Annotated in this window: 51 protein-coding genes, 6 tRNA genes and 2 pseudogenes (1 of these 59 running past the window's edge); 21 read left to right on the forward strand and 38 right to left on the reverse strand. The window is 52.0% G+C overall.

All coding sequences use genetic code 11. The annotated features are described in order from the left end of the window. Nucleotides 1–278: 278 nt before the first annotated feature. Both trpD and DFR77_RS06595 read right to left on the reverse strand, forming a co-directional pair. Nucleotides 279–1,307: an anthranilate phosphoribosyltransferase gene (gene trpD / locus DFR77_RS06590; RefSeq protein ID WP_010358628.1), complete on the reverse strand. Its 1,029-nt coding sequence runs from the start codon at nucleotides 1,305–1,307 to the stop codon at nucleotides 279–281. Between the two features lie 63 nt (nucleotides 1,308–1,370). After that, complete coding sequence (locus DFR77_RS06595; protein ID WP_003689643.1) at nucleotides 1,371–1,961, reverse strand: aminodeoxychorismate/anthranilate synthase component II; 591 nt, start codon at nucleotides 1,959–1,961, stop codon at nucleotides 1,371–1,373. A 410-nt stretch (nucleotides 1,962–2,371) separates the two neighbouring features. Here DFR77_RS06595 and znuD point away from each other — a divergent pair, with 410 nt between their 5' ends. Next, entirely contained in the window at nucleotides 2,372–4,648 is a 2,277-nt protein-coding gene (gene znuD / locus DFR77_RS06600; protein WP_025455952.1) for a TonB-dependent zinc receptor ZnuD, read from the forward strand. Nucleotides 4,649–5,187: 539 nt separating this feature from the next. Here znuD and DFR77_RS06610 read toward each other — a convergent pair. Next, nucleotides 5,188–5,967, reverse strand: coding sequence for a phosphatidylserine decarboxylase (locus DFR77_RS06610; protein WP_003689647.1), 780 nt, complete (start codon nucleotides 5,965–5,967; stop codon nucleotides 5,188–5,190). 69 nt (nucleotides 5,968–6,036) lie between these two features. Here DFR77_RS06610 and uvrA point away from each other — a divergent pair, with 69 nt between their 5' ends. After that, a complete protein-coding gene (uvrA, locus tag DFR77_RS06615; RefSeq protein ID WP_017147023.1) occupies nucleotides 6,037–8,973 on the forward strand; it encodes an excinuclease ABC subunit UvrA in 2,937 nt (978 codons plus the stop codon). Between the two features lie 10 nt (nucleotides 8,974–8,983). After that, a complete protein-coding gene (locus tag DFR77_RS06620; protein ID WP_003692251.1) occupies nucleotides 8,984–10,966 on the forward strand; it encodes an AAA family ATPase in 1,983 nt (660 codons plus the stop codon). Between the two features lie 149 nt (nucleotides 10,967–11,115). Here the strand turns inward: DFR77_RS06620 and DFR77_RS13340 are convergent, their stop codons facing one another. Further along, nucleotides 11,116–11,259 (reverse strand): hypothetical protein, encoded by a 144-nt coding sequence (locus DFR77_RS13340; RefSeq protein WP_010360533.1) that lies wholly within the window; start codon nucleotides 11,257–11,259, stop codon nucleotides 11,116–11,118. A gap of 22 nt (nucleotides 11,260–11,281) precedes the next feature. Here DFR77_RS13340 and DFR77_RS06630 point away from each other — a divergent pair, with 22 nt between their 5' ends. Further along, complete coding sequence (locus DFR77_RS06630) at nucleotides 11,282–11,470, forward strand: transposase (RefSeq protein WP_014580099.1); 189 nt, start codon at nucleotides 11,282–11,284, stop codon at nucleotides 11,468–11,470. On the opposite strand, the gene DFR77_RS06635 is transcribed toward DFR77_RS06630, so the two are convergent. From DFR77_RS06635 to DFR77_RS13345, 18 genes are all read right to left on the reverse strand, one after another. After that, nucleotides 11,467–12,120: an IS1595 family transposase gene (locus tag DFR77_RS06635; protein WP_017147025.1), complete on the reverse strand. Its 654-nt coding sequence runs from the start codon at nucleotides 12,118–12,120 to the stop codon at nucleotides 11,467–11,469. The genes DFR77_RS06630 and DFR77_RS06635 overlap by 4 nt on opposite strands. A gap of 141 nt (nucleotides 12,121–12,261) precedes the next feature. Next, nucleotides 12,262–13,896 (reverse strand): CTP synthase, encoded by a 1,635-nt coding sequence (gene pyrG / locus DFR77_RS06640; protein ID WP_003689652.1) that lies wholly within the window; start codon nucleotides 13,894–13,896, stop codon nucleotides 12,262–12,264. 111 nt (nucleotides 13,897–14,007) lie between these two features. Then, nucleotides 14,008–15,678 carry an AMP-binding protein gene (locus DFR77_RS06645; protein ID WP_003689655.1) on the reverse strand — a complete coding sequence of 557 codons (1,671 nt, stop codon included), beginning with the start codon at nucleotides 15,676–15,678 and terminating at the stop codon, nucleotides 14,008–14,010. Between the two features lie 70 nt (nucleotides 15,679–15,748). Next, entirely contained in the window at nucleotides 15,749–16,852 is a 1,104-nt protein-coding gene (gene mnmA / locus DFR77_RS06650; RefSeq protein ID WP_025455769.1) for a tRNA 2-thiouridine(34) synthase MnmA, read from the reverse strand. A gap of 124 nt (nucleotides 16,853–16,976) precedes the next feature. Beyond that, nucleotides 16,977–17,450 carry a copper chaperone PCu(A)C gene (locus DFR77_RS06655; RefSeq protein ID WP_003689657.1) on the reverse strand — a complete coding sequence of 158 codons (474 nt, stop codon included), beginning with the start codon at nucleotides 17,448–17,450 and terminating at the stop codon, nucleotides 16,977–16,979. A 131-nt stretch (nucleotides 17,451–17,581) separates the two neighbouring features. Next, the gene (locus DFR77_RS06660) at nucleotides 17,582–17,965 is read right to left on the reverse strand and encodes a diacylglycerol kinase (RefSeq protein ID WP_003689658.1); all 384 of its coding nucleotides are present in this window, start codon (nucleotides 17,963–17,965) and stop codon (nucleotides 17,582–17,584) included. A 158-nt stretch (nucleotides 17,966–18,123) separates the two neighbouring features. Continuing rightward, the gene (gene gshB / locus DFR77_RS06665; RefSeq protein ID WP_003689659.1) at nucleotides 18,124–19,080 is read right to left on the reverse strand and encodes a glutathione synthase; all 957 of its coding nucleotides are present in this window, start codon (nucleotides 19,078–19,080) and stop codon (nucleotides 18,124–18,126) included. A 91-nt stretch (nucleotides 19,081–19,171) separates the two neighbouring features. Then, on the reverse strand, nucleotides 19,172–20,860 hold the full coding sequence (locus DFR77_RS06670; protein ID WP_025456154.1) for a glutamine--tRNA ligase/YqeY domain fusion protein: 1,689 nt from the start codon (nucleotides 20,858–20,860) through the stop codon (nucleotides 19,172–19,174). A 111-nt stretch (nucleotides 20,861–20,971) separates the two neighbouring features. Continuing rightward, nucleotides 20,972–21,745: a DeoR/GlpR family DNA-binding transcription regulator gene (locus tag DFR77_RS06675; RefSeq protein WP_003692243.1), complete on the reverse strand. Its 774-nt coding sequence runs from the start codon at nucleotides 21,743–21,745 to the stop codon at nucleotides 20,972–20,974. A gap of 42 nt (nucleotides 21,746–21,787) precedes the next feature. Then, nucleotides 21,788–22,690: a LysO family transporter gene (locus DFR77_RS06680; RefSeq protein ID WP_003689662.1), complete on the reverse strand. Its 903-nt coding sequence runs from the start codon at nucleotides 22,688–22,690 to the stop codon at nucleotides 21,788–21,790. 148 nt (nucleotides 22,691–22,838) lie between these two features. Next, complete coding sequence (locus DFR77_RS06685; protein WP_003689664.1) at nucleotides 22,839–23,555, reverse strand: GntR family transcriptional regulator; 717 nt, start codon at nucleotides 23,553–23,555, stop codon at nucleotides 22,839–22,841. 520 nt (nucleotides 23,556–24,075) lie between these two features. Next, a complete protein-coding gene (locus DFR77_RS06695; RefSeq protein WP_003689668.1) occupies nucleotides 24,076–24,498 on the reverse strand; it encodes an OsmC family protein in 423 nt (140 codons plus the stop codon). Between the two features lie 117 nt (nucleotides 24,499–24,615). Next, complete coding sequence (locus DFR77_RS06700; protein WP_003689669.1) at nucleotides 24,616–25,287, reverse strand: DUF3108 domain-containing protein; 672 nt, start codon at nucleotides 25,285–25,287, stop codon at nucleotides 24,616–24,618. Nucleotides 25,288–25,302: 15 nt separating this feature from the next. Continuing rightward, nucleotides 25,303–25,929, reverse strand: coding sequence for a phosphoribosylglycinamide formyltransferase (gene purN / locus DFR77_RS06705; RefSeq protein WP_113852065.1), 627 nt, complete (start codon nucleotides 25,927–25,929; stop codon nucleotides 25,303–25,305). A 106-nt stretch (nucleotides 25,930–26,035) separates the two neighbouring features. After that, nucleotides 26,036–26,854, reverse strand: coding sequence for an FKBP-type peptidyl-prolyl cis-trans isomerase (locus tag DFR77_RS06710; protein ID WP_003697530.1), 819 nt, complete (start codon nucleotides 26,852–26,854; stop codon nucleotides 26,036–26,038). A 259-nt stretch (nucleotides 26,855–27,113) separates the two neighbouring features. Further along, the gene (locus DFR77_RS06715; protein ID WP_003706740.1) at nucleotides 27,114–27,554 is read right to left on the reverse strand and encodes a DNA polymerase III subunit chi; all 441 of its coding nucleotides are present in this window, start codon (nucleotides 27,552–27,554) and stop codon (nucleotides 27,114–27,116) included. A gap of 62 nt (nucleotides 27,555–27,616) precedes the next feature. Continuing rightward, nucleotides 27,617–29,023 (reverse strand): leucyl aminopeptidase, encoded by a 1,407-nt coding sequence (locus DFR77_RS06720; protein WP_003689678.1) that lies wholly within the window; start codon nucleotides 29,021–29,023, stop codon nucleotides 27,617–27,619. A 2-nt stretch (nucleotides 29,024–29,025) separates the two neighbouring features. After that, the gene (locus DFR77_RS13345) at nucleotides 29,026–29,208 is read right to left on the reverse strand and encodes a hypothetical protein (protein ID WP_003704788.1); all 183 of its coding nucleotides are present in this window, start codon (nucleotides 29,206–29,208) and stop codon (nucleotides 29,026–29,028) included. Between DFR77_RS13345 and lptF the strand changes: the two genes are divergently transcribed. The 4 genes from lptF (at nucleotide 29,197) to DFR77_RS06740 (ending at nucleotide 35,416) form a co-directional block, all read left to right on the forward strand. Next, nucleotides 29,197–30,312: an LPS export ABC transporter permease LptF gene (gene lptF, locus DFR77_RS06725; protein WP_003689679.1), complete on the forward strand. Its 1,116-nt coding sequence runs from the start codon at nucleotides 29,197–29,199 to the stop codon at nucleotides 30,310–30,312. The genes DFR77_RS13345 and lptF overlap by 12 nt on opposite strands. Next, nucleotides 30,309–31,379 carry an LPS export ABC transporter permease LptG gene (gene lptG, locus DFR77_RS06730; RefSeq protein ID WP_003689680.1) on the forward strand — a complete coding sequence of 357 codons (1,071 nt, stop codon included), beginning with the start codon at nucleotides 30,309–30,311 and terminating at the stop codon, nucleotides 31,377–31,379. Before lptF ends, lptG begins: the two co-directional genes overlap by 4 nt. Nucleotides 31,380–31,693: 314 nt before the next feature. Further along, nucleotides 31,694–34,279, forward strand: a complete 2,586-nt coding sequence (gene acnB / locus DFR77_RS06735; RefSeq protein ID WP_003689681.1) for a bifunctional aconitate hydratase 2/2-methylisocitrate dehydratase — start codon at nucleotides 31,694–31,696, stop codon at nucleotides 34,277–34,279. 141 nt (nucleotides 34,280–34,420) lie between these two features. Beyond that, nucleotides 34,421–35,416: an ornithine carbamoyltransferase gene (locus tag DFR77_RS06740; protein WP_003690657.1), complete on the forward strand. Its 996-nt coding sequence runs from the start codon at nucleotides 34,421–34,423 to the stop codon at nucleotides 35,414–35,416. A 118-nt stretch (nucleotides 35,417–35,534) separates the two neighbouring features. On the opposite strand, the gene ilvC is transcribed toward DFR77_RS06740, so the two are convergent. From ilvC to ilvB, 4 genes are all read right to left on the reverse strand, one after another. After that, a complete protein-coding gene (gene ilvC / locus DFR77_RS06745) occupies nucleotides 35,535–36,548 on the reverse strand; it encodes a ketol-acid reductoisomerase (protein ID WP_003689683.1) in 1,014 nt (337 codons plus the stop codon). Nucleotides 36,549–36,627: 79 nt separating this feature from the next. Then, nucleotides 36,628–36,921 carry a putative quinol monooxygenase gene (locus DFR77_RS06750; protein WP_003689684.1) on the reverse strand — a complete coding sequence of 98 codons (294 nt, stop codon included), beginning with the start codon at nucleotides 36,919–36,921 and terminating at the stop codon, nucleotides 36,628–36,630. A 66-nt stretch (nucleotides 36,922–36,987) separates the two neighbouring features. Beyond that, entirely contained in the window at nucleotides 36,988–37,479 is a 492-nt protein-coding gene (ilvN, locus tag DFR77_RS06755) for an acetolactate synthase small subunit (protein ID WP_002212817.1), read from the reverse strand. Between the two features lie 10 nt (nucleotides 37,480–37,489). Further along, the gene (ilvB, locus tag DFR77_RS06760; RefSeq protein ID WP_003689687.1) at nucleotides 37,490–39,217 is read right to left on the reverse strand and encodes a biosynthetic-type acetolactate synthase large subunit; all 1,728 of its coding nucleotides are present in this window, start codon (nucleotides 39,215–39,217) and stop codon (nucleotides 37,490–37,492) included. Between the two features lie 523 nt (nucleotides 39,218–39,740). Here ilvB and DFR77_RS13770 point away from each other — a divergent pair. Further along, a pseudogene (locus DFR77_RS13770) lies at nucleotides 39,741–39,854 on the forward strand (IS5/IS1182 family transposase); the annotation flags it as partial. 56 nt (nucleotides 39,855–39,910) lie between these two features. Here the strand turns inward: DFR77_RS13770 and DFR77_RS06765 are convergent. Beyond that, nucleotides 39,911–39,995 (reverse strand) — tRNA-Leu (locus tag DFR77_RS06765). Between the two features lie 275 nt (nucleotides 39,996–40,270). Between DFR77_RS06765 and DFR77_RS06770 the strand changes: the two genes are divergently transcribed. From DFR77_RS06770 to DFR77_RS06810, 9 genes are all read left to right on the forward strand, one after another. Then, nucleotides 40,271–40,924: an SCO family protein gene (locus tag DFR77_RS06770; RefSeq protein WP_003689689.1), complete on the forward strand. Its 654-nt coding sequence runs from the start codon at nucleotides 40,271–40,273 to the stop codon at nucleotides 40,922–40,924. 78 nt (nucleotides 40,925–41,002) lie between these two features. Continuing rightward, nucleotides 41,003–41,668, forward strand: a complete 666-nt coding sequence (gene hisG / locus DFR77_RS06775) for an ATP phosphoribosyltransferase (protein ID WP_003699227.1) — start codon at nucleotides 41,003–41,005, stop codon at nucleotides 41,666–41,668. 91 nt (nucleotides 41,669–41,759) lie between these two features. Further along, entirely contained in the window at nucleotides 41,760–42,647 is an 888-nt protein-coding gene (locus DFR77_RS06780) for an LEM-3-like GIY-YIG domain-containing protein (protein WP_003699225.1), read from the forward strand. Beyond that, a complete protein-coding gene (gene hisD, locus DFR77_RS06785; RefSeq protein WP_003689697.1) occupies nucleotides 42,644–43,933 on the forward strand; it encodes a histidinol dehydrogenase in 1,290 nt (429 codons plus the stop codon). Before DFR77_RS06780 ends, hisD begins: the two co-directional genes overlap by 4 nt. A 45-nt stretch (nucleotides 43,934–43,978) precedes the next feature. Beyond that, the gene (hisC, locus tag DFR77_RS06790) at nucleotides 43,979–45,058 is read left to right on the forward strand and encodes a histidinol-phosphate transaminase (RefSeq protein ID WP_003689699.1); all 1,080 of its coding nucleotides are present in this window, start codon (nucleotides 43,979–43,981) and stop codon (nucleotides 45,056–45,058) included. Nucleotides 45,059–45,074: 16 nt separating this feature from the next. Continuing rightward, entirely contained in the window at nucleotides 45,075–45,986 is a 912-nt protein-coding gene (hisB, locus tag DFR77_RS06795; protein WP_003689701.1) for an imidazoleglycerol-phosphate dehydratase HisB, read from the forward strand. A gap of 75 nt (nucleotides 45,987–46,061) precedes the next feature. Further along, the gene (locus tag DFR77_RS06800) at nucleotides 46,062–46,931 is read left to right on the forward strand and encodes an NAD(P)-dependent oxidoreductase (protein WP_003692220.1); all 870 of its coding nucleotides are present in this window, start codon (nucleotides 46,062–46,064) and stop codon (nucleotides 46,929–46,931) included. A 234-nt stretch (nucleotides 46,932–47,165) separates the two neighbouring features. Next, complete coding sequence (locus DFR77_RS06805; RefSeq protein WP_003689706.1) at nucleotides 47,166–47,597, forward strand: MarR family winged helix-turn-helix transcriptional regulator; 432 nt, start codon at nucleotides 47,166–47,168, stop codon at nucleotides 47,595–47,597. 10 nt (nucleotides 47,598–47,607) lie between these two features. Then, complete coding sequence (locus DFR77_RS06810) at nucleotides 47,608–48,462, forward strand: ABC transporter six-transmembrane domain-containing protein (RefSeq protein ID WP_003690652.1); 855 nt, start codon at nucleotides 47,608–47,610, stop codon at nucleotides 48,460–48,462. Nucleotides 48,463–48,512: 50 nt separating this feature from the next. Here the strand turns inward: DFR77_RS06810 and sohB are convergent, their stop codons facing one another. The 9 genes from sohB to DFR77_RS06855 form a co-directional block, all read right to left on the reverse strand. After that, the gene (gene sohB, locus DFR77_RS06815) at nucleotides 48,513–49,565 is read right to left on the reverse strand and encodes a protease SohB (RefSeq protein WP_003689709.1); all 1,053 of its coding nucleotides are present in this window, start codon (nucleotides 49,563–49,565) and stop codon (nucleotides 48,513–48,515) included. Between the two features lie 103 nt (nucleotides 49,566–49,668). Further along, nucleotides 49,669–49,758: transfer RNA gene (locus DFR77_RS06820), tRNA-Leu, on the reverse strand. 100 nt (nucleotides 49,759–49,858) lie between these two features. Then, a tRNA-Cys gene (locus DFR77_RS06825) sits at nucleotides 49,859–49,932 on the reverse strand. Between the two features lie 25 nt (nucleotides 49,933–49,957). Then, nucleotides 49,958–50,033 (reverse strand) — tRNA-Gly (locus DFR77_RS06830). A gap of 25 nt (nucleotides 50,034–50,058) precedes the next feature. After that, nucleotides 50,059–50,134: transfer RNA gene (locus tag DFR77_RS06835), tRNA-Gly, on the reverse strand. A gap of 25 nt (nucleotides 50,135–50,159) precedes the next feature. Then, a tRNA-Gly gene (locus DFR77_RS06840) sits at nucleotides 50,160–50,235 on the reverse strand. An 80-nt stretch (nucleotides 50,236–50,315) separates the two neighbouring features. Continuing rightward, nucleotides 50,316–50,879, reverse strand: coding sequence for a CDP-diacylglycerol--glycerol-3-phosphate 3-phosphatidyltransferase (gene pgsA / locus DFR77_RS06845; RefSeq protein WP_003697959.1), 564 nt, complete (start codon nucleotides 50,877–50,879; stop codon nucleotides 50,316–50,318). Between the two features lie 105 nt (nucleotides 50,880–50,984). Continuing rightward, nucleotides 50,985–51,455, reverse strand: a complete 471-nt coding sequence (locus DFR77_RS06850) for a hypothetical protein (protein ID WP_003704792.1) — start codon at nucleotides 51,453–51,455, stop codon at nucleotides 50,985–50,987. A 130-nt stretch (nucleotides 51,456–51,585) separates the two neighbouring features. Further along, nucleotides 51,586–51,921, reverse strand: coding sequence for a carboxymuconolactone decarboxylase family protein (locus DFR77_RS06855; RefSeq protein WP_003699221.1), 336 nt, complete (start codon nucleotides 51,919–51,921; stop codon nucleotides 51,586–51,588). Nucleotides 51,922–52,049: 128 nt separating this feature from the next. Here DFR77_RS06855 and mtrA point away from each other — a divergent pair. Beyond that, nucleotides 52,050–52,944 (forward strand): annotated as a pseudogene (gene mtrA / locus DFR77_RS06860) (efflux transporter MtrCDE transcriptional activator MtrA). A gap of 61 nt (nucleotides 52,945–53,005) precedes the next feature. Here the strand turns inward: mtrA and DFR77_RS06865 are convergent. After that, entirely contained in the window at nucleotides 53,006–53,494 is a 489-nt protein-coding gene (locus DFR77_RS06865) for a membrane lipoprotein lipid attachment site-containing protein (RefSeq protein ID WP_025455765.1), read from the reverse strand. Between the two features lie 147 nt (nucleotides 53,495–53,641). Between DFR77_RS06865 and DFR77_RS06870 the strand changes: the two genes are divergently transcribed. Then, nucleotides 53,642–54,544, forward strand: coding sequence for a DMT family transporter (locus tag DFR77_RS06870; protein ID WP_003689718.1), 903 nt, complete (start codon nucleotides 53,642–53,644; stop codon nucleotides 54,542–54,544). Nucleotides 54,545–54,584: 40 nt separating this feature from the next. Here DFR77_RS06870 and DFR77_RS06875 read toward each other — a convergent pair whose 3' ends face one another. Beyond that, the gene (locus DFR77_RS06875) at nucleotides 54,585–55,715 is read right to left on the reverse strand and encodes a polyamine ABC transporter substrate-binding protein (protein ID WP_003689720.1); all 1,131 of its coding nucleotides are present in this window, start codon (nucleotides 55,713–55,715) and stop codon (nucleotides 54,585–54,587) included. A 203-nt stretch (nucleotides 55,716–55,918) separates the two neighbouring features. On the opposite strand from DFR77_RS06875, the gene alaS reads away from it, so the two are divergent. Continuing rightward, nucleotides 55,919–57,671, forward strand: partial view of an alanine--tRNA ligase gene (gene alaS, locus DFR77_RS06880; RefSeq protein WP_010951224.1) — the 5' portion only. Its footprint extends 872 nt past the window's final position; the window shows 1,753 of its 2,625 coding nt (coding positions 1–1,753); it begins with the start codon at nucleotides 55,919–55,921; its stop codon lies off the right edge, out of view.

Genomic DNA, 57,671 nt, shown 5'->3' on the forward strand with positions numbered 1-57,671 from the left:
CTGAAGGCGATGTGTTTGAACCTGTTGAAAGCCGCCAACAGGCTAAGTGCGCCCGCTGCCGCCTAAAAGGCGGCCCGGATGCCTGATTATCGGATATCCGGGGGGATTAAGGGGATATTCGGGTAAAATTAGGAGGTATTTGGAGCGAAAACAGCCGAAAACCTGTGTTTGGGTTTCGGATGTCGAAGGAAGGGCTTTTTTGCAAAGGCCTCATGCCGTCTGAAACGCCAATTCCGCCGTTCAGACGGCATTTGTTGCTTTATATCAAGTTTGCCGGCTTAGGCGAATTGCCGTGTAAAACCGACAAACTCCTCTTTTTTCGCCTTCGCCCTACCTGAATCGATGCCTTCCCGTGCGGCAGATATGCCGTCTGAAAGCGAAGCAGCGATATTTCCGGCATATAAGGCGGCGGCGGTATTAAGCAATACGATATCGCGCGCCGCCCCTTCTTTCCCGTCCAGTACCTCGTTCATTTTCAACAAAGATTCCTGAGTATTGGCAACTTTGATTTCATCCAAATTGCGGCGGGTTTCGATACCGAAATCTTCTGGGCGGATGTCGTATTCGCTGATTTTTCCGTCTTTGAGTTCGGCAACGCGCGTTTTGCCCGTCAGTGTAATTTCATCCAAACCACCCTCCCCGCAAACGACCAAAACGTGTTTTGAGCCGAGTTGTTGCAAGACCCGCGACAAAATGCCGCACAAATCGGTGTGGAACACGCCCAAAAGCTGGTTCGGCGCGCCCGCAGGATTGGTTAACGGACCCAATATGTTGAAAATGCTTCGGAAACCGAGCGAACGGCGCACCGGGGCGACATGGCGCATGGCACTGTGGTGATTGGGTGCGAACATAAACCCTATACCGGTCTGCCTGATACTTTGGGCAATCTGTTCGGGAGTCAGGTTGAGGTTTGCGCCCATTTGCTCCATCACGTCAGCCGCACCGCTGGAGGAAGAGACCGACCGGCCTCCGTGTTTGGCAACCTTTGCGCCTGCCGCTGCAGCAACAAACATCGAAGTCGTCGAAATATTGAAGGTTTTCGCGCCATCCCCGCCCGTACCGACGATATCGACCAGCCCGTCCGCATCCTCCAGCGGCACTTTTGACGCAAACTCGCACATCACGGCGGCGGCGGCGGTGATTTCGGAAACGGTTTCAACCTTGATACGCAAGCCGGTCAAAATCGCCGCAATTTGTTCGGGCGGCACTTTTCCGCTCATCATTTGGCGCATCAAGTCGGTCATTTCATCGTAAAACAACTCGTTATTGCTGATTAATCGTTCGATAGCCTGTTGCGGTGTAATCATTTTTTGTCCTCCGTTCAATATTCGGACGAAAATGCCGCCCGAAGGGCTTCAGACGGCATCACGTCAGATTTTTTGCGGTTTGAAGTTTTGAAATTCAACTAAAAAATTGTTCAACATATCATGTCCGCGTTCGGTCAAGAGGGCTTCGGGGTGGAACTGCACGCCCTCGACGGCATATTCCTTATGGCGCACGCCCATAATTTCGCCGTCTTCCGTCCACGCCGTGATTTCCAAGCAATCCGGCAGCGTGCCGCGTTCGATAACGAGGCTGTGATAACGCGTACAGGTAACCGGATTGGGCAAACCCTTAAACATACCCTTGCCCGAATGGGACACGGGCGACACCTTACCGTGCATCAAGGTTTTTGCCCGTACCACATCTCCACCGAACGCTTCGCCTATCGTCTGATGCCCGAGGCACACGCCCATAATCGGCAGCCGGCCGGCAAAATGGCGCATGGCTTCTACTGAAATACCCGCCTCCTTAGGGGAACACGGTCCGGGACCGATAACGAGATATTGCGGATTCAATGCCTCGATTTCCTCCAACGTAATATCATCGTTGCGGCGCACGGCGACTTCCTGCCCCAATTCTGCGAAATACTGGACGATGTTGTAAGTAAAACTGTCGTAATTGTCGATAAACAAAAGCATTTTGTGATTAACCTATTGATTTATAATTTGTTTATTATTAACTGCATTTCCGATACCCCCATCCATACCCCCTTATATCTTAGCGTGCCCGATGCGCCCTCGTGAATCTGGCGCAGAGCCTCGCGTTCTGACAAGTACGCCATTTTGCCACCTTTTCGACCGTTCGGGAACGTACCGTTTTTATGCCCTCATAAATTTTGGTTATCCGATAGCTAACATATAGCGGCGTTCGTGTTCACATCATTAACTTCCCTAAAATTAGGGTTAATACAAATTAACGCCATTAAATATCACAACCGTGTCATTTGAAAAACTTTTGCCTATGCCCTCTGAGTATTCTCAAAATCTTATGATATAAAAAATGCAATGTTATATAATAACAAAATTTTGAAATGCGACGAGAAGCCAAAATGGCACAAATCACACTCAAACCAATTGTTTTATCAATTCTTTTAATCAACACACCCCTCCTCGCCCAAGCGCATGAAACTGAGCAATCGGTGGGCTTGGAAACGGTCAGCGTCGTCGGCAAAAGCCGTCCGCGCGCGACTTCGGGGCTGCTGCACACTTCGACCGCCTCCGACAAAATCATCTCCGGCGATACTTTGCGCCAAAAAGCCGTCAACTTGGGCGACGCTTTGGACGGCGTACCGGGCATCCACGCTTCGCAATACGGCGGCGGCGCATCCGCTCCCGTTATTCGCGGTCAAACGGGCAGACGGATTAAAGTATTGAACCATCACGGCGAAACGGGCGATATGGCGGACTTTTCTCCCGATCACGCCATTATGGTAGATACCGCCTTGTCGCAACAGGTTGAAATCCTGCGCGGGCCGGTTACGCTCTTGTACAGCTCGGGCAATGTGGCGGGGCTGGTCGATGTTGCCGATGGAAAAATCCCCGAAAAAATGCCTGAAAACGGCGTATCGGGCGAAGCCGGATTGCGTTTGAGCAGCGGCAATTTAGAAAAACTGACATCCGCAGGCATCAATATCGGACTGGGCAAAAACTTCGTGCTGCATACCGAAGGCTTGTACCGCAAATCGGGCGATTACGCCGTACCGCGTTACCGCAATCTGAAACGCCTGCCCGACAGCCATGCCGATTCGCAAACGGGCAGCATCGGGCTGTCTTGGGTGGGCGAAAAAGGCTTTATCGGCGCAGCATACAGCGACCGTCGCGACCGCTACGGCCTGCCTGCCCACAGCCACGAATACGATGATTGCCACGCCGACATCATCTGGCAAAAGAGTTTGATCAACAAACGCTATTTGCAGCTTTATCCGCACTTGTTGACCGAAGAAGACATCGATTACGACAATCCGGGCTTGAGCTGCGGCTTCCACGACGGCGACGGTGCACACGCACACACCCACAACGGCAAACCGTGGATAGACCTGCGCAACAAACGCTACGAACTCCGCGCCGAATGGAAGCAGCCATTCCCCGGTTTTGAAGCCCTGCGCGTACATCTGAACCGCAATGACTACCACCACGACGAAAAAGCAGGCGATGCAGTAGAAAACTTCTTCAACAACAAAACACACAACGCCCGTATCGAGTTGCGCCACCAACCCATAGGCCGTCTGAAAGGCAGCTGGGGCGTGCAATATTTGGGACAAAAATCCAGCGCGCTTTCCGCCATTCCCGAAACCGTCCAACAACCGATGTTGATTGACAACAATGTCCGCCATTACAGCTTTTTCGGTGTAGAACAGGCAAATTGGGACAACTTCACGCTTGAAGGCGGCGTACGCGTGGAAAAACAAAAAGCCTCCATCCGGTACGACAAAGCATTGATTGATCGAGAAAACTACTACAACCAGCCCCTGCCCGACCTCGGCGCGCACCGCCAAACCGCCCGCTCGTTCGCACTTTCGGGTAACTGGTATTTCACGCCACACCACAAACTCAGCCTGACCGCCTCCCATCAGGAACGCCTGCCGTCAACGCAAGAACTGTACGCACACGGCAAGCACGTCGCCACCAACACCTTTGAAGTCGGCAACAAACACCTCAACAAAGAGCGTTCCAACAATATCGAACTCGCGCTGGGCTACGAAGGCGACCGCTGGCAATACAATCTGGCAGCCTACCGCAACCGATTCGGCAACTACATTTACGCCCAAACCTTAAACGACGGACGCGGCCCCAAATCCATCGAAGACAACAGCGAAATGAAGCTCGTGCGCTACAACCAATCCGGTGCCGACTTCTACGGCGCGGAAGGCGAAATCTACTTCAAACCGACACCGCGCTACCGCATCGGCGTTTCCGGCGACTATGTACGAGGCCGTCTGAAAAACCTGCCGTCCCTACCCGGCAGGGAAGATCCCTACGGCAAACGTCCCTTCATCGCGCAGGACGACCAAAACGCCCCCCGCATTCCGGCTGCGCGCCTCGGCTTCCACCTGAAAACCTCGCTAACCGACCGTATCGATGCCAATTTGGACTACTACCGCGTGTTCGCCCAAAACAAACTCGCCCGCTACGAAACGCGTACGCCCGGACACCATATGCTCAACCTCGGTGCAAACTACCGCCGCAATACGCGCTATGGCGAGTGGAATTGGTACGTCAAAGCCGACAACCTGCTCAACCAATCCGTTTACGCCCACAGCAGCTTCCTCTCTGATACGCCGCAAATGGGCCGCAGCTTTACCGGCGGCGTAAACGTGAAGTTTTAAAATCGGACAGGCAAACAAAAAAGGTTTTCAGACGGCATTATGAAAACCTTTTTTTCTTTTTAATCAACTTGTTAGGAAATATGGCAAAGACAAGGAACAAACCACTGTGCCATCATTCCCATTTTCTTTGTTTCATCATTCTTGCTTTCACGCCGTCATTCTCGCAAAAGCAGAAAAATCAAAAGCAAAAACCCAAGATCCCATCATTCCCGCGCAGGCGGGAATCCAATTCATTCGGTTTCAGCCGTTTCCGATAAATCACCGTAACGTTAAGTTCCCGGATTCCCACTTTCGTGGGAATGACGGCGTAAAGGTTTCTGTTTTTTAAGTTTTAGGTAACTAATGAGTCGTCATTCCCGCGCAGGCGGGAATCCAATTCGTTCGGTTTCTGTTATTTCTGATAAATCACCGTAACGTTAAGTTCCCGGATTCCCATTTTCGTGAACATAACGGTGTGAACATTAGCAAAAATTCAAAAAACCAAACTTCCTCATTCGTGTGAATGATGGTACTGATATTTTCTATTTCAGTTCGCAAAATTAATCTTTCAACACATCTTGCACAGCCGCCTGAATCTTAGCCGCCGCCGCTTCGATTTGCTGCTGTTCGGCAGATGGGTTTGCCGCTGTTTCAACCGAAGCAGCTTGTGAAACAGGATCGGCTTGAGAATCAGTCAGCGGCAAACGCGCCAATACGGTTTTTACGCCGGTTACTTTATCACCAATCGCCACTTGCGCCTGCGCATCGACAGGCAGATACATATCCACGCGCGAACCGAAGCGGATAAAGCCATAGCGTTCGCCGCGGGACAGTTTCGCACCTGCTTGGGTGTAACACAAAATACGGCGTGCCACCAGACCGGCCACTTGAACAAAAGTAATTTCACGACCGGAAGCCGTAGTCGCCAAAACCGCGTTGCGTTCGTTTTCCGTGCTGGCTTTGTCCAAATCCGCATTCACGAATTTGCCTTTGTTATAGACCACTTTCGTTACCGTACAATCGGCAGGCGATTTTTGCGAATGCACGTTGAACACGTTCATAAAAATACTGATTTTCAAAGCATCGACATCACGATACGGATCGCGTGCGCGCTCGACCACCACGATACGGCCGTCAACCGGACTCAACACCGCTTCAGGATTTTGCGGAATTTCACGCGCAGGGTCGCGGAAAAACTGCAATGCAAATACGGTAAACACCCAAAACGGCAAAGACCACCAGCCGCAGCACATCGACACCAGCAGGCTCAAAGCCAAACCGCCGCCGATAATCGGCCAGCCCTCACGGGCGATAATCGGGTGGGGATAAAGACGGTTCATTTGTCATCCTTTTATTCAAATATATTAAATAGCGACATTATAACGGAATCCGCCGCGTTCCGCCGACAAATGCCGTCTGAACGCGGCTTCAGACGGCATCCGAGAAAGTGCTACAATATCGGTTTTCCTTTATTTTTTCAGGCGGCATCCATTATGTGCAACCATCATCCCCGACATTCGCACGACAACGACACCATCCGCATTCGCGGCGCGCGCACGCATAATTTGAAAAACATCGATTTGGACATTCCCCGCCACAAGCTCGTGGTGGTAACAGGATTGTCAGGCAGCGGCAAATCATCGCTGGCGTTTGATACTTTATATGCCGAAGGGCAGCGGCGTTATGTCGAGAGCCTGTCTGCCTATGCGCGGCAGTTTTTGCAGATGATGGACAAACCCGATGTCGATTTGATTGAAGGCCTGTCGCCTGCGATTTCCATCGAGCAGAAATCCACCAGCCACAATCCGCGTTCCACCGTCGGCACGGTAACGGAAATCCACGACTACCTGCGCCTTTTATACGCCCGTGTCGGCACGCCGTATTGCCCCGAACACAATTTGTCGCTGTCGAGCCAAACCGTGTCGCAGATGGTTGATGCCGTGTTGAAGCTGCCGGAAGACACGCGCGTGATGATTCTGGGGCCGGCGGTGCGCGAGCGTAAGGGCGAGTTTGTCGATTTCTTTGCCGACTTGCAGGCGCAAGGCTTTGCCCGTGTGCGCGTGGACGGCGAAGTCTATCAGCTTGACGAAGTACCGAAGCTGGAAAAAAACATCAAACACAATATCGACGTCGTCATCGACCGCGTGAAAGTGAAAGCCGACATCAAACAACGACTGGCGGAAAGTTTTGAAACCGCATTACGCCACGGCAACGAGCGCGCGCTGGCAATGGAAATGGACAGCGGCGAAGAACATTGGTTTTCCGCGCGTTTTGCCTGCCCCGTGTGTTCGTACAGCCTGCCCGAATTGGAACCGCGCCTCTTTTCGTTCAACAACCCGATGGGTTCCTGCCCGACTTGCGACGGCTTGGGCAACACCAATTTCTTTGACCCCGAAAAAGTGGTCGCCCACCCTGAATTGTCATTGGCAACGGGCGCGATTGACGGCTGGGACAAGCGCAACCAGTTCTATTTCCAAATGATTCAATCGCTGGCGCATCATTATAAATTTGATGTCAACGTCGCTTGGGAAACTTTGCCTGAAAAAGTCAAAAAAGTCGTGTTGCACGGCTCGGGCAAAGAAGTCATTGATTTCACCTACCTGTCCGAACGCGGCACCACCTTCAACCGCAGCCACGCCTTCGAGGGCATCATCCCCAATCTCGAACGCCGCTACCGCGAAACCGACAGCGAAACCGTGCGCGAAAAACTGCGCGAGTACCAAAATCACCGTGCCTGCCCGAGCTGCGGCGGCGCACGTTTGCGCAAAGAAGCACGCTACGTTTACGTCGGCGGCGAACCGTTGCACGAAGTCTCCGCCTGGCCGCTGACCAAAACCCACCGATTCTTCGAAACGCTGGATTTGGACGGCAACAAAAAACAGATCGCCGAAAAAATCCTCAAAGAAATCACCGAGCGGCTCGGCTTCTTGATTAACGTCGGACTGGATTACCTGAATCTAAGCCGTTCCGCCGAAACCCTTTCCGGCGGCGAAGCCCAGCGCATCCGCCTTGCCAGCCAAATCGGCAGCGGCCTGACCGGCGTGATGTACGTTTTGGACGAACCCTCCATCGGCCTGCACCAGCGCGACAACGACCGCCTGCTCGCCACCCTCAAACGCCTGCGCGATTTGGGCAACAGCGTAATTGTGGTCGAACACGACGAAGACGCCATCCGCGAAGCCGATTTCGTCGTCGATATGGGCCCCGGCGCGGGCGAACACGGCGGCAACGTACTGATTGCCGACACACCCGAAAATGTCGCCAAATGCGAAAAATCCGTTACCGGACAATACCTCGGCGGTAAAAAATCCATTGCCGTGCCGTCTGAACGCACGCCCGTCAATCCCGGCCGAATGCTCGTCCTCAAAGGCGCGCGCGGCAACAACCTCAAAAACGTAACCCTCGAGTTGCCGCTTGGTTTGATTACCTGCATCACCGGCGTATCCGGCAGCGGCAAATCCACCCTGATTAACGACACCCTCGCCAAAATCACCGCCCGCGAACTCAACCGCGCCCAAGAAGAGCCCGCCCCATACGACGACATCCGCGGCCTCGAACACCTCGACAAAGTCATCAACGTCGACCAATCCCCCATCGGCCGCACCCCGCGCTCCAACCCCGCCACCTACACCGGTCTGTTCACCCCCATCCGCGAACTCTTCGCCGGCGTACCCCTCTCGCGCGAACGCGGCTACAACGTCGGCAGATTCTCCTTCAACGTCAAAGGCGGCCGCTGCGAAGCCTGCCAAGGCGACGGCGTAATCAAAGTCGAAATGCACTTCCTGCCCGACGTGTACGTCCCCTGCGAAGTCTGCCACGGCAAACGCTACAACCGCGAAACCCTCGAAATCCAATACAAAGGCAAAAACATCAGCCAAGTCCTCGACATGACGGTCGAAGAAGCCCGCGAATTTTTCGACGCCGTCCCCACCGTATCGCGCAAACTGCAAACCCTGATGGACGTAGGTCTCGGCTACATCCGCCTCGGCCAATCCGCCACCACCCTCTCCGGCGGCGAAGCCCAGCGCGTCAAACTCGCCTTGGAACTCTCCAAACGCGACACCGGCAGAACGCTCTACATCCTCGACGAACCCACCACCGGCCTGCACTTCGCCGACATCGCCCTGCTGCTGGAAGTCATAGGCCGTCTGAAAGGCAAAGGCAACTCGATTGTGATTATCGAGCATAATCTGGATGTAATTAAAACCGCGGATTGGATTGTGGACTTAGGGCCGGAAGGCGGCGATGGTGGGGGTAAGGTTATCGCGAAAGGTAGCCCTGAACAAGTGGCTAAAATTAAGGGGAGTTATACTGGGAAGTATTTGAAAGTAGCGTTGAATAAGTAAGGATGCTCAAATGATTTTAGGATTATTTATTAGAAATTTTAAAACTTATCAAGGTATGAATTTTGTTCCTTTATCAGATAATCACAAATTTTGTGGATTACTAGGAAAAAATGGGATAGGTAAAAGTTCAGTATTAGAAGCTCTAGATTGTTTTTTTAATGGCAAAGAATGGAATCTTCATTTTACTGTTAAAAGGAATGGGCTAAAAGTTCGCCCTTATATTGTGCCTATTTTCTCTATAAATAAGGACACTAAAATTCCTGAAGAGGTGAAATCCATTATTACTAAACTTGATAATTTATTTAGAACAACTCCAAAAGAGAAACTTAACTTTGGTAGTACTCACTCATCAGTTAAAGACACTTTTATAAGTCTAAGAGATAGTATTATCAACAATCCTTTATTCGATAATGACTATGTATTTCCAATAGGTATCGACCATAACAAAAAAGCAACTTCTGCAATCTTTGATTCATTGCTCTTGGATGATATTTCAGCAGAAGATAATGATACAGAAAACAGAGACCACCTAATCGATACTCAATTAAAAGCTGTTTATACTTACTTAGTAGAAAATTTGGAATATATATATATTCCTAAAGATATAGATTCTGAGTTATTTACCCGACTAGAAAATCAAGAAATTCAGACTTTAATGGGTGAAAAATTAGATCACATTTTAAGAGACAGGATTACAGAAACTGCAATTAGTGAAATAAATAAAGGTCTAACTGATTTTATCAATGAAATTAGCAATGAGTTAGATGGTTATGTATATAGAACCTCCACTGATAGGCAACAAAATTTAAGAAAAAGTGATATTCATAAATTAATTATTGACTCTTTTTTTAATATAAGAAAGTTACACAAAAGGGTTAATGAATCAAACAATTATGTAGAAATTAGCTCATTAAGTTCTGGAGAAAAGCAAAAAGCAATTATTGATGTAGCAAAAGGATTGCTGGAAAATCATCGAGCTGATGGTAAAAATTTAATCGTTGGAATTGATGAGCCTGAATCCTCATTACATGTTTCTGCATGTTTTGAACAATTTGATTCTTTATTTAAAATGAGTAATAAATGTAGGCAAATAATTTTTTCATCGCATTGGTATGGCTTCCTTCCAACTTTAACATATGGAAACGTAAGCGTTATATCAGAAAAAGATAAAACTCATCACTTTGACCTTATTAACCTTCAAAATTATCAAGAACAAATTGTACATTTAATGCAAAGTTCTAAAGGGAAGCTTCCCTATGATATTAATTTAAAAAGTATTACAGACTTTATTCAGTCTATTCTCTCTAGCATTACATCTGATACTCCATACAGTTGGATTTTCTGTGAGGGTAGTTCGGAAAAAATTTATTTTGATAAATATTTTGAAGACGAGATTCAAAATTTTAATTTGCGAATTATTCCAACAGGAGGTGCAAAGAAAATTAAACGGATATATCAAAATATTTTGACCCCGTATGGAGAAATTAAAGAAAATATTGATGGGAACACATACAACAAATGGGGAAAAATACTGTTTTTGTCAGATACAGATAATCAACTTACTCATTATGAAGCAAAAAACTACAATAACCAATATTCCAGATTGCAATGCTATAGATTGATTAATAATAAATCAACAAGATTGACTGAAACAGTAGCAATAAATGACTCATTAACCTCTCCGGCAACTGAAATTGAAGATTGCTTAAATGGAAAATTACTTGTGGAAACATTGAAATATTTTAGAGAAATAAAAGAGTATGAATATTTAGAAAGTATTATAGATAAGGATAAAAAATATTCTGAGGAAGCTTCATATTTTTCACTCAATTTACGACCAAGTGAAGCTGATAAATTAAAAGAATTTTTTGATTCAGAAGATGGAGATATGAAAATTAAATTCGCTGAAAAATATGTAGAGCTAATGTCTCAAGAAGATTATCAAGTTCCTTCTTGGATAGAATATATAAAAGGGTGGATTAGAGAACCATAGCCCACATTCCCAACCACGTGTGTGGTGTAACTACGCACGTGGCTGCTTGATTGACGGTTTGCCGTTTCAACTTTTAACTTCGTTGAAGCTAGTGCTTTCAGACGGCCTCCAATGTCGTTTGGAAACATCAGGTCCAACAAAGTTAAACCTTAAACAACAAACCATTCCTTCTCCAACACCCCAACCACAAACAAAATCCTATGGCGCGTTATCGCAGAAACTTCATTGCCGGCGGCACATTCTTTTTCACCGTCAAACCCGCCGCCCCGAAATCGCGCCTGCTTGTCGGACATATCGGCTTCGCGGGCTGCCTATATGGATGTGCAAAAACAATATCCCTTTGAAACCGTCGCCGTATGCGTGCTGCCGAACCATATTCACGCCATTTGGACGCTGCCGCCCGACGATGCGGATTATTCCCTACTCCGGCGGCTGATTAAAACCAAATTCTCCGCATATTCCCCTCATACTAAAAACTTAGGGGCTGTACTAGATTATCCCTAAATTCCACACCGATCCCGCAGGATTTTTAGCTGCCGGGACGGTGTGCCGAAGTTAAGTCGAAATTCGCATTCCCTCAAGAACGGCGGAAAAGGTTTACGATCGATTCCGTTGTATTTCCGCAAGGCGCGTTTTGCCTGATTCCAAAAGTTCCCAATGCCGTTAATGTGGTTCCGACGGTCTGCAAATTCCTTGGAACGGTTGATGCGGCAACGGGTAAAACCGCCCGCGTCCGACTTGCCGCGGCTGCCCGGGCTATCGGCATAAACAATACCGTCCGGCATGATTTTCTTTTTGACGGCAGGGAGCAACGTTTCAGGCTCGGCATCGTCCGCGGCAACGGTATAGACCCGCCCGTTGCGTTTCGGAATGCCGAAGACAACCGCTTTTCCTGCCGCGCCGCGACCGCGTCTGCCTTTACGCCGTACGCCGAAACAGCTTCCGCCCGGCCCGGCGGGGCACTCGAAAACCTCATCGGCAGCCAAGGCCAAACGATGGTTGGTAACCGTGCGGATTTTACGGTAAAACAGTGCCGCCGAATCGGGATGGATACCCAAAATATCGGCGGCAGAACGGGCGGTAACTTCCGGTACAAAAGAACGGAGCGGTTCTTTCTGTACTTCTTTCTTTAATTTGCAGTGTGTTATCTTCATATTTCGAGGGTAACATATCTGCTAATCTGGTACAGACCCAAATTAAATTGATGGCTTTTATGATCCCCGATTTGCGAAAATGCCGTCTGAAAGTCTTTGTCAGGCTTTCAGACGGCATTTTGATCATCAAGTAACGCTTTATCAGGCTTTTTTATTGTTCAACGCGGCTTTGACAAACGCGGTGAACAAAGGATGCCCTTTGCGCGGGTTGGACGTGAACTCGGGATGGAACTGGCAGGCGAAGAACCAAGGATGGTTCGGCAGTTCGATGGTTTCGACCAAGCGTTCGCGTCCGGCGGATACGCCGCCGATGACCAAACCTGCCTGTTCCAGCGCGGAAACGTAGTTGTTGTTGACTTCGTAGCGGTGGCGGTGGCGTTCGCGAATGTGTCCGCTGCCGTAGATTTTGACGGCGAGGCTGCCTGCTTTCAATTCGACTTCTTGCGCGCCCAAACGCATCGTGCCGCCCAAATCGGCGGATTCGTCACGGGTTTCGACGCTGCCGTCGGCGGTTTGCCATTCGTCAATCAGGGCGACGACGGGGGCAGCGCATTTCAAGTCAAACTCAGTGGAATTCGCACCTTTCAAACCTGCCACGTCGCGGGCGTATTCAATCAGCGCAATCTGCATACCGAGGCAGATGCCCAAGTATGGCACGTTGTTTTCACGGGCGTAGCGCACGGCGGCGATTTTGCCTTCCACGCCGCGCGAACCGAAGCCACCGGGAACGAGGATGGCATCCATATCTTTGAGTACGGAAACGTCGCCCTTGTTTTTCTCGATGCTTTCGCTGTCAACGAAGGTAATCTGCACATCGGTTTCGGTATGGATGCCCGCGTGTTTCAAGGCTTCAATCAATGATTTGTAGGATTCGGTCAAATCAACGTATTTGCCGACCATCGCGATTTTGACGGTGTGTTTCGGGTTTTTGACGGCGTGGACGATTTTTTTCCACGCGGTCAAATCCGCCTGCTGCACGTTAAGCTGCAACTGCTCGGTAATGATGTTGTCGATGCCTTGGTCGTGCAGCATTTCGGGGCATTCGTAGATGCTGTCCACATCGTAGCTGCCGACAATCGCGCGCTCTTCCACGTTGCAGAACAAGGCGATTTTGCGGCGTTCGTCTGCCGGCATTTTCCTGTCCATACGGCAAATCAGGATGTCGGGTTGCAAGCCGATGCTCAACATTTCTTTCACGGTGTGCTGGGTCGGCTTGGTTTTGATTTCGCCTGCGGCGGCGATGTAGGGAACGTAGCTCAAGTGGGCGAACAGGGTGTTGTTGCGTCCCAACTGGCTTCGCATCTGGCGGATGGCTTCCAAAAACGGCAGCGATTCGATGTCGCCGACCGTACCGCCGATTTCGACAATCGCCACATCGTAACCCGCCGCGCCTTCGTGGATGCGTCGTTTGATTTCGTCGGTAATGTGCGGGATGACTTGAACCGTACCGCCGAGATAGTCGCCGCGGCGTTCTTTGGCGATAACGTTTTCGTACACCTGACCCGTGCTGAAGCTGTTGCGGCGGGTCATCGTGGAATCGATGAAACGTTCGTAGTGTCCCAAGTCGAGGTCGGTTTCCGCGCCGTCGTCGGTTACGAACACTTCGCCGTGTTGGAACGGGCTCATCGTGCCGGGATCGACGTTGATATAAGGATCAAGCTTGAGCATGGTAACGTTCAAGCCGCGCGATTCGAGGATGGCGGCAATAGAAGCGGCGGCGATACCTTTACCCAGTGAGGAGACAACGCCGCCGGTTACGAAAATGAATTTGGTCATGATGGAATACCCATGTTGGAATGCGTGATTTTAACGTGAAGCGCGCGGTTCTGGCAAACGGACGGATGCCGTCTGAACGGTGGACGGCTGTTTTCAGACGGTATCTTTTCTTTATTTCCCGGCACTTTGGCGCAACTCGCGGCGCAGGATTTTGCCGACATTGGACTTGGGCAACTCGTCGCGGAATTCGATGTCTTTCGGCACTTTGTATGCGGTCAGACCGGTACGGCAGAAAGCGGTGAGTTCTTCTTTGGTCAAAGACGGGTCTTTTTTGACGACGAACACTTTGAGTGCCTCGCCGGTTTTTTCGTTCGGAACGCCGATACACGCAACTTCCATAACTTTTTCGTGGTGCGCGATGAATTCCTCGATTTCGTTCGGATAAACATTGAATCCGGAAACGACGACGAGGTCTTTTTTGCGATCGACCAGCTTCAGACGGCCTTTTTCGTCCATCACGGCAATATCGCCGGTTTCCAAAAAGCCGCACGCGTCTATGGCTTTGGCGGTTTCTTCGGGGCGGTTCCAGTAGCCTTGCATCACTTGCGGGCCTTTTACCCACAATTCGCCCGGCTGCCCAACGGGGACTTCTTTGCCGTTTGCGTCGCGCAGTTCGACTTCGGTGGACGGGACGGGCAAACCGATGCTGCCGCTGTATGATTCGATGTTTAAGGGGTTGCAGCACACGCCGGGGCTGGCTTCGGTCAAACCGTAGGCTTCGACGATGGGCGTGCCGGTGATTTTTTTCCATTTTTCGGCAACGGCTTTTTGGGTCGCCATACCGCCGCCCAAAGTCAGCCGCAATCCTGAAAAATCGACTTCGGCGAAATCGGGCCGGTTGACCATCGCGTTAAACAGCGTGTTCACGCCGATAAATACGTTAACCCGCTGCTTTTTCAGTTCGCCGATAAAGCCTTTCATATCGCGCGGGTTGGCAATCAGGACAATTTTCGAGCCGGCATTGGCAAAAATCATCAGATTCACTGTCAGGGCGAAGATGTGGTACAGCGGCAGGGCGGCGATAACGGTTTCTTTTCCCTCGCGCAATTGGTTTTTAATCCATTCTTTTGCCTGAAGCATATTGGCGCAGATGTTGCCGTGGCTCAGCACCGCGCCTCTGGCAACGCCTGTCGTGCCGCCCGTGTATTGCAACAATGCGGTATCTTCGCGGTTTAATGCGACAGGTTGGAAAACGTGCTTCGCCCCCTCTTTCAATGCCGTCTGAAAGGAAACGGTTTCCCGAATACGGTATTCGGGAACCATTTTCTTGATTTTTCGGATGATGAAATTGATCAGCGAACCTTTAAGCAGCCCGAACATTTCGCCGACGGAGGCGACGATGACGTGTTTGATCTGCGTGCGCGGCAGCACCAGCTCCAGCGTGTTGGCGAAATTTTCCAAAACGATGATGGCGGTCGCACCGCTGTCTTTCAGCTGATGCTCCAACTCGCGCGGCGTATAGAGCGGATTGGTGTTCACCGCCACCAAACCTGCCTGCAAAATACCGAAAAGGGCAATCGGATATTGCAATACGTTCGGCATCATAATGGCAACACGTTCGCCGCGCGGCAGCTTGAGGACGTTTTGCAGATAAGAGGCGAAATCGGTCGCCAGTTTGCCGGTTTCGGCATAAGTGAGCGTTTTGCCCATATTTTGAAAAGCGGGCAGACGGGCAAATTTTTCCACGCTTTGGCGGAATACGTCGCTGACGGAATTGTATTGCGTGATGTCGATTTCGGCACTGACGCCCTTCTCGTAGCTTTCTAACCAGATTTTTTCCATAGGTATCGGTCTTTAAAGTGGAATTGAGCGGAACAATGCCGTCTGAAAACCGTTTCAGACGGCATTACCTTTATCGCGTGATGATGACGGGTTTGTCGGTCGTTTGGATGATGCCGCCGCCCAAACAGATGTCGACGTCGTACAGCACGGCGGACTGACCCGGCGTAACCGCCCATTGCGGTTCGTCAAACACCAGCTCGGCGGTTTCATCATCCAAATAGCACAATTCGCAAGGCGCGTCCGCCATACGGTAACGCGTTTTGCAGGTATAGCGTCCTGCCTTCGGACGTTCGGGCAGCGTGAAACTCAAATCGTTCATCACAAGGCTGCGGGTATAGAGCAGCGGATGGTCGTGTCCTTGTACGACGATGAGTTCGTTTTTCGTCAAATCTTTAGCCGCAACAAACCACGGTTCGCCCGCGCCGCCGATGCCCAATCCTTTGCGCTGACCCAATGTGTAAAACATCAGCCCGACGTGTTCGCCGATGGTTTTCCCTTCGGGCGTCACCATTTTGCCGTTGTCGGTCGGCAAGTATTTCTGCAGAAACTCGCGGAACGGACGCTCGCCGATGAAACAGATGCCGGTACTGTCTTTTTTAGCGGCAGTCGGCAAATTAAATTCGGCGGCAAGGCGGCGCACTTCGGGTTTTTCCAAACCGCCCAACGGAAAAATCGCGCGTTCGAGTTGGAAAGGCTTGAGGCGGTAGAGAAAATAGCTTTGGTCTTTGTTTCGATCCAAACCTTTGAGCAGGTAATGCACGCCGTTGCGGACTTCTTTGCGCGCATAGTGTCCGGTGGCAATGGTATCCGCGCCCTGCCCTACGGCGTAGTCCAAAAAGCATTTGAATTTGATTTCGGCATTGCACAACACATCCGGATTCGGCGTGCGCCCCGCACTGTATTCCTGAAGAAAATAAGCAAAAACTTTGTCTTTATATTGCGCGGCGAAATTAACGATGTCGATGTCGATGCCGACAATATCGGCAACGGCGATGGCATCGAACGAATCCTGTTTGATGCTGCAATATTCGTCGTTGTCGTCGTTTTCCCAGTTCTGCATGAACACACCGCGCACTTGATAACCCTGCTGCTTGAGCAGGGCGGCGGTTACGGAAGAATCGACACCGCCGGAAAGCCCGACGATGATATTGGAAGTGTTTGATGTCGTATTCATACGCAGGATGGCTTGGAAACGGCGGTTTTTAAAGGCGGATTTTAACACATTTTAAAGGCGGGCATAAAAATGCCGTCTGAAAGCCCGGGCTTTTTCAGACGGCATTTCAAATATTTCCAGCAGATTAGTGCTGATGCGCTTCGCCGTGGTGATGACCGTGGTTCATTGCCGGCATCGGCGCGGTTTTGACTTCCAGTTGGACGGTTTGCGCTTTGGCGTTTTTAAATTTCAGGGTAACGGGAATCTTGTCGCCCTCTTTCAGTTGTTTTTTCAAACCCATAAACATCACGTGATAGCTGCCGGGTTTGAGTTCGGTAACGGATTTCGCCTCCAAAGGCACGCCGCCTTTGACTTCGCGCATACGCATCACGCCGTTGTCGTTGATGTGGGTATGCACTTCGACGCGGTCGGCAACGGGGCTGCTTCCGCCGAGCAAAAAGTCTTGTTTGGCTTCGTCGTTGTGGATTTTCATGAACGCGCCGCCCATTTTCATACCTTCGACAGTGGTGCGCGCCCAGCCGTCCTCGACATGGACTCCGGCGGCGGAAACCGCGCCTGCCAAACCTGCCATCATCACGGCTGCCAATAATTTTTTCATCTTCCTGCTCCTTTAATATCAGACGGGGAATGTGCTTAATCTTACATACAAATACTGCTCGGAAATTTGATGTAGATTAAGTGAATAATAAATACTAATCCTAAAGGATTACAAATCCTGCTGCAAGCGTTTTACCCGAACAGGGCGGACAGCCAAACCGCCGCCAACATCAGCATGGCAACCAGTTGTGCGGCAGAACCTGCATCTTTGGCGCGTTTGGCCAGCTCGTGTTTTTCGGTCGAAGTATGATCGACGGCGGCTTCGACGGCGGTGTTGAACAGTTCGACAATGACCGACACAAAAGACGCGATAATCAACGGCAGGCGGACGGCGGTTTCGGAAACCCAAAAAAATGCCGCGCACACCAGCAGCGCGTTCAGCCACAAAACCTGACGGAATGCCGCTTCGTAACGGTAGGCGGCGGCGATGCCGTCTATCGAATAGCCGAATGCGTTGATGACGCGCCTGATGCCGCTTTTGCCTTTTTTTTCTGCCGCGTAGGAGGAAGGTTCCATCGGTATCCTTTCAAAATGTCCTCAATATATGCCGTCTGAAAACGGGGCGGAGGGGTGTCCGTACGGCATTAAGCGCATCCCTGCCGGCTGAGGGAAAACCCTGCCTGCCCGAACAAACCAAGCGGTTACGAAGCAAAAGCCTTTCAGACGGCATCGGTTTAACGTACCGACCACGCGGCAACGGCATCGGCAAACATTGCCGCCACGTCGAAACTTTTTTGTTTCATAATTTCTTGGAATCCGGTCGGGCTGGTTACGTTGACTTCGGTCAGGTTGCTGCCGATAACGTCCAAACCGGCCAGCAGGATGCCGCTCCGTTTAAGCTCGGGAGCCAGAGTCTCTGCAATTTCCCGGTCGCGTCCGTCCAATTCCTGCGCCACACCGCGCCCGCCTGCCGCCAGATTGCCGCGTGTTTCGCCGTTTTGCGGGATACGCGCCAAAGCATAGGGGACGACTTCGCCGCCGATAATCAAGATGCGTTTGTCACCGTGTACGATTTCGGGAATGTAGCGTTGCGCCATAATGGTGCGGGAATCAAACCGCATCAGGGTTTCGAGGATGCTGCCGATGTTGGGGTCTTTTTCGGTCAGGCGGAAGATGCCCATGCCGCCCATGCCGTCGAGCGGTTTGACGATGATGTCGCCGTGTTCTTTCAAAAATGCGCGGACATCGGCGGAACGGGTCGTTACCAGCGTGGGCGCGGTAAAGCGGCTGAAATTCAAAATCGCCAGTTTTTCGTTAAAGTCGCGCATCGCCCGTCCGCTGTTGAACACTTTCGCGCCCTGCTGTTCCGCCAGCGTCAGTAATTGGGTGGAGTAAAGGTATTGCATATCGAACGGCGGATCGGTACGCATAATCACGGCATCAAATGCTTTTAATGCCGTCTGAACTTTGTCCGCCGCTTTAAACCATTCATGGTCATCATCGTTTTTTGCACCCGAAAATTCAAATGCCGATGCCTGTGCCGTTACCAAACCGCCGTTTACAGACAATTCCCCGCTCAAGGTATGAAACAGCCGCCAGCCGCGTTTTGCCATTTCCCGCATCATCGCGTAGGTGGTGTCTTTGTAGGTTTTGAAACTTGCCATCGGGTCGGCGATAAAGAGGACTTTCATCATATTTCCTTTCCGGTGTGCCGAATGTGCCGCATTTCGCGGGTAAAGGAGAAATGCCGCCCGAACAATATTCAGACGGCAAGGATGGGGTTTACTTAGGCTGCCAAGAATCTTTCAACGTCACCGTGCGGTTAAACACCGGCGTGTCTTTGCCGTGGTCTTGGCGGTCGGTCACAAAATAGCCGATACGCTCGAACTGCCAACGGCTTTCCGCCGGCAAATCTTTCGCGGCAGGTTCGGCGTAAGCAGTGATTTCCTTAACGGATTCCGGATTGAGGAAATCGGTAAACGGCAGGTATTCGCCGTCTTCGCCGCGCACGGCATCGGGACGCTCGACGGTAAAGAGGCGGTCGTACAGACGGACTTTGATTTCGGCGGCGTGTTCGGCGGAAACCCAGTGAATCACGCCTTTAACTTTGCGGCCTTCTGGATTTTTGCCCAAGGTGTCGTGGTCGATGCTGCATTTGAGTTCAACCACATTGCCTGCTTCGTCTTTGACGACTTCACCGCACTTGATGACATAGCCGTGGCGCAAGCGTACTTCGCCGCCGGGAATCAGACGCTTGAAGCCTTTGGGCGGATTTTCGGCAAAGTCGTCGGCTTCGATGTAGATGGTTTGTGAAACAGGTACTTCGCGATCGCCCATTTCTTCGTGGTTCGGATGGAACGCGGCACGGCGGCTTTGGGTTTTGCCGGCTTGAAAGTTGGTCAGGGTCACTTTGAGCGGGTTCAAAACCGCCATCAGGCGCGGGGCGGAGTTTTCCAGCTCTTCGCGAATCGCACCCTCCAACACGCTCATGTCGACGATGTTTTCAGATTTGGAAATACCGGCGCGTTTGGCAAACAGGCGCACCCCTTCGGGCGTGTAGCCGCGGCGGCGCATACCGGAAATGGTCGGCATACGCGGATCATCCCAGCCGGAAACGTGTTTTTCCACAACCAACTGATTCAATTTCCGTTTGGAGGTAATGGTGTACAAAAGCTCCAAACGGGAAAACTCGTATTGGCGCGGACGGGTGGCGTGCGGCGCGGGGATGTTGTCCAACACCCAGTCGTAAAGCGGACGGTGCGCTTCAAATTCGAGCGTGCACAAGGAATGCGTGATGCCTTCGATGGCATCGGAAATGCAATGCGTGTAATCGTACATCGGGTAGATGCACCATTTGTCGCCGGTGTTGTGGTGATGGGCGCGGCGGATGCGGTAGATGACGGGATCGCGCATATTGATGTTGCCTGCCGCCATGTCGATTTTCAGGCGCAGGGTTTTGCTGCCGTCGGGGAACTCGCCGTTTTTCATACGCGTGAACAGGTCGAGGTTTTCTTCGATACTGCGGTCGCGGTAAGGGCTGTTTTTACCCGCTTCGGTCAGCGTACCGCGGTATTCTCGCATTTCTTCGGGCGTCAAATCATCGACATACGCTTTGCCGTCTTTGATTAAACCGACGGCGTAGTCATAAAGCCGGTCGAAATAGTCGGAAGCGAAACGCGGTTCGCCCGCCCAATGGAAACCGAGCCACTCGACGTCTTCTTTGATGGCGTTGACGTATTCGTCGTTTTCTTTTTCCGGGTTGGTGTCGTCGAAACGCAGGTTGCACAAACCGTCGTAAATATACGCCAAACCGAAGTTCAGGCAGATGGATTTGGCGTGTCCGATATGTAAATAGCCGTTGGGTTCGGGCGGAAAACGGGTTTGGACGGCTTCGTGTTTGCCGCTTTTGAGGTCGTCTTCGATGATGGTGCGGATGAAATGGTTGTCCGCGAATTGGTCTTTATTGAGCATGGTTTTCTTTAAACAGATGGCTTCAGACGGCATTGGGGCGGTTCCGTATGCCGTCTGAAGCGGTTTGATGATGTGTTTATTGTACCCGACTTGCGCGCTTTGACATAGCGTTCAGACGGCATCGGCAATCAGGCATTCCACCCCCGCCTCTTTCAGCATCTTCTGCATCGCGGTATCAGGCAACCTGTCGGTAAATACTTTGTCAAACGCCGTAATGCCGCCGAGCCTGACCAGCGCGTTGCTGCGGAATTTGCTGTGATCCACGCCGAGAAAACGGACGCGCGCGTTGGCAATCATCGCCTGCATGACGCTGACTTCCTTGTAATCGTAATCCAAAAGCGAACCGTCGCTTTCCACGCCGTGCGTGCTCATCACGGCATAATCGACTTTGAACTGGTTGATAAAGTCGACGGTCGCCACGCCGGTAATACCGCCGTCCAAAGGGCGGACGACGCCGGATGTGATGATGACCGTGTAATCCGTACGTGCCGAAACGACGGAGGCGACGTGGATATTGTTGGTAATAATCCGCAGGCTGCTGCGCCGCTTCACCAGCTCTGATGCCACGGCTTCCATGGTCGTACCGATACTGACGAACAGCGACGAACCGTCGGGGATGTGTTCCGCAATCAGCCGGGCAATGGCGTTTTTTTCGTTTTGACACCGGGTTTGGCGGTCGGCGGGCAGACCCTCCGGCAAGTTTCCGCCCGAAGATGCGCCGCCGTGATGGCGTTTCAGGCTGCCGCCCTCCTCCAACTCGCGGATGTCGCAACGTATCGTCTGCGGGGTAACGTCCAATGCGGCGGCAAGCTCGTCCACCGACATAAACTGATGCCGGCGGACAAGGCTTAAAATCTCTCCATGCCTTTGGATTTTCGGTTTCATCGTTTTTTGCTTCCTTGCATCGGGATGCCGATTTTACCGCGTTCAGCCCAGCGTGGAAAACACCACCATCAGAAACGGGGCGGCGATATTGACCACCACGCCGAAGCTGACCGCTACCGGCACGACTTCCAAACCGCCCGCACCCTGAATTACGGGCAATGTGAAATCCATACTGGTCGCGCCGCCGACCCCCACCGCCGCATCCGGAAAACGCTTCATCAGCAGCGGAATAAATGCCAGTGCAAACAGCTCTCGTGCCAAATCGTTCAGCAGCATGATGCTGCCCCATACCGCCCCGTAAGCCTCGGTCATTACCAAACCCGAGAGGGAATACCAACCGAAGCCGGAAGCCATCGCCAAACCTTTCGTCCACGACACACCATCTGCCGATGCGGCAAACAGCAGCCCGCCTGAAAGAGATGACAATATAAACCAAACCGACAGCCGGATGCCCCGCCGGTTAAGCAAAACCTGCCGCAACGATACGCCGCTACTTTTGAGCTGTACGCCGATGAGGAACACCAGCAGCATCAGGCAGTACATACCCGCGTTTTCAGACGGCATCCAAATATCGCACATCAATTTGCCGGACACAAAACCGATCAGTACGCATCCGAGCTGCCTCACACTGCCCGACACGCCGACCGAAACGCCCTTCCCTTTTCCCCCTATCCGCCACGGGGACAACTTTCCCAACACTGCCAAGGCAAGCAGGTTCGCCCCTACCGTACAAACAAACAGCCACAGAACCGTCAACGCCATATCGCCCAACCGCGAACCCAAATCCTCCACGCGCGACAACGATACGCCGATCAGCAGCAGCACGGCATACACCAAAACCGACAGCACCTTGTCCGAAGCGGGCAGGTAAGGCTTGGGAACACGGATAAAAAATCCGGCAAACATCGGTACCAATACCGAAAACAACGTCATCAGGCTGCTCATCCCCTACCCTCCTTTATTGCCGCATGATATGTGCGGCTTAAAAATTGCCGTCTGAAAATTGCAGATACCCGCATCCATATTTCAGACGGCATCAGGTTCGCCATTAAAAAACCGCCTGAAGGTTCAGGCGGCTTATCCGCTCCGGCATTCAATCTTCCAAAGTCTTTTCCAAACGCTCCATACAGTTGCCCAAATGGCGGCGCAGGATTTTGACCACGCGGTTGCGCCTGCCCGCCAGCAGCAGGTCGAGGATTTCGCGGTGTTCGGAATGCGTATGCGTATTGATGGCGTGTTTTTTCTCACGATGCACGCCCGCCACGGCGACAATCAGGGAAGACCGCGCGCACAGCGTGTTCATAATGTCGAACAGCACATCGTTGCCCACCAGGCGCGCCAGTTCGACGTGGAAGGCATTGGACAGGCGGTTCCAGCCGACGCGGTCGCCCCTGCCGGAGGCCTCTTCTTCGCACCTTATCATCGCATAAAGCGGCTTGAGGCGCGTTTCCAAATCCGGCAGGCCGGCGAGGATGTTCAAAATCATCGTCTCCATTTCGATGCGCGCATTGAACACATCCTGCATTTCTTTCAAATCGGGAACGTGGACGAACGCGCCCCTGTTGGGTTGCAAATCGACAATCTTGTCGTGCGCCAAAAGCGACAGCGCGCCGCGGACGGTGTTGCGCGAACACACCATCTGACGGCAAAGTTCGGATTCGGTCAGCTTTTTGCCGGGCAGCAGCACCTGATCGGTAATGCCGTCCAAAATCAGGGCGTAAACACGGAACAGCTCCGAATCGTGCCGCTCTTCGAGAATCAGGGAAGACGTGGTCGGCGCATGGATAATGTCGTCGTTTTCAAAGTTCATGATGTTTTCCGTATTTTTACGCTTTCAAATTTTTTAAGATGTTTTAAGACGGCTGTGTTTCAAATCGTGTAGGAGAAATTAAAGTATAGTGGATTAAATTTAAATCAGTACAAGGCGACGAAGCCGCAGACAGTACAAATAGTACGGCAAGGCGAGGTAATGCCGTACTGGTTTTTGTTAATCCACTATATTGCACAAATTTATTTTAATTCAATAAATTAATATATGGCTTAAAATAACGGGATTCCCGCCTTCCGCCCGCCCGCAAAATCAGGCGGGCATCATTTTAAAACGCGGCATTTAAAATTTGACCGAAAATTGTTGACAATCCGGAATCAAGCCTGCACAATACCCCGACAAGTCCAAGTATTATAAAGGCTGAATAAAGAGGAAACAGCAGGCAGATATATTCGGGAGGTGCAGTCCGAATATATCTGCTTTTCTATGCGCCTCCGGATTGCCTGCCGCACCTTTCCCCTTCAGACGGCATCAGCCGTTTCCCCATAATGCCGCCCGATGCCTATTTCTCCGCCCCGGCAATTTCAAAACTGTGGGTAATCTTTGCCGCTTTGCCCAACATAATCGAAGCCGAACAGTATTTTTCGGCAGACATCTGAACGGCGCGCTCAATGGCCGATTCTTTCAAATCATGCCCGATTACCTTGAAATGGATGTGGATTTCGGTAAACACGCGCGGCGCATCGTCCGCCCGTTTCGCCGTAACCGTCGCACGGCAGTCAGTCACTTTCTGACGCTGTTTTTCGGCAATCATCACCACATCGATGCTCGAACAGCCCGCCACCCCCAACAGCAGCATTTCCAAAGGGCTGGGCCCGCGCTTGGCCGCGCCTTCTGCCGCCGATCCCTCCATAACGACGCTGTGCCCGCCTTCCGCCGTGCCGACAAAACACATTCCGTCTATCCATTTTGATGTAACCTGCATGGTGTCATTCCCGAAAATAGCGTTAAAACCGCTTTGCATATGGCGTTATTGTAAACAATTTCAAGCGGCTTATACAGAAATATGGACAAAACGGCAAAAAACCGCCTGAAAACCGATTTACGGTTTGGCGGCCTGTCCGTTGATCTGCACCGATTTGAGCTTCAGCGTATAGGTTTTGCCGTCGTCGGTATAGCCGATTTGTGCCGGAATATTGTTCAGGGACGGTGCGAAGAAATACGTTACCGTATCGTCGCCGCGCCGCACCCGATATTTGACGACTTCGGTTTCCACGCCGCCTATGCTGTATTTTCCCGTACCCGCCTTATTCAGGCCGCCGACGGAATAAAGTTTTTTGCCGTTGGTGATTTTCAGACCCGGGGGGAGTTTCGCGTCATTTGCCGCCAACTGCCAGGCAAGCGTGAACAAATCCATAGCCTTGGGGCTTTGCTCGGTTTTGCTCTCGCCCGCTTTGCCGTAGGTTACGCTGCCGTCGGCGAATTTGGCTTCCGCATACAGTTTGCCCCTGCGTATGTCTTTATAGTAGGCAGGGTGCAGGGTATTGCCGACAACCGTACCGCCGGACTCGAAACGGATATTGTATAGCGGCACTTTAATCGTCGAAACGATTTTGTAAGCATTGCCGCTGCGTTCAAATGTCATCGTGGCGGGAATGCCGTAGCTGCCGGAATAGTGCAGCACGGCGGATTGGGGTAGCCTTGCCGCATACGCGCACGGCAGGGCGGCGGACAAAATGGCGGCGGAAAATATATTTTTAAAAGTCTTCATCATTTGCTCCCGCCCGGTTTACGCCGTCAGGAAACGGGCGGCATCGGCGTTTTCCGAATTTCTGACACGGTTTCCCTCGATAATCAGGCGGCCGGCGGCAAAATCGGCAACGGCTTTCGGATAGAGTTTGTGTTCGACAGCCAAAACCCGGGCGGCAACATCGTCTGCCGTATCGCCGTCAAGTATCGGCACAATCCCTTGCGATACAATCTGGCCGCAATCCAGCTCGACCGTAACGAAATGAATCGTACAGCCGGCAACGCGGCAACCTGCTTCCAAAGCGCGTTCGTGCGTATGAAGCCCGGTGAACGAGGGCAGGATGGACGGATGGATGTTCATCAGCCTGCCTTCGTAATGGGCGCAGAACTCAGGGGTCAGAATCCGCATAAAACCTGCCAAAACCACCAAATCGGGTTGATATGCGTCGATTTTTTCCATCATGGCCGTATCGAAGGCAAGTCGTGATTCAAAGTTTTTATGATTCAGGCTCTCGGTCGGGATGCCGCGTTCGGCCGCCCATTGCAAACCGGCAGCCGTTTCGCTGTTGCTCAACACGGCGGCAATGCGGACGTTGGGAATGGCGGCATTGACGATTGCCTGCATATTGCTGCCGCGTCCGGAAATCAGGATGACGATGTTTTTCATAATGGTGCGCTTTTGAAAGGGATGCCGTCTGAACCGCTGTTTGGTGGCTTCAGACGGCATTTGCCGTAAAAATGCCCGAAAACCTGTTTCGGGCATGGATTCGGACTTAATTTACTTTTTTGATGTCGACTTGATCCGGCTGCTTGGCGGGCGCGTTTTCGGGTGCGCCGATTTTGACCAGTTTCACGTCAAATACCAAAGTGGCGTTCGGACCGATTTTTTCGCCCGCACCCTGTTCGCGGTAGGCAAGGTTGGACGGGATGTAGAACGTGGCTTCGCCGCCTTCTTTCAGAAGCCGTACGCCTTCGGTCCAACCCGGAATCACTTGGCTCAAAGGGAAGGTGGCCGGGCCGCCGTTGGCTTTGCTGCTGTCGAATACGGTACCGTCAATCAGGCGGCCTTCGTATTCCACGGTAACGATGTCGTCTTTTGTCGGCTGTTTGCCTTCACCCTGTTTGGTGATTTTGTACTGCAGACCGGAAGCAGTGGTCTTCACGCCGTCTTTGGCGGCATTTTCCTTCAGGAAGGCTTCGCCTTTTTCTTTGTTGGCCTTCGCATCCGCCTTGTGTTTTTCTACGGCTTTAGCCTGCTGCTCCTGCAGGAATTTCATCATCACTTCCTGGGCCTGCTCTTCGGTCATTTTGATTTCTTTGCCGTCATACACTGCCTGCATGGCATCGGTAAAGACTTTCAAATCGATTTCCGCGCCCTGTTCCTTCATTTGTTTCAGGGAGCGTCCGATGTCCACGCCCATCGCATAGCTTGCCTGCTGCATCGTGCCGCCGATTGAAGAGGTGTCGCCCTGCGCGGCAGAAGCGGCGGCAGGTTCGGATGCAGATGCGGGGGCGGCTTCTTTTTTGCCGCAGGCGGAAAGCGCCAAAGCGGCGGAAAGGGTCAGTGCGCTGATTTTGAAAATGGTGTTCATGATGGATCTTCGCTGTCGATAAAGTCGGAAAAACGGGATTATAGCCGAGTTTGAATGTTTCAACACACAGGATGGCACATAAAGCGTCAATCTGTGTGTTGCCCTGTTTTGGAAGGGATTGAACCTTCCAAAATAAGGTTTGATTCTACCGCCCCGAAGGACAGATGTCCAAGTGGCGGGGTTCAACCGATAAGGAAATTTTAATCAAATAGAATCAAGCCTGTTTAAATTTTGTAAATGCGGCATTTCAGACGGCATTTCATGCCTTGCCCTCCATGCCGTGATGTTCGATGGCAAAACCGCTTCGGCGGTAGGCGGTAAAGCGTTCGCGCGCATCGGCGAGATCTTCCAGGCTGTTGCCGACGATTTCCAAAACGCGCGCGGGCAAGACCGAAGCGGTGTTCCAAAAACCGTCGGACAGGTTCAAAACGGCCATGCCTTCGGGAATTCGGGGCAGATTGCCGTCGCAGGCAAGCAGGACGGATGTGTCAGACGGCATGGCTTCTTCCGTTTCCCAAATTTCGTGCGGAATAAAACTCTCGGCCTCGTATTGCCAAAGCATTTTGTCCAATTCCTGAAGCCGCCCGAACGAGTCGGACCACACCAGTATCCTGCCGCCGTCTCGGATAGCGCGCGCAATCAACCGACAGGTAAAAAGGGGGATTTGGTCAACATGGGTATAAAAGGTAACTTTCGGCATATTGTTTGAGCATTTGACAGGATGATGCCGTCTGAAAAGCTTCAGACGGCATTGTGGCAAAATTAAAGATTCCGCAGATAGTTCATCAGCAGCGGTACGGGGCGGCCGGTCGCACCTTTTTCCGCTCCGGATTTCCACGCCGTACCCGCGATGTCAAGGTGCGCCCACGGGTAGCCTTCGGTGAAATAGGACAGGAATGTTGCGGCGGTAATCGTGCCCGCGCCGGGCGTGCCGATATTGGGGATGTCGGCAAAGTTGGATTTGAGCTGGTCTTTGTAGGTTTCAAAGAGCGGCAGTTGCCACGCTTTGTCGTCCACGTTGTAGGAAGCGGCAAGCAGGCTGTCGATCAAATCCTGATTATTGCCCATCACGCCGCTGACATCGTGCCCCAAGGCGACGATGCACGCGCCGGTCAGGGTGGCGACATCGATGACGGCTTTGGGTTTGAACTGCTCGGCGTAAGTGAGCGCGTCGCACAAAATCAGACGGCCTTCGGCATCGGTGTTCAACACTTCAATCGTCAGCCCTTTCATACTTTTCACAACATCGCCCGGTTTGTTGGCTGCACCGGAAGGCATGTTTTCACAAGTGGCGACGATGGCAATCAGATTGATCGGCAGTTGCAGTTTGACGGCGGCGCAGAAGGTACTGATGACGGTTGCCGCGCCGCACATGTCAAACTTCATTTCGTCCATGTTCAGGCCGGGTTTGAGGGAAATGCCGCCGGTGTCGAAGGTAATGCCTTTGCCGACCAATACCACAGGCGCGGCTTCTTTGTCGGCCGCACCGAAATAGCTCAGTTCAACCAAATATGGGTCTTCGACGCTGCCTTTGGCAACCGACCAAAACGAACCCATGTTTTCTTTGATGTAGTCTTTTTCGATGATTTTGGCGTGCGCGCCCAGTTTCTCGGCTTCGGCTTTGGCGGTACGTGCGAGGAACTCAGGCGTGCATTCGTTCGGTGCGGCATTGCCTAAGTCGCGGCAGAGGCTTTGTCCGTAAACTTGTGCTTCGGCAACGCGCAGGGCTTCTTTGACGGCGGCTTCGTGTGCGCTGTGGAACACGGCTTGCGAAAATTTGGCGGGCTTGGCTTCTTTTTTGTAGCGGTCGAAACGATATGCAGCGTTGCCGAACGCGATGGCAAAAGCTTCGGCAACGGCTGCTGCTTGCGCCTCATCAAAGGCGTGAACGTCCACATTGACCGTTTCTTGATTTTGCGCCCATTTGGCGGCTTCGGCGGCGGCTTTGTTCAGCGCGGCGCGGTCGGTTTTTTCGAGGCGGACGACGGCGACTGCCTGCAAACCGTTGTCCGTCGGGATTTTGGTGTCGGAAAAATTCTGACCCTCTTCCAAAGCAGAGAAGAGCGCATGTGCGGCGGTGTTGTGCTCGGGTGCTTTGTCGGCACAGACAAATAACTGCGCGCCTGCCTGCTGTTCCTGCAAGATTTCGGTTTTTGTGCTAAATTCCACGTTTATTCTCCTGATTGAGACGGTTGTCGGTAGTTTTCAGACGGCCTTTCGCTCAAAAGACCGTCTGAAGACGGCTGGCACGATTGTACCCCATTTTTTGAAGCACCGTCTGAAACCTTGCGCGGACAATCCGCCTGCGCCGAACCGCTTACCGCCCCCCTGACCGCGATTTTATGATTTATCAAAGAAACCTCATCAAAGAACTCTCTTTTACCGCCGTCGGCATTTTCGTCGTCCTCTTGGCGGTGTTGGTGTCCACGCAGGCGATCAACCTGCTTGGCCGCGCAGCTGACGGGCGTGTCGCCATCGATGCCGTGTTGGCCTTAGTCGGCTTCTGGGTCATCGGTATGACCCCGCTTTTGCTGGTGTTGACCGCATTCATCAGCACGCTGACCGTATTGACCCGCTACTGGCGCGACAGCGAAATGTCGGTCTGGCTATCCTGCGGATTGGCGTTGAAACAGTGGATACGCCCCGTCATGCAGTTTGCCGTGCCGTTTGCCATCCTGATTGCCGTCATGCAGCTTTGGGTGATACCGTGGGCGGAACTGCGCAACCGCGAATATGCCGAAATTTTGAAGCAGAAGCAGGAATTGTCTTTGGTGGAAGCCGGCGAGTTCAATAACTTGGGCAAGCGCAACGGCAGGGTTTATTTCGTCGAAACCTTTGACACCGAATCCGGCATCATGAAAAACCTGTTCCTGCGCGAACAGGACAAAAACGGCGGCGACAACATCATCTTCGCCAAAGAAGGTAACTTCTCGCTGAACGACAACAAACGCACGCTCGAATTGCGCCACGGCTACCGTTACAGCGGCACGCCCGGACGCGCCGACTACAATCAGGTTTCCTTCCAAAAACTCAACCTGATTATCAGCACCACGCCCAAACTTATCGACCCCGTTTCCCACCGCCGCACCATTTCGACCGCCCAACTGATTGGCAGCAGCAATCCGCAACATCAGGCAGAATTGATGTGGCGCATCTCGCTGACCGTCAGCGTCCTCCTGCTCTGCCTACTCGCCGTGCCGCTTTCCTATTTCAACCCGCGCAGCGGACATACCTACAATATCTTGATTGCCATCGGTTTGTTTTTAATTTACCAAAACGGGCTGACCCTGCTTTTTGAAGCCGTGGAAGACGGCAAAATCCATTTTTGGCTCGGACTGCTGCCTATGCACATCATCATGTTCGTCATCGCAATCGTACTTCTGCGCGTCCGCAGTATGCCCAGCCAGCCCTTCTGGCAGGCGGTTGGCAAAAGTCTGACATTGAAAGGCGGAAAATGAACCTGATTTCACGTTACATCATCCGCCAAATGGCGGTTATGGCGGTTTACGCGCTCCTTGCCTTCCTCGCTTTGTACAGCTTTTTTGAAATCCTGTACGAAACCGGCAACCTCGGCAAAGGCAGTTACGGCATATGGGAAATGCTGGGCTACACCGCCCTCAAAATGCCCGCCCGCGCCTACGAACTCATGCCCCTCGCCGTCCTCATCGGCGGACTGGCCTCTCTCAGCCAGCTTGCCGCCGGCAGCGAACTGGCCGTCATCAAAGCCAGCGGCATGAGCACCAAAAAGCTGCTGTTGATTCTGTCTCAGTTCGGTTTTATTTTTGCTATTGCCGCCGTCGCGCTCGGCGAATGGGTTGCGCCCACGCTGAGCCAAAAAGCCGAAAACATCAAAGCCGCCGCCATTAACGGCAAAATCAGCACCGGCCATACCGGCCTTTGGCTGAAAGAAAAAAACAGCATTATCAATGTGCGCGGAATGTTGCCCGACCATACGCTTTTGGGCATCAAAATTTGGGCGCGCAACGATAAAAACGAATTGGCAGAGGCAGTGGAAGCCGATTCCGCCGTTTTGAACAGCGACGGCAGCTGGCAGTTGAAAAACATCCGCCGCAGCATCATGGGTACAGACAAAATCGAAACATCCGCCGCCGCCGAAGAAACTTGGCCGATTGCCGTCAGACGCAACCTGATGGACGTATTGCTCGTCAAGCCCGACCAAATGTCCGTCGGCGAGCTGACCACCTACATCCGCCACCTCCAAAACAACAGCCAAAACACCCAAATCTACGCCATCGCATGGTGGCGTAAACTCGTTTACCCCGTCGCCGCATGGGTCATGGCGCTCGTTGCCTTCGCCTTTACGCCGCAAACCACGCGCCACGGCAATATGGGCTTAAAACTCTTCGGCGGCATCTGTCTCGGATTGCTGTTCCACCTTGCCGGCAGGCTCTTCGGGTTTACCAGCCAACTCTACGGCACCCCACCCTTCCTCGCCGGCGCACTGCCTACCATAGCCTTCGCCTTGCTCGCTGTTTGGCTGATACGCAAACAGGAAAAACGTTGAACAAATGCCGTCCGAACCTCTCTTCAGACGGCATTTGTTTTCATTGACACATTCCCGCAGACATATAGCCGTTCCCTATTATAGTGGATTAAATTTAAACCGGTACGGCGTTGCCTCGCCTTGCCGTACTATTTGTACTGTCTGCGGCTTCGCCGCCTTGTCCTGATTTAAATTTAATCCACTATACATTACCTGTCATAACAGTTCCATTTTTGTTAAAACTAGTCTATGATAGCGGTACAAATGTTGTTTACAATATTTAACGCAGATCATTTGCAACCCGACAAAAGAAAAACGGAAAAAGGAACAAAGAGATGTTAGAAGCCTATCGTAAAGCCGCCGCCGAGCGCGCCGCCCTCGGCATTCCCGCCCTCCCTTTGAATGCGCAGCAAACCGCCGATTTGGTTGAGCTGCTGAAAAACCCGCCCGCAGGCGAAGGCGAGTTCTTGGTCGAGCTGCTTGCCCACCGTGTTCCGCCCGGTGTGGACGATGCCGCCAAAGTCAAAGCCTCATTCCTGGCTGCCGTTGCCGAAGGCAGCGCATCCAGCCCGCTGGTTTCCCCCAAATATGCGACCGAACTCTTAGGTACGATGCTCGGCGGTTACAATATCCACGCCTTAATCGAACTCTTGGACGACGACAAACTCGCGCCCATTGCCGCCAAAGGCTTGAAACATACGCTTCTGATGTTCGATTCCTTCCACGACGTTCAGGAAAAAGCCGAAAAAGGCAACAAATACGCGCAGGAAGTTTTGCAATCTTGGGCAGATGCCGAATGGTTCGCCTCCCGTGCCAAAGTTCCCGAAAAAATCACCGTTACCGTCTTCAAAGTTGACGGCGAAACCAATACAGACGACCTCTCTCCCGCGCCCGACGCGTGGAGTCGTCCCGATATTCCGCTGCACGCGCTGGCCATGCTGAAAAACCCGCGCGACGGCATCACGCCCGACAAACCGGGCGAAGTCGGTCCGATTAAATTGTTGGAAGAACTCAAAGCCAAAGGCCATCCGGTTGCCTACGTCGGTGACGTGGTCGGTACCGGTTCTTCACGCAAATCCGCGACCAACTCCGTCATTTGGCATACCGGCGAAGACATCCCGTTCGTGCCGAACAAACGCTTCGGCGGCGTGTGCTTGGGCGGTAAAATCGCGCCGATTTTCTTCAACACTCAAGAAGACTCCGGCGCGCTGCCGATTGAAGTCGATGTTTCCGCGCTGAAAATGGGCGATGTCGTCAATATCCTTCCTTATGAAGGTAAAATCGTGAAAAACGGCGAGACTGTTGCCGAGTTTGAATTGAAATCACAAGTATTGCTGGACGAAGTGCAAGCCGGCGGCCGTATCAACCTGATTATCGGTCGCGGTCTGACCGCCAAAGCGCGCGAAGCCCTGAAACTGCCTGCCTCTACTGCATTCCGCCTGCCGCAAGCGCCTGCCGAAAGCAAAGTCGGTTTCACCTTGGCGCAAAAAATGGTCGGTCGCGCCTGCGGTCTGCCCGAAGGACAAGGCGTGCGTCCGGGTACTTACTGCGAACCGCGCATGACGACGGTCGGCTCGCAAGATACGACCGGGCCGATGACCCGCGACGAGTTGAAAGACTTGGCTTGTTTGGGCTTCTCCGCCGATATGGTGATGCAGTCTTTCTGCCACACCGCTGCCTATCCGAAACCTGTCGATGTAAAAACCCATAAAGAACTGCCCGCCTTTATTTCTACCCGTGGCGGCGTGTCCCTGCGTCCGGGCGACGGCGTCATCCACTCGTGGCTCAACCGCCTGCTGTTGCCTGATACAGTCGGTACAGGCGGCGACAGCCACACCCGTTTCCCCATCGGTATTTCCTTCCCCGCAGGTTCAGGCTTGGTCGCTTTTGCCGCCGCAACGGGCGTAATACCGCTCGATATGCCCGAGTCCGTATTGGTACGTTTCAGCGGCAAGCTGCAACCGGGCGTAACCCTGCGCGATTTGGTGAACGCCATCCCGCTTTACGCGATTAAACAAGGTTTGCTGACCGTTGCCAAAGCCGGTAAGAAAAACATCTTCTCCGGCCGCATCCTCGAAATCGAAGGCCTGCCCGATTTGAAAGTGGAACAAGCCTTTGAATTGACCGACGCATCCGCCGAACGCTCCGCCGCCGGCTGTACCGTGAAGCTCAATAAAGAGCCGATTATCGAGTACATGAAATCCAACGTCGTGTTGATGAAAAATATGATTGCCAACGGCTATCAAGATCCGCGCGCTTTGGAACGCCGCATCAAAGCTATGGAAAAATGGCTGGCAAATCCCGAGTTGCTCGAAGCGGATAAAGATGCCGAATACGCCGCCGTGATTGAAATCAACATGGACGACATCAAAGAGCCGATTATCGCCTGCCCGAACGACCCGGACGACGTATGCTTTATGTCCGAACGCTCCGGCACCAAAATCGACGAAGTGTTCATCGGTTCTTGTATGACCAACATCGGCCACTTCCGCGCCGCCTCCAAACTTTTGGAAGGCAAGAGCGACATCCCCGTCCGCCTGTGGGTAGCGCCGCCGACCAAAATGGACGCGAAAGAGTTGTCCGACGAAGGTCACTACGGCGTACTCGGCCGCGCCGGCGCGCGTATGGAAATGCCGGGCTGTTCGTTGTGTATGGGTAACCAAGCCCAAGTACGCGAAGGTGCAACTGTCATGTCCACTTCGACCCGCAACTTCCCGAACCGCTTGGGTAAAAACACCTTCGTTTACCTCGGCTCGGCAGAGTTGGCGGCGATTTGCTCCAAACTGGGTAAAATCCCGACCGTTGAAGAATATCAAGCCAATATCGGCATCATCAACGAACAGGGCGATAAAATCTACCGCTATATGAACTTCAACGAAATCGACAGCTACAACGAAGTAGCCGAGACCGTGAATGTTTGATCCCCGTCATCCGTATGGAGTAAGGGATTGACCGCAATGCCGTCTGAACAACCTTCAGACGGCATTGCAACATTCCGCTAACCCTTCTTTCCGCAAACGCTGCAAATACGGCGTTCACGCCCCCACATAAAGGAAACGACAGTGAACCTGAAAAACCGCCATTTTCTGAAACTTTTGGACTTCACGCCGGAAGAAATCACCGCCTACCTCGACCTTGCCGCCGAGTTGAAAGACGCCAAAAAGGCAGGGCGCGAGATTCAGCGGATGAAAGGGAAAAACATCGCCCTGATTTTTGAAAAAACATCCACGCGCACACGCTGTGCGTTTGAAGTCGCCGCACGCGACCAAGGCGCGGATGCAACCTATCTGGAACCGTCCGCCAGCCAAATCGGGCACAAAGAAAGCATCAAAGACACGGCGCGCGTCTTAGGCAGAATGTACGATGCCATCGAATATCGCGGCTTCGCTCAGGAAACTGTCGAAGAATTGGCAAAATATGCGGGCGTACCCGTGTTCAACGGGCTGACCAACGAGTTCCATCCCACACAAATGCTTGCCGACGCACTGACTATGCGCGAACACAGCGGCAAACCTTTGAACCAAACCGCGTTTGCCTACGTCGGCGACGCGCGTTACAACATGGGCAATTCCCTGCTGATTTTAGGGGCAAAATTGGGGATGGACGTGCGTATCGGCGCACCTCAAAGCCTGTGGCCGTCTGAAGGCATTATCGCCGCCGCACACGCCGCCGCCAAAGAAACCGGTGCAAAAATTACCCTGACCGAAAACGCGCATGAAGCCGTCAAAGGTGTCGGTTTCATTCATACTGACGTATGGGTCAGCATGGGCGAGCCGAAAGAAGTCTGGCAGGAACGCATCGATTTGCTGAAAGATTACCGCGTTACGCCCGAACTGATGGCGGCATCGGGCAATCCGCAAGTCAAATTCATGCACTGCCTGCCCGCCTTCCACAACCGCGAAACCAAAGTCGGCGAATGGATTTACGAAACCTTCGGGCTGAACGGTGTGGAAGTTACAGAAGAAGTATTCGAAAGTCCGGCCGGCATCGTGTTCGATCAGGCGGAAAACCGTATGCACACGATTAAAGCGGTAATGGTCGCGGCTCTGGGCGACTGACAGAACTGTGCCTGTTTAAATTCATCCGCAACACAGATACCGTCCGAACACGATGTTCAGACGGTATCCATATAACAAACTGCCTACACGATGTGTAGGCAGTCCCGTTTGAAAACAATCAGTTTTTGTCTTGGTCAACCAATTTGTTGGCCGTAATCCAAGGCATCATGGCACGCAGTCGTGCGCCGACTTTTTCAACTTGGTGGTCGGCATTCAAACGGCGGCGGGCAGTCATAGACGCGTAGTTGACATTACCCTCTTGGATAAACATTTTTGCGTATTCGCCGGTTTGGATGCGTTTCAGGGCATTGCGCATGGCTTCTTTGCTGGAAGCATTGACCACTTCAGGGCCGGTAACGTATTCGCCGTACTCCGCATTGTTGGAAATGGAGTAGTTCATATTGGCAATACCGCCTTCGAAAATCAGGTCAACGATCAGTTTCATTTCGTGCAGGCATTCGAAGTAAGCCATTTCAGGCGCGTAACCGGCTTCGGTCAGGGTTTCAAAACCTGCTTTGATCAACTCGGCCACGCCACCGCACAATACGGCTTGTTCGCCGAACAGATCGGTTTCGGTTTCTTCGCGGAAAGTGGTTTCAATCACACCGCCTTTGGTGCCGCCGTTGGCAGCCGCATAAGACAGGGCGATGTCTTTGGCCTTGCCGGAATTGTCTTGGTAAACGGCAATCAGAGAAGGCACGCCGCCGCCGCGTTTGTATTCACTGCGTACGGTATGACCCGGACCTTTGGGGGCAACCATAATCACGTCCAAGTCGGCACGCGGAACGATTTGGTTGTAGTGCACGTTGAAGCCGTGTGCAAATGCCAGCGTCGCGCCTTCTTTCAAATTGGCTGCAACTTCGGCGTGATAGACGGCAGGCATGGTTTCGTCAGGCAGCAGCAGCATAACGACATCGGCTTCTTTGGTCGCTTCAGCAACGGTTTTAACAACATGGCCGGCTGCTTCGGCTTTTTTCCAAGAAGAGCCGTGGCGCAGACCGATCACCACGTTTACACCCGAATCTTTCAGGTTGGCAGCATGGGCATGACCTTGCGAACCGTAACCGATGATGGCAACGGTTTTGCCTTTGATCAGGGACAGATCGGCATCTTTATCGTAATAGACTTGCATTTGATTTCCTTTAAGGTAAATGGTTGTCGAAGCCTTAAAATGTTGAGCGGCTTCGGACGGGTTAAACAGAGTGTGCCGCTTAAACGGCAACTTCATTCATCAATACGATTTCCAACGCTTCGGTTTTGCCGTCGACGGACTGGACGAAGGCTTGGAAATGCGCGCTGGCATTATGTTCGTCAATAGCTGCTTGGGATTTCCAATTTTCCACGAAAACAAAACGGTTCGGTTTGCCGATTTCCTGATGGAGATTGTAGCTGATGTTGCCCTCTTCCGCACGGCTGGCTTTGACCAGTTCTTTAAACTGTGCTGCCAGTGTTTCCGTGTATTCCGGTTTGACGGTAACCAGTGCGACAATTTTAATGTTCGACATAAATCTCTCCTGCCGTTCGTTTTTCAGACGGCATTCAAATACCATGCCGTCTGAAAGGTTACGGCGTTAAATTTTCAAAATACGCTCACCGCGACCGATGCCGGCCGCACCTGTACGTACGGTTTCCAAAATTTGGGCGCGTCCGACCGTTTCCAAAAAGGAATCCAGCTTGTCGGTCGAGCCGGTAATTTCAATCGTATAGCTGCGGTCGGTTACGTCGATGATGCTGCCCCGGTAGATTTCGGTCAAGCGTAAAAATTCGTCGCGGTCTTTGCCGGCGGCACGGACTTTTACCAACATCAGTTCGCGTTCGACAAAACGGCTTTCGTTCAAATCGACCACTTTAATCACTTCAATCAATTTATTGAGTTGCTTGGTGATTTGTTCGATAACCTGCTCGTCGCCGTGGGTAACGATGGTCATCCGTGACAGGGTTTTGTCTTCGGTCGGCGCAACCGCCAAAGAATCGATATTGTAATCGCGTGCAGAGAACAAACCGACCACGCGGCTCATCGCACCTGATTCGTTTTCGATCAGAACAGATAAGATATGTCGCATTTGCCTCTCCTTACGCCTTTCCGTCCGTACGCATATGCGGCGGAAGTACCATTTCGTCCAAACCTTTGCCGTTGCCGACCATAGGCATCACATTCTGTTTCTGGTCGGTCAGGAAGTCGATAAACACCAGCCTGTCTTTTTGGTTCAATGCTTCCAACAAGGCACCTTCCACATCAGATTTCTTGTCCACGCGGATGCCGATATGGCCGTATGCCTCGGCAAGTTTGACGAAATCGGGCAAAGAATCGAAATAGGTTTCCGACTCTCGACCGCCGTAATATATTTCCTGCCACTGGCGTACCATACCCAGATAACCGTTGTTCAGCGTAATGACGTTAACCGGAATCCGATATTGGAAACAGGTGGACAACTCTTGGATGTTCATCTGGATCGAGCCGTCGCCGGTAATACAGAATACGTCTTGATCCGGGGCGGCAAGTTTTGCACCAATCGCATAAGGCAGACCCACGCCCATCGTACCCAAACCGCCGGAGTTGAGCCATTGGCGCGGACGTTCGAAAGGATAATATTGAGCCGCAAACATTTGATGCTGCCCTACATCCGATGTGATGATTGCCGAATTGCCGGTAATCTCGGCAAGCTTCTGAATCACATATTGGGGCTTGATAATTTCGCTGCCGTTGTCAAACCACAAGCAATCGCGGGAACGCCATTCCTCTATGGTTTTCCACCATTTGCCCAAAGCATCTTCAGACGGCACGGACTCTTGTTTTTGCCACAGCGCAACCATCTCGGACAAAATGTTTTTCACGTCGCCGACAATCGGAATGTCCGCCTTCACGCGTTTGGCGATGCTGGAAGGATCGACATCGATATGGATAACCTTCTTCGCCTTCTCGAAAAATTTGGACGGTACGGAAACCACACGGTCGTCAAAACGCGCACCTACGGCAAGAACGACATCCGCATTCTGCATGGCAAGGTTTGCCTCGTAAGTACCGTGCATACCGAGCATACCGAGGAATTGGCGGTCGCCGGAAGGATAAGCGCCCAAGCCCATCAGCGTACCCGTGCACGGAGCACCCGTCATTCGGACAAATCGGGTCAGCTCTTCAGAAGCATTACCCAACACCACGCCGCCGCCAAAATAGACGACCGGGCGTTTGGCAGATGCCAACATCTGCACGGCCTTTTTAATCTGACCGATATGCCCTTGAACAACCGGTTGATACGAACGGATAAAAATGTCTTCCTGAGGATAGCTGAATTTCGCCATCGCCTGCGTAACATCTTTCGGGACATCAAGCACCACGGGCCCCGGTCGGCCGCTTGCGGCAATTTGGAACGCCTTTTTAATGGTTTCCACCAACTCATTGATGTCCGTAACCAAGAAATTGTGTTTGACGCACGGACGGGTAATACCCACCGTATCAACTTCTTGGAACGCATCCGTACCAATCAGGGAATTGCCTACCTGTCCGCTGATGACCACCATCGGAATCGAATCCGTATAGGCAGTAGCAATACCGGTCAGCGCATTGGTAACGCCCGGGCCGGATGTAACCAATGCCACGCCCACCTTACCGCTGACGCGCGCATACGCATCTGCCGCGTGTACTGCCGCCTGCTCATGGCGGGTAAGAATGTGTTTGAATTTATTGAGTTGGAACAGGGCATCGTAGATTTCGATAACCGCACCGCCGGGATAACCGAAAACGTACTCGACGCCTTCGGCTTTGAGACTCTGCACTATGATTTGCGCGCCTGATAACTGCATAACGACCTCTTTTATACGGTTTCAAACCAATAGGGACAAACCGCTTTGCCACAGCACCTGTAATGCAATTCCACCAAGCAGCGATTTAGGGTACGCGCATTGGGGGAACACGGCAACAGACAGATTATCCAATCAATTGGAAAGGAACACAGAGTTTGTGAAAAAGAGTAAAAACGATAACGCAAACCGACAGTTCAATCAAGAAAAATCTTTCATCTTTTAATATTTTTTGAAAGCGGAGAAATTTTTTTGAAAGCGGAGAAATTATTGATTGATTTTAAAAGAATAAAATCAGGAGTACCTTTTTTGAAAGATGGAAATTGTTGACAGTTTGCATGGGGGCAGATGTGAAAGTATCAAGAATTTTAAAATTTACAGGGTTTCACTCGGGATATTGATTGAACTTGATTTTATTTTTGATATATCAAAAATATTCCCAACCATACTTCCTGAAAATGGCTCATTGCACCGGACGGCATTGACAGAACCAAGAGGGCTAACAACGACTTAAATATATTGATTGTATAGTGGATTAAATTTAAATCAGGACAAAACGACGAAGCCGCAGACAGTACAGATGGTACGGCAAGGCGAGGCAACGCCGTACCGGTTTAAATTTAATCCACTATATTTAGTCTTATCTATTTCATTAAACAGCAATAGACAAAAAAATAACCGCTCCAAAAGCGGTTGTGGTGCCCAGGGTCGGACTCGAACCGACACACCTTGCGGCGGGGGATTTTGAGTCCCCTGCGTCTACCAATTTCGCCACCTGGGCTGGTGAAGAAATTGCCATTATAATGGATTTTGAGATTCTGTAAACCTTTTTTTGAAATTATTTTATCTGTTTTTATTTTGTTTTTGATTTTAAATAGAATTTTTATTATTTTAATCTTACTGTTCTTTCCGCTCCAAAGATTCTGTATGATTCGGCAATTCCTGCCGTACGGACAACGTAAAAAAATACTACATTAAATCTGCCAAACGCGTTAAGATGGAAATATTCAAATTCCGTACGAATCAGGTTTTTCTATTTATTCTTGGGAGATTGTCATGTTTTCCGTACCGCGTTCCTTTTTGCCGGGCGTTTTCGTACTTGCCGCGCTTGCCGCCTGCAAACCTCAAGACAACAGTGCGGCGCAAGCCGCTTCTTCAAGTGCATCCGCGCCGGCTGCGGAAAATGCGGCAAAGCCGCAAACGCGCGGTACGGATATGCGTAAGGAAGACATCGGCGGCGATTTCACGCTGACCGACGGCGAAGGCAAGCCTTTCAGCCTGAGCGATTTGAAAGGCAAGGTCGTGATTCTGTCTTTCGGCTTTACGCACTGTCCCGATGTCTGCCCGACAGAGCTTTTGACGTACAGCGACACTTTGAAGCAGTTGGGCGGGCAGGCTAAGGACGTGAAAGTGGTGTTCGTCAGCATCGATCCGGAACGCGACACGCCTGAAATCATCGGCAAGTATGCCAAACAGTTCAATCCGGACTTTATCGGTCTGACGGCAACGGGCGGTCAAAACCTGCCGGTCATCAAGCAGCAATACCGCGTGGTTTCTGCCAAAATCAATCAAAAAGACGACAGCGAAAACTATTTGGTCGACCACTCTTCCGGTGCGTATCTTATCGATAAAAACGGTGAGGTTGCCATTTTCTCGCCTTACGGAAGCGAGCCGGAAACGATTGCTGCCGATGTAAGGACCCTGCTCTGATAAAACCGTATGCCGTCTGCACCGCCGGTGCCTGTTCAGACGGCATTATTGTTTCAACCGACAAAGGACATCCACACCATGCAGGATAATGCTTTGACCATCGCCTTATCCAAAGGGCGCATTTTTGAGGAGACGCTGCCGCTGCTTGCCGCTGCCGGCATTGCTCCGACTGAAGAGCCCGAAAAATCGCGCAAGCTGATTATCGGGACGAACCATGAAAACATCCGCCTTGTCATTGTCCGCGCAACCGATGTGCCGACTTATGTCCGCTACGGCGCGGCGGACTTCGGCATTGCGGGCAAAGACGTGCTGATCGAACACGGCGGCACGGGGCTTTACCGACCTTTGGATTTGGAGATTGCCAAGTGCCGCATGATGGTTGCTGTGCGTAAAGGGTTTGATTACGAAGCCGCTTCGCAACCCGGATGCCGTCTGAAGATTGCCACGAAGTATCCTGAAATCGCGGCATCTCATTTTGCCGGCAAGGGTGTCCATGTGGACATTATCAAACTGTACGGCTCGATGGAACTTGCGCCGCTGGTCGGCTTGAGCGATGCGATTGTGGACTTGGTTTCGACGGGAAACACCTTGAAGGCAAACGGCTTGGAGGCAGTCGAACACATCGTCGACATTTCCAGCTACCTGGTGGTCAACAAGGCTGCTTTGAAAACGAAATACGCGCTGCTGAAGCCGATTATTCAGTCGTTCGGCGGCGCAGTGAAGGCGAAGTGGGCATTCATTTGAATAAAGATGCGTTTTCAGACGACCCTATCCGTTCCCGCCGACAGGCCGTCTGAAAATATCACCGGCAGTAAACTGTATAGGAGAAGTTAAAATGGTTGCAAAAATAAAAAAATTCTCAGATTCGACCCTTTCCGTTTTGAATAACGGCGAGCGTCGGTTTTATGTCTATTGTCTGACCGACCTGAAAAAAGACAAAATCCTCTACATCGGAAAAGGTTGCGGTAATCGTATCTTCGAGCATGAATGGGTTGCTAGTCGTTCACAAGACCCAGTCTCCGGCGAGGTTATCGATCGGAAACTCAAAGCCATCTCCAAATGCAAGAAACTCGGTCGCTATATCATCAGCTATCATCTGACTGAAGTCGAAGCGCTCGCCGCCGAATCTGCCTTAATTCATTTTGTTAAATCTGTCTTGGGTAAAAAACTCAAAAATAAAATTGCCGGGCATGGTCCGGGTGGTATTAGCGTAGAAGAACTAGATCGCCGCTTTGGATTCTCTTCTCTCCCACTTAGCGAGATTAACCCCGACGGGCTGATTCTCGCCATCAAAATCCACAATGCTTTCGATTTAGATACTGACGAAGAATTAGACTACCTTTTCGACAACCAAGACGATGCCAACCTCAAATCGCGTACGTTGGGCAACTGGGTTATCGGTAAAGATGTTGCTTCAAAAGTGAAATACGTTATCGGCGTTCACACCGGTCTGCAAAACGCTGTTGTCAGTGCGTACGAAGTGGACGGTTTTGAAACAATGACTGAGGAAACCAAAAACGGCAGAAAACAAACCCGTTACCGTTTCCGTACTACCTCTCGTAGCGAAGAGGTATTAGCCAAACTCGGTCTGCAACAAAAATGCCTGCCCGAATTGAAGTTTGGTAGCGGGGGAGGAAAAGCGTATATCAGACCCAAAACCGAGCAAGAGACGCTTCAGACGATCCCAAGTCCCAAAATAACAAAGGAGAATCCCAAATCATGAAAAAACTCAACACCCAATCGCCCGATTTCCAAGCCGGACTCAAAGCCCTGCTGGCTTTTGAAACCGCGCAAAACCCCGAAACCGAACGCATCGTCGCCGACATTTGCGCCGACGTGCAAAAGCGCGGCGATGCGGCTTTGATTGAATACACCAACAAATTCGATCAGACAAACGCTAAAAGCATCGATGATTTAATACTCACGCAAGCCGATTTGAACGCGGCGTTCGAGCGCATTCCGAACGACGTTCAGACAGCATTGCAGACCGCCGCCCGCCGTGTCGAAAGCTACCACCAACGCCAAAAAATGGAATCGTGGAGCTACACCGATGAAGACGGCACGCTGCTGGGGCAACAGATTACCCCGCTTGACCGCGTCGGCATTTACGTCCCAGGCGGCAAGGCGGCATATCCGAGTTCCGTCATCATGAACGCGATGCCCGCCCACGTCGCAGGCGTGAAAGAAATCATTATGGTCGTACCGACACCGAAAGGCGAACGCAACGACATCGTGCTTGCCGCCGCATACGTCGCCGGCGTAACCAAAGTCTTCACCGTCGGCGGCGCGCAAGCCATCGCCGCCCTCGCCTACGGCACGGAAACCATCCCCCAAGTCGATAAAATCACCGGTCCGGGCAACGCCTTCGTCGCCGCCGCCAAACGCCGCGTGTTCGGCGTGGTCGGCATCGACATGGTGGCGGGGCCGTCTGAAATACTGGTCATCGCCGACGGCACGACACCCGCCGATTGGGTGGCGATGGATTTGTTCAGCCAGGCCGAACACGACGAAATTGCCCAAGCCATCCTCATCGGCACGTCGCAAGCGTATCTCGACGAAGTAGAAGCCGCTATGGACAGGCTCATCGAAACCATGCCGCGCCGCGACATCATCGAGGCCTCGCTCGGCAACAGGGGCGCGATGATACTCGTTAAAGACTTGAACGAAGCCTGCGAAATCTCCAACTACATTTCCCCCGAACACTTGGAACTGTCAGTCGAAAACCCGCAGGAATGGGCGAAAAAAATCCGCCATGCCGGCGCGATTTTCATGGGACGCTACACCGGCGAAAGCCTCGGCGACTACTGCGCCGGCCCGAACCATGTGTTGCCCACCAGCCGAACCGCCCGCTTTTCCTCGCCTTTGGGGACATATGATTTCCAAAAACGCTCCAGCCTGATTCAGGTTTCGGAACAGGGCGCGCAAAAATTAGGCGAAACCGCCAGCGTGCTGGCACACGGCGAAAGCCTGACCGCCCACGCACGCGCGGCAGAGTTCCGTATGAAATAATGCCGAAACGGCGTACAGGCATATTCCAACCATTAAGGAAACACGATGAAATCCGTCCGCTCCTTCATCCGCAACGACATCCTCGCCATGTCCGCATACAAAATCACCGATGTTCCGCCCGGTTTTGCCAAACTCGATGCGATGGAAAGCCCCGCCCATCCTTTTGAGGGGCACGAAGCCCTGATGCGGGAATGGCGGGCGCAACTGGCATCCGCCCCCATCCACCTCTATCCCAACCCCTCCGGCTGCGGTTTGCAGGAAGCATTGCGTTCGGCGTTCGACATCCCTGACTGCGCCGCCGTCGCCTTAGGCAACGGTTCGGACGAACTGATACAGTTCATCACCATGCTGACCGCCAAACCCGGCGCGGCAATGTTGGCAGCCGAACCCGGTTTCATCATGTACCGCCACAACGCCGCGCTGTACGGCATGGATTATGTCGGCGTTCCACTGAACGGAGATTTCACCCTCAACCTGCCCGCCGTCCTCGAAGCCGTCAGGAAGCACCGCCCTGCCCTGACCTTTATCGCCTACCCGAACAACCCGACCGGCGTATGTTTCACGCGTGCCGAAATCGAAGCCGCCATCGAAGCTTCAGACGGCATCGTCGTCGTCGACGAAGCCTACGGCGCATTCAACGGCGACAGCTTCCTGCCGCAGGCGGGCAGGATTCCCAACCTGATAGTCTTACGCACCCTCAGCAAAATCGGTTTTGCCGGACTGCGTATCGGTTATGCGACAGGCTGTCCCGAAGTCATCGGCGAACTGCAAAAAATCCTGCCGCCCTACAATATGAACCAACTGAGCCTGACCACCGCCAAACTCGCCCTGCAACACTACGGCATCATTTCTGCCAACATCGACAGCCTGAAAAACGAACGCGAACGGATGTTCGCCGAATTGGGCAAAATATGCCGTCTGAACGCCTTTCCAAGTCAGGCAAACTTCATTACCATACGCGTACCCGATGCCGATTTGTTGTTTGACACACTCAAACAAAACCGCATCCTCGTCAAAAAACTGCACGGCGCACATCCGCTTTTGGAACACTGCCTGCGCATTACCATAGGCAGCTCCGCACAAAACGATGCCGTCCTCGACGTTATCCGCCGGCTCTACCGATAAACCAAACGGAATCCCTATGACCAAGACACAACTCCACCTGAACAACTTCCTGACTCTCGCCCAAGAAGCAGGTTCGCTGCCCAAGCTTGCCAAACTCTGCGGCTACCGTACCCCCGTCGCACTTTACAAACTCAAACAACGCCTTGAAAAGCAGGCAGAAGACCCCGATGCGCGCGGCATCCGTCCCAGCCTGATGGCAAAACTCGAAAAACACACCGGCAAACCCAAAGGCTGGCTCGACAGAAAACACCGCGAACGCACTGTCCCCGAAACCGCCGCAGAAAGCACCGGAACTGCCGAAACCCGAATTGCCGAAACCGCATCTGCTGCCGGCTGCCGCAGCGTTACCGTCAACCGCAATACCTGCGAAACCCAAATCACCGTCTCCATCAACCTCGACGGCAGCGGCAAAAGCAGGCTGGATACCGGCGTTCCCTTCCTCGAACACATGATCGACCAAATCGCCCGCCACGGCATGATTGACATCGACATCAGCTGCAAAGGCGACCTGCACATCGACGACCACCACACCGCCGAAGACATCGGCATCACACTCGGACAAGCAATCCGGCAGGCACTCGGCGACAAAAAAGGCATCCGCCGTTACGGACATTCCTACGTCCCGCTCGACGAAGCCCTCAGCCGCGTCGTCATCGACCTTTCCGGCCGCCCCGGACTCGTGTACAACATCGAATTTACCCGCGCACTAATCGGACGTTTCGATGTCGATTTGTTTGAAGAATTTTTCCACGGCATCGTCAACCACAGCATGATGACCCTGCACATCGACAACCTCAGCGGCAAAAACGCCCACCATCAGGCGGAAACCGTATTCAAAGCCTTCGGGCGCGCCCTGCGTATGGCAGTCGAACACGACCCGAGAATGGCTGGGCAAACCCCCTCGACCAAAGGCACGCTGACCGCATAACATCCCCAAACAGACCGTCTGAAGCGCAGGAAGCCTTCAGACGGCATTACAGCGCCCCAACAAAGGAGAAACACTATGTCCGCAGAAACATACACACAAATCGGCTGGGTAGGCTTAGGGCAAATGGGTCTGCCTATGGTAACGCGGCTCTTGGACGGCGGCATCGAAGTCGGCGTATACAACCGCTCGCCCGACAAAACTGCCCCCATCTCCGCCAAAGGAGCAAAAGTTTACGGCAGCACCGCCGAACTCGTCCGCGCCTGCCCCGTCATTTTCCTGATGGTTTCCGACTATGCCGCCGTGTGCGACATCCTGAACGGAGTCCGCGACGGATTGGCCGGCAAAATCATCGTCAACATGAGCACCATCTCCCCGACCGAAAACCTCGCCGTCAAAGCACTTGTCGAAGCCGCAGGCGGACAGTTTGCCGAAGCACCCGTTTCCGGATCGGTCGGACCCGCCACCAACGGCACACTGCTGATTCTGTTCGGCGGCAGCGAAGCCGTTTTAAACCCGCTGCAAAAAATATTTTCCCTTGTCGGCAAAAAAACCTTCCATTTCGGCGATGTCGGCAAAGGCTCGGGCGCGAAACTCGTCTTGAACTCGCTCTTAGGCATTTTCGGCGAAGCGTACAGCGAAGCGATGCTGATGGCGCGGCAGTTCGGCATCGATACCGACACCATCGTCGAAGCCATCGGCGGCTCGGCAATGGACTCGCCTATGTTTCAAACAAAAAAATCACTATGGGCAAACCGTGAGTTCCCCCCTGCCTTTGCACTCAAACACGCTTCCAAAGACCTTAACCTCGCCGTCAAAGAGCTTGAACAGGCAGGCAACACCCTGCCCGCCGTCGAAACCGTTGCTGCCAGCTACCGCAAAGCAGTTGAAGCCGGCTACGGCGAACAGGACGTTTCCGGCGTTTACCTGAAATTGGCAGAACACTGACTTCCCTTTCCAAACAATATGCCGTCTGAAGCCAGAAAGCGTTTCAGACGGCATTTTTATCGCCCCACGCTTGAAATCAGTCCCGATTATGACTATATAGTGGATTAACAAAAATCAGGACAAGGCGACGAAGCCGAAGACAGTACAGATAGTACGGCAAGGCGAGGCAACGCCGTACCGGTTTTTGTTAATCCACTATAATCCGCACAAATTTAGTCAATATCAAGACCAATTATGAACCGACTCGACCAACTTGGAATCCGTATCAACCTGATTTGCAATGTCTTTGACAAATGGATCGGGCAGCAGGATTTGAATTACAACCTCTTTACCGTACTTTATACCCTGGCAACCGAAGGCAGCCGCACGCAAAAGCACATCGGAGAAGAGTGGAGTCTGCCCAAACAGACCGTTTCAGGCGTATGCAAAACCCTTGCCGGACAAGGGTTGATTGAATGGCAGGAAGGCGAACAGGACAGGCGCGAACGGTTGCTGTCGCTGACCGAAAAAGGCAAAGTCCATGCCGCACCTTTAACAGAAAACGCGCAGGAATTCAGCGACAAAGTATTTTCCACATTCGGCGACAAGCGCACAACCCGGCTGTTTGCCGATTTGGATGCACTGGCGGAAGTGATGGAAAAAACAATCTCGGAAAATAAAAAATAGAGGGACAAATATGTGGAAAATGTTGAAACACATAGCCAAAACCCACCGCAAGCGATTGATTGGCACATTTTCCCCGGTCGGACTGGAAAACCTTTTGATGCTGGGGTATCCGGTGTTTGGCGGCTGGGCGATTAATGCCGTGATTGCGGGGAGGGTGTGGCAGGCGTTGCTGTACGCTTTGGTTGTATTTTTGATGTGGCTGGTCGGTGCGGCACGGCGGATTGCCGATACGCGCACGTTTACGCGGATTTATACCGAAATCGCCGTGCCGGTTGTGTTGGAACAACGGCAGCGGCAAGTCCCGCATTCAGCGGTAACTGCACGGGTTGCCCTGTCGCGTGAATTTGTCAGCTTTTTTGAAGAACACCTGCCGATTGCCGCGACATCCGTCGTATCCATATTCGGCGCGTGCATCATGCTGCTGGTGCTGGAATTTTGGGTCGGCGTGTCGGCGGTGGGCATACTTGCGTTGTTTTTATGGCTTTTGCCACGTTTTGCCGCCATCAGCGAAAACCTGTATTTCCGCCTGAACAACAGCTTGGAACGCGACAACCACTTCGACGAGCGGCAGCTGTACCGCCATTACGGACTGGTTTCGCGCCTGCGTGTGCTGATTTCCAACCGCGAAGCCTTCGGCTATCTCTGCGTCGGCGCGGCGATGGGTATTTTGTTCGGCTTTGCTTTTGTGATGATGACGCTCAAAGGCTACGGCAGCGCGGGGCATATTTATTCGGTCGGCACTTATCTGTGGATGTTTGCCATGAGTTTGGACGATGTGCCGCGATTGGTCGAACAATATTCCAATTTGAAAGACATCGGACAACGGATAGAGTGGTCGGAACGGAACATCAAAGCCGGAACTTGAAAAATGCCGTCTGAACACACTTCAGACGGCATTTCCATCCGTTCGGCAAACTACATCACATCCGCTCGCCGGTTGACAAGTTTGGCAAACAACTTTTCAACGGAAGCTTCCGCCTGCAAACCAATGCGCTGGATCAGGCTTCGCTTCTCCTGATATTTCACTTCGATAACCTGTTTGTTTTCAAACGCTTTCAACAACAAATCATCACTGGTCGAAATCTCGTCAATCAAGTTCAACGCCAACGCCTGCCGGCCGAACCAATGCTCGCCCGTCGCTATTTTTTCAATATCCAACCCGGGGCGGTTTTCACTGACAAACTGCTTGAACAACTGATGCGTTTCCTCCAGTTCCTGCCGGAATTTCTGTTTGCCCTTTTCCGTATTTTCACCCATAAAAGTAACCGTGCGCTTAAATTCGCCCGCCGTCATCACATCCACATCAATATCATGTTTTTTCAACAGGCGGTGGATATTCGGCACTTCCGCCACCACACCCACCGAACCGATAATCGCAAACGGAGCGGAAACAATTTTATCCGCCACACACGCCATCATATAGCCGCCGCTTGCCGCGACCTTATCGACGGCGACGGTCAGCGGAATATTGCGTTCGCGCAAACGCCTAAGCTGCGAAGCCGCCAAACCGTAACCGTGAACCACGCCGCCCGGACTTTCCAATCTGAGCAGAACCTCATCTTCAGGCTTGGCAATCAAAAGCACCGCCGTAATCTCATGACGCAAGGATTCTACGGCGTGTGCATACAAATCGCCGTCAAAATCCAACACAAAAAGGCGGGATTTTTGCGTTTCGGCAGATTTCTCCCCGCCCTCCTTCAAACGCTTTTTCTCTGCTTTGGCTTCCGCCTTTTCCTTTTTCTTTTCTTTTTTTTCCTGATGTTTTGTCTCTTCCTCGCTTAAAAAGAATGTTTCAAACGATTGCCGCTGTTTTTTATAATTTTCCGAAAAATCTGTCAGTACGACACTGCCGCTTTCCGACTGTTTCTTACTCTGTACGATAGCCAACACAATCAGCGCAATTGCGCCGAACACGGTAAGCAGTTCGAGCAGGAAAATACCGTAATTCAGTAAAATTTCTTTCCACATTGATTGGATTTCCTCTTGTTCAGGCATGAACATATCAATATTGTCCATCCCCATCCGACAGATAAAAAAATAACCGCTTGGAGCGGCATTGTCATTTTCAGCTTGGTGCCCGGAGCCGGAATCGAACCGGCATGGGATGTTTAGTCCCGACGGATTTTAAGTCCGTTGTGTCTACCTATTTCACCACCCGGGCATTTGTGAAAGGTGGAGGCGGGGGCGCGGATTTTAACCGGCCTATATGAAGGTTGCACCCCTCATAGCATAAACACTCTGCCACCCCGCCGTAAGATATATGGAGGCGAGAGTCGGAATCGAACCGGCGTAGACGGATTTGCAATCCGCTGCATAACCACTTTGCTATCTCGCCCTAAAACTGGCTTGTCTACAAAACTTGGAGCGGGAAACGAGTCTCGAACTCGCGACCTCAACCTTGGCAAGGTTGCGCTCTACCAACTGAGCTATTCCCGCAATGATTACGGAAGAATGAAATTTTTGGAGCGGGAAACGAGCCTCGAACTCGCGACCTCAACCTTGGCAAGGTTGCGCTCTACCAACTGAGCTATTCCCGCAATGATTACGGAAGAATGAAATTTTTGGAGCGGGAAACGAGTCTCGAACTCGCGACCTCAACCTTGGCAAGGTTGCGCTCTACCAACTGAGCTATTCCCGCCCGATTTCACTCTCCGACATCGAAGAAGACGCAATTATTATGGATTATGTTTTTACCGTCAAGCTATTTTTATGTTTTTTTCAGGCAATTTCTTTCCACGCCATTTTCAGATAATACAGCATCGACCAGACTGTCAGCAAAGATGCGATAAACATCAATATGTTGCCGATAACAACAAGATTAAATCCGTAAAAATCGGGAAAATTCAGCAGCAAAAAGAAAATCGCCAGCATTTGCGCGGCGGTTTTGAACTTGCCGACGGTGGCGACGGCAACGCTGCTCCTTTTTCCCATTTGCGCCATCCATTCGCGCAATGCGGAAATGGTAATTTCCCTGCCGATGATAATCATCGCGAACAAAACATAGGTCCGGTCGAGTTTGACCAGCAGCAGCAGCGATACGGCAACCATCAGCTTGTCGGCGACGGGGTCGAGGAATGCGCCGAAATCGGAAGTCTGTTTCCACAACCTTGCCAAAAATCCGTCAAACCAGTCGGTCAAGGCGGCAACGGCAAAAATGACGGCGGCGGCAACATTGACTGCTTCTTCTGAAAACCATGAGAACGGCAGGTAGAAAAGGACAATCAGTACGGGAATGAGCAAGACCCTCAACCATGTGAGGAAGATGGGGATGTTCCAAGGCATCGGTTTTCTCTGTGCGGACTGTAAAATTATGATTATAACGGTTATCCTCATAACCCAAAACGTAAAATTGCCGCATAGTCATTCCCCCGCCCCGCCAATCTGTTTTCACATTTTTTTCAAACGCAGGAAAATGGCGGGCAATAAAAGCAAAATACCCGGTTTCAGGCTGAAAACGGCAGGTTGTGCCAACACTTCGACAAGGCGGTCTTCCGTGCGGGAAAAATCTTTATTGCTATAGACACTGCCACTGTTGCGGTATTCCAACAGAACGCCGTTTAAAAAACCTTTGCCGACGGTTTCGCTTAAAACAATCTTAACCTGCCGCGCCCTGATGGCTCTGCCGATATTGCCGCCTGTGCACAAACTGTCGAACCCGTAGCAGGAAAGCCGGTACTGCCGCCCGTCCGCCTCCAATTTGATTGCCCGTCCGCTGCGGTTGGGGGCGGTAACGGTCAAATCCGCATATTCAAATATTTTTTCTTGTTCGTGAAATGCCGTCAGGTAAGGTGCAATAAAAACGGCGGACAACAACAGGCAGCTTATGGCGGCAAACAATGCCAAGCGGTGATATTTCATACTTGTTCCATGTTTCTCAAATGCCGTCTGAAAAAAACGGCTGCATATGTTGTCTGCAAAATATCGGGAAGCATAACAGGCAAAATGCCGTCTGAAATATTTTCAGACGGCATTTCTTATCCGAAACGGATTATTTTTGCGTTTCAACCGCTTCCAATGCACGCAGGGCGTAAGTGTAAGCAGCACCCGCATTCAGGGCAATGGCGGTTGCCAATGCACCTGCGATCTCGCTGTCGGTCGCACCGGCTTTGGCGGCGGCGGCGGCGTGAACGCTGATGCAGCTCTCGCAACGGGTGGTGATGGCAACGGCGATGGCAATCAGTTCGCGCGTTTTGGCATCGAGTGCTTCGGCGGCGGCGGCCTGTTCCAATGCGCCGTAGGCTTGCAGTATTTTAGGATGCGCCTTACCCAGCTCGCCGAATGATTTTTTAACCAATGCGGTATGTTCTTTCCAATCTTTAAACATTTTCTTTTCCTTTCTCTTGCGTTTAACCCTGATACGCGCTTGCGTATCTGTTTTTGATGTGCGTATTATTGCAATTATTCAGTTGTGTTTCTCGTTTAATCATCTCATTTTATGGTTCAAAAAGATTTATGGACATTCTGGACAAACTGGTCGATCTCGCCCAATTGACGGGCAGTGCGGATGTGCAGTGCCTTTTGGGCGGACAATGATGAAACCTTGCAACGCGAAGGGCTGGTACACATTGTTACGGCGGGCAGCGGTTATCTCTGCATCGACGGCGAAACTTCCCCGCGTCCGGTCGGCACGGGCGATATTGTATTTTTCCCGCGCGGCTTGGGTCATGTGTTGAGCCACGACGGAAAATACGGAGAAAGTTTACAACCGGACATACGACAAAACGGCACATTTATGGTCAAACAGTGCGGCAACGGGCTGGATATGAGCCTGTTTTGCGCCCGTTTCCGCTACGACACCCACGCCGATTTGATGAACGGGCTGCCGGAAACCGTTTTTCTGAACATTGCCCATCCAAGTTTGCAGTATGTGGTTTCAATGCTGCAACTGGAAAGCGAAAAACCTTTGACGGGGACGGTTTCCGTGGTCAACGCATTACCGTCCGTCCTGCTGGTGCTTATCCTGCGCGCCTATCTCGAACAGGATAAGGATGTCGAACTCTCGGGCGTATTGAAAGGTTGGCAGGACAAACGTTTGGGACATTTGATCCAAAAGGTGATAGACAAACCGGAAGACGAATGGAATATTGACAAAATGGTTGCCGCCGCCAATATGTCGCGCGCGCAACTGATGCGCCGCTTCAAAAGCCAAGTCGGACTCAGCCCGCACGCCTTTGTGAACCATATCCGCCTGCAAAAAGGCGCATTGCTGCTGAAGAAAACCCCGGATTCGGTTTTGGAGGTCGCGCTGTCGGTGGGCTTTCAGTCGGAAACGCATTTCGGCAAGGCGTTCAAACGGCAATATCACGTTTCGCCGGGGCAATACCGGAAAGAAGGCGGGCAAAAATAAATCGGGGCTTCAAACGCAAATGCCGTCTGAAAAAGCTTTCAGACGGCATTTGCGTACCGCGTCATTTCAAGGGCTGCATCTTCATCACTTCCATCAAAAAGTTGGTAAATGCGGGATTATCGGGTTTGGCATCCATATTTTTCCAACGCTGCTGCCAGCCGCGCAAGGCATTCTCGATATACAGCTTGGACTGTTCCGTATTGATTTCGCCGCGCTGGCTGTCTACCGCCGAACGCAGGTAGATTTCATACATACTGTCATCGACGGCATTGCGTCCGACCAGGCGTTTTCTGAAGTTGTTCAGATATTGCGCCGCCTGAACCTTGGTCATTTTACCGATACCCACCTGATAGCCCAAGCGCGTCGCTTCATCGCTGATTTTGGCAACATCCGCCCAATGCGAAGGGGCGAGGCGAAAACCTTTTGCAGGTGCTTCCGTTTTGACGGTATTGATAGGATTCACGGGGATTTCCGTCAATGTGGGCACATAAATAGACTGGCAGCCGGAAAGGACTGCCGCAATGGAAAGAGGGATAAGGTATTTTTTCATACCCGCCATTATAATCAAGTTTGCCTTGAGAAAACAAATTGTTCGGCAAGAAAAATAAAATTTCGGCATCAGAAGCAGGCAAAAACACATTCCACAAGCCTTGCCGCAAGGTTTACAATCCGACCGTCCTTATCGCAACGACCGTTTATGGATACCGCAAAAAAAGACATTTTAGGATCGGGCTGGATGCTGGTGGCGGCGGCCTGCTTCACCGTTATGAACGTATTGATTAAAGAGGCATCGGCAAAATTTGCCCTCGGCAGCGGCGAATTGGTCTTTTGGCGCATGCTGTTTTCAACCGTTACGCTCGGTGCTGCCGCCGTATTGCGGCGCGACACCTTCCGCACGCCCCATTGGAAAAACCACTTAAACCGCAGTATGGTCGGGACGGGGGCGATGCTGCTGCTGTTTTACGCGGTAACGCATCTGCCTTTGACAACCGGCGTTACCCTGAGTTACACCTCGTCGATTTTTTTGGCGGTATTTTCCTTCCTGATTTTGAAAGAACGGATTTCCGTTTACACGCAGGCGGTGCTGCTCCTTGGTTTTGCCGGCGTGGTATTGCTGCTTAATCCCTCGTTCCGCAGCGGTCAGGAACCGGCGGCACTCGCCGGGCTGGCGGGCGGCGCGATGTCCGGCTGGGCGTATTTGAAAGTGCGCGAACTGTCTTTGGCGGGCGAACCCGGCTGGCGCGTCGTGTTTTACCTTTCCGCAACCGGCGTGGCGATGTCGTCGGTTTGGGCGACGCTGACCGGCTGGCACACCCTGTCCTTTCCATCGGCGGTTTATCTGTCGGGCATCGGCGTGTCCGCGCTGATTGCCCAACTGTCGATGACGCGCGCCTACAAAGTCGGCGACAAATTCACGGTTGCCTCGCTTTCCTATATGACCGTCGTCTTTTCCGCCCTGTCTGCCGCATTTTTTCTGGGCGAAGAGCTTTTCTGGCAGGAAATACTCGGTATGTGCATCATTATCCTCAGCGGCATTTTGAGCAGCATCCGCCCCATTGCCTTCAAACAGCGGCTGCAAGCCCTCTTCCGCCAAAGATAAAAAATGCCGTCCGAACATCCTTCAGACGGCATATCGGGCTTTATTTCCCCGCCTTCACATCCTGCCACTGGCGCACCATAAACTTCAATGCCGCCGGCCGGATAGGCACCATGATAAAGCTGTTTTTCAAATCTTCCCCGCTCGGGAAAATCGTATTGTCGTTTTTAAATTCGTCCTCCATCAAATCGCGCGCCGGCTTGCTCGAAGGCGCGTAGGTAACGAAATTGCCGTTTTTCGCCGACACTTCCGGATCGAGGAAGTCGTTGATGTATTTGTGCGCGTTGGCGACGTTTTTCGCATCTTTCGGAATCACGAAAGAATCCACCCAAATCCCCACGCCCTCTTTCGGCATCATCACGCGGATTTTTTCCTTGCCGCCCGCTTCTTCGGCACGGCGTTTGGCGATGTTCAAATCTCCGCCGAAACCGATTGTTACGCAGGTATCGCCGCGCGCCAAATCATCGATAAAGCCGGACGAAGTAAAGCGTTTGATATTGGGGCGGTTTTTCTTGAGCAGGGCGGTTGCCTCCCTGATGTCTTCCGTATTGCTGCTGTTCGGGTTTTTGCCCAAATAGTTCAACACCATGGGATAAATTTCCGCCGCGCTGTCCAAATAGCTGATGCCGCATTGTTTGAGTTTGAACGTGTATTCGGGGTTGAACACCAAATCCCACTGGTTGTCCGGCAGCTTGTCCGTACCCAAAGCCTTTTTCACGCGTTCGGTATTGATGGCGAAGGTATTTGTCCCCCAATAAAACGGCACGGCGTATTCGTGGTCGGGATCGACCCCGTCCATCAGCCTCATCATTTCAGGGTTGAGATGTTTATAATTGGGAATCATCGACTTATCGATTTTCTGATACGCACCTGCCTTAATCTGCCTGCCCACAAACGCATTGGACGGCGCGACAATGTCGTAACCGGATTTTCCGGTCAGCACCTTGCTTTCCAGCGTTTCATCACTGTCGTACACATCATAAGTAACCTTGATGCCGTTTTTCTTTTCAAAATCGGCAACGGTTTCCGGATCGACGTATTCCGACCAGTTATAAATTTTCAATACGTTTTGGTTTTCCGCCGGTGCCGGTTTTTCGGCAGGCGGTTTGTCCGAACCGCCGCACGCTGCAAGCAGCAAAGCAGTCAGGACGGCGAGTGGCAGATGTTTGACCATTATCATTCCTTGCATATCGGGTTGGAGAAAGCGGCCATTATAGCCGATATTGGTAACAGGGCTTCAGACGGCATTCAAAATCCCGCAATGCCGTCTGAAAGCCGCCGCTTCCATAGCTAGAAACAGGGATTTGCGGTAATATACCGCCGTTCGTTTTCCCTGCTTTTACCATGACAAGACATTTGAGAGACATTGAAAAAATTATGAAAACCTCCGAACTGCGCCAAAAATTCCTAAAATTTTTTGAAACCAAAGGCCACACCGTCGTCCGCTCTTCCAGCCTCGTGCCGCACGACGACCCGACCCTGCTGTTTACCAACGCAGGCATGAACCAGTTTAAAGACGTATTTTTAGGTTTCGACAAACGCCCGTACAGCCGCGCCACCACCGCGCAAAAATGTGTACGCGCAGGCGGCAAGCACAACGACTTGGAAAACGTCGGCTACACCGCCCGCCACCACACCTTCTTTGAAATGATGGGCAACTTCTCCTTCGGCGATTACTTCAAACGCGACGCGATCCACTTCGCTTGGGAGTTTCTCACTTCCCCCGAATGGCTCAACATCCCCAAAGACAAACTCTTGGCGACCGTTTACGCAGAAGACGACGAAGCCTACAACATCTGGTTGAACGAAATCGGTATGCCGTCTGAACGCATCGTCCGCATCGGCGACAACAAAGGCGCGAAATACGCGTCCGACAACTTCTGGCAAATGGGCGACACCGGCCCTTGCGGCCCCTGCTCCGAAATTTTCTACGACCACGGCAAAGAAATCTGGGGCGGCATTCCCGGCAGCCCCGAAGAAGACGGCGACCGCTGGATTGAAATTTGGAACTGCGTATTCATGCAGTTCAACCGCGACGAACAAGGCAATATGAATCCACTGCCCAAGCCGTCCGTCGATACCGGTATGGGCTTGGAACGTATGGCCGCCGTGATGCAGCACGTCCACAGCAACTACGAAATCGACCTGTTCCAAGACCTGCTCAAAGCCGTTGCCCGCGAAACCGGCGCGCCGTTCAGTATGGAAGAACCCAGCCTGAAAGTTATCGCCGACCACATCCGCTCCTGCTCATTCCTGATTGCAGACGGCGTATTGCCTTCCAACGAAGGACGCGGCTACGTATTGCGCCGCATCATCCGCCGCGCCGTGCGCCACGGTTACAAACTGGGTCAAAGCAAACCGTTCTTCCACAAACTCGTTGCCGATTTGGTTCAAGAGATGGGCGGCGCGTATCCTGAATTGAAAGAAAAACAGGCGCAAATCGAAGAAGCTTTGAAAAACGAAGAAAGCCGTTTTGCCCAAACTCTGGAAACCGGTATGGCTTTGTTGGAAAACGCGCTGGCCAAAGGCGGCAAAACACTCGGCGGCGAAATTATCTTCAAACTCTACGATACCTACGGCTTCCCATACGACCTGACTGCCGACATCTGCCGCGAACGCAATATCGAACCGGACGAAGCAGGCTTCGAGCGCGAAATGGAAGCCCAACGCGCACGCGCACGCGCCGCCCAAAGCTTCAAAGCCAACGCCCAACTGCCTTACGACGGTCAAGACACCGAGTTTAAAGGTTATAGCGAACGCCAAACCGAATCCAAAGTCCTCGCCCTCTACAAAGACGGCGAGCAAGTCGTCGAATTGAACGAAGGCGACAGCGGTGCCGTCGTTATCGACTTTACCCCGTTCTATGCAGAATCCGGCGGCCAAGTCGGCGACGTCGGCTATATCTTCGCAGGCGAAAACCGCTTTGAAGTACGCGATACCCAAAAAATCAAAGCGGCCGTATTCGGCCAATTCGGCGTACAAACTTCAGGCCGTCTGAAAGTCGGCGACAGCATTACCGCCAAAGTGGATGACGAAATCCGCAATGCCAATATGCGCAACCACAGCGCGACCCACCTGATGCACAAAGCCCTGCGCGACGTATTGGGCGGACACGTCGAACAAAAAGGCT

The organism is Neisseria gonorrhoeae, assembly GCF_003315235.1.
Classification (GTDB): domain Bacteria; phylum Pseudomonadota; class Gammaproteobacteria; order Burkholderiales; family Neisseriaceae; genus Neisseria; species Neisseria gonorrhoeae.

Bases quoted from the DNA above. Each gene is read 5' to 3' on its own strand.
- trpD (WP_010358628.1), bottom strand. From the start codon at position 1,307: ATGATTACACCGCAACAGGCTATCGAACGATTAATCAGCAATAACGAG.
- DFR77_RS06595 (WP_003689643.1), bottom strand. From the start codon at position 1,961: ATGCTTTTGTTTATCGACAATTACGACAGTTTTACTTACAACATCGTC.
- znuD (WP_025455952.1), top strand. From the start codon at position 2,372: ATGGCACAAATCACACTCAAACCAATTGTTTTATCAATTCTTTTAATC.
- DFR77_RS06610 (WP_003689647.1), bottom strand. From the start codon at position 5,967: ATGAACCGTCTTTATCCCCACCCGATTATCGCCCGTGAGGGCTGGCCG.
- uvrA (WP_017147023.1), top strand. From the start codon at position 6,037: ATGCCGTCTGAACGCGGCTTCAGACGGCATCCGAGAAAGTGCTACAAT.
- DFR77_RS06620 (WP_003692251.1), top strand. From the start codon at position 8,984: ATGATTTTAGGATTATTTATTAGAAATTTTAAAACTTATCAAGGTATG.
- DFR77_RS13340 (WP_010360533.1), bottom strand. From the start codon at position 11,259: ATGTCCGACAAGCAGGCGCGATTTCGGGGCGGCGGGTTTGACGGTGAA.
- DFR77_RS06630 (WP_014580099.1), top strand. From the start codon at position 11,282: ATGGATGTGCAAAAACAATATCCCTTTGAAACCGTCGCCGTATGCGTG.
- DFR77_RS06635 (WP_017147025.1), bottom strand. From the start codon at position 12,120: ATGAAGATAACACACTGCAAATTAAAGAAAGAAGTACAGAAAGAACCG.
- pyrG (WP_003689652.1), bottom strand. From the start codon at position 13,896: ATGACCAAATTCATTTTCGTAACCGGCGGCGTTGTCTCCTCACTGGGT.
- DFR77_RS06645 (WP_003689655.1), bottom strand. From the start codon at position 15,678: ATGGAAAAAATCTGGTTAGAAAGCTACGAGAAGGGCGTCAGTGCCGAA.
- mnmA (WP_025455769.1), bottom strand. From the start codon at position 16,852: ATGAATACGACATCAAACACTTCCAATATCATCGTCGGGCTTTCCGGC.
- DFR77_RS06655 (WP_003689657.1), bottom strand. From the start codon at position 17,450: ATGAAAAAATTATTGGCAGCCGTGATGATGGCAGGTTTGGCAGGCGCG.
- DFR77_RS06660 (WP_003689658.1), bottom strand. From the start codon at position 17,965: ATGGAACCTTCCTCCTACGCGGCAGAAAAAAAAGGCAAAAGCGGCATC.
- gshB (WP_003689659.1), bottom strand. From the start codon at position 19,080: ATGAAAGTCCTCTTTATCGCCGACCCGATGGCAAGTTTCAAAACCTAC.
- DFR77_RS06670 (WP_025456154.1), bottom strand. From the start codon at position 20,860: ATGCTCAATAAAGACCAATTCGCGGACAACCATTTCATCCGCACCATC.
- DFR77_RS06675 (WP_003692243.1), bottom strand. From the start codon at position 21,745: ATGAAACCGAAAATCCAAAGGCATGGAGAGATTTTAAGCCTTGTCCGC.
- DFR77_RS06680 (WP_003689662.1), bottom strand. From the start codon at position 22,690: ATGAGCAGCCTGATGACGTTGTTTTCGGTATTGGTACCGATGTTTGCC.
- DFR77_RS06685 (WP_003689664.1), bottom strand. From the start codon at position 23,555: ATGAACTTTGAAAACGACGACATTATCCATGCGCCGACCACGTCTTCC.
- DFR77_RS06695 (WP_003689668.1), bottom strand. From the start codon at position 24,498: ATGCAGGTTACATCAAAATGGATAGACGGAATGTGTTTTGTCGGCACG.
- DFR77_RS06700 (WP_003689669.1), bottom strand. From the start codon at position 25,287: ATGATGAAGACTTTTAAAAATATATTTTCCGCCGCCATTTTGTCCGCC.
- purN (WP_113852065.1), bottom strand. From the start codon at position 25,929: ATGAAAAACATCGTCATCCTGATTTCCGGACGCGGCAGCAATATGCAG.
- DFR77_RS06710 (WP_003697530.1), bottom strand. From the start codon at position 26,854: ATGAACACCATTTTCAAAATCAGCGCACTGACCCTTTCCGCCGCTTTG.
- DFR77_RS06715 (WP_003706740.1), bottom strand. From the start codon at position 27,554: ATGCCGAAAGTTACCTTTTATACCCATGTTGACCAAATCCCCCTTTTT.
- lptF (WP_003689679.1), top strand. From the start codon at position 29,197: ATGATTTATCAAAGAAACCTCATCAAAGAACTCTCTTTTACCGCCGTC.
- lptG (WP_003689680.1), top strand. From the start codon at position 30,309: ATGAACCTGATTTCACGTTACATCATCCGCCAAATGGCGGTTATGGCG.
- acnB (WP_003689681.1), top strand. From the start codon at position 31,694: ATGTTAGAAGCCTATCGTAAAGCCGCCGCCGAGCGCGCCGCCCTCGGC.
- ilvC (WP_003689683.1), bottom strand. From the start codon at position 36,548: ATGCAAGTCTATTACGATAAAGATGCCGATCTGTCCCTGATCAAAGGC.
- DFR77_RS06750 (WP_003689684.1), bottom strand. From the start codon at position 36,921: ATGTCGAACATTAAAATTGTCGCACTGGTTACCGTCAAACCGGAATAC.
- ilvN (WP_002212817.1), bottom strand. From the start codon at position 37,479: ATGCGACATATCTTATCTGTTCTGATCGAAAACGAATCAGGTGCGATG.
- ilvB (WP_003689687.1), bottom strand. From the start codon at position 39,217: ATGCAGTTATCAGGCGCGCAAATCATAGTGCAGAGTCTCAAAGCCGAA.
- DFR77_RS06770 (WP_003689689.1), top strand. From the start codon at position 40,271: ATGTTTTCCGTACCGCGTTCCTTTTTGCCGGGCGTTTTCGTACTTGCC.
- hisG (WP_003699227.1), top strand. From the start codon at position 41,003: ATGCAGGATAATGCTTTGACCATCGCCTTATCCAAAGGGCGCATTTTT.
- DFR77_RS06780 (WP_003699225.1), top strand. From the start codon at position 41,760: ATGGTTGCAAAAATAAAAAAATTCTCAGATTCGACCCTTTCCGTTTTG.
- hisD (WP_003689697.1), top strand. From the start codon at position 42,644: ATGAAAAAACTCAACACCCAATCGCCCGATTTCCAAGCCGGACTCAAA.
- hisC (WP_003689699.1), top strand. From the start codon at position 43,979: ATGAAATCCGTCCGCTCCTTCATCCGCAACGACATCCTCGCCATGTCC.
- hisB (WP_003689701.1), top strand. From the start codon at position 45,075: ATGACCAAGACACAACTCCACCTGAACAACTTCCTGACTCTCGCCCAA.
- DFR77_RS06800 (WP_003692220.1), top strand. From the start codon at position 46,062: ATGTCCGCAGAAACATACACACAAATCGGCTGGGTAGGCTTAGGGCAA.
- DFR77_RS06805 (WP_003689706.1), top strand. From the start codon at position 47,166: ATGAACCGACTCGACCAACTTGGAATCCGTATCAACCTGATTTGCAAT.
- DFR77_RS06810 (WP_003690652.1), top strand. From the start codon at position 47,608: ATGTGGAAAATGTTGAAACACATAGCCAAAACCCACCGCAAGCGATTG.
- sohB (WP_003689709.1), bottom strand. From the start codon at position 49,565: ATGTGGAAAGAAATTTTACTGAATTACGGTATTTTCCTGCTCGAACTG.
- pgsA (WP_003697959.1), bottom strand. From the start codon at position 50,879: ATGCCTTGGAACATCCCCATCTTCCTCACATGGTTGAGGGTCTTGCTC.
- DFR77_RS06850 (WP_003704792.1), bottom strand. From the start codon at position 51,455: ATGAAATATCACCGCTTGGCATTGTTTGCCGCCATAAGCTGCCTGTTG.
- DFR77_RS06855 (WP_003699221.1), bottom strand. From the start codon at position 51,921: ATGTTTAAAGATTGGAAAGAACATACCGCATTGGTTAAAAAATCATTC.
- DFR77_RS06865 (WP_025455765.1), bottom strand. From the start codon at position 53,494: ATGAAAAAATACCTTATCCCTCTTTCCATTGCGGCAGTCCTTTCCGGC.
- DFR77_RS06870 (WP_003689718.1), top strand. From the start codon at position 53,642: ATGGATACCGCAAAAAAAGACATTTTAGGATCGGGCTGGATGCTGGTG.
- DFR77_RS06875 (WP_003689720.1), bottom strand. From the start codon at position 55,715: ATGGTCAAACATCTGCCACTCGCCGTCCTGACTGCTTTGCTGCTTGCA.